The 55806-nt window shown below is 64.4% G+C and carries 58 protein-coding genes and 1 pseudogene (1 of these 59 only partly in view); 44 read left to right on the forward strand and 15 right to left on the reverse strand.

Going from position 1 to position 55806, the window contains the following annotated elements:
• From FEV53_RS10530 to cobS, 3 genes are all read right to left on the reverse strand, one after another.
• Positions 1-387 (reverse strand): IS3 family transposase (locus FEV53_RS10530; protein WP_142834776.1); only part of this gene is annotated, 387 nt, incomplete at its 3' end.
• 97 nt (positions 388-484) lie between these two features.
• Positions 485-802, reverse strand: coding sequence for a transposase (locus FEV53_RS10535; protein WP_221931608.1), 318 nt, complete (start codon positions 800-802; stop codon positions 485-487).
• 197 nt (positions 803-999) lie between these two features.
• Positions 1000-1986, reverse strand: coding sequence for a cobaltochelatase subunit CobS (gene cobS, locus FEV53_RS10540; RefSeq protein WP_142834777.1), 987 nt, complete (start codon positions 1984-1986; stop codon positions 1000-1002).
• A 148-nt stretch (positions 1987-2134) separates the two neighbouring features.
• Between cobS and FEV53_RS10545 the strand changes: the two genes are divergently transcribed.
• Positions 2135-2590, forward strand: coding sequence for a sigma factor (locus tag FEV53_RS10545; protein ID WP_142834778.1), 456 nt, complete (start codon positions 2135-2137; stop codon positions 2588-2590).
• Positions 2583-3755, forward strand: a complete 1173-nt coding sequence (locus tag FEV53_RS10550) for a hypothetical protein (protein WP_142834779.1) — start codon at positions 2583-2585, stop codon at positions 3753-3755. Before FEV53_RS10545 ends, FEV53_RS10550 begins: the two co-directional genes overlap by 8 nt.
• A 17-nt stretch (positions 3756-3772) precedes the next feature.
• On the opposite strand, the gene FEV53_RS10555 is transcribed toward FEV53_RS10550, so the two are convergent.
• Positions 3773-5437, reverse strand: coding sequence for a hypothetical protein (locus FEV53_RS10555; protein ID WP_142834780.1), 1665 nt, complete (start codon positions 5435-5437; stop codon positions 3773-3775).
• Positions 5438-5770: 333 nt separating this feature from the next.
• Between FEV53_RS10555 and FEV53_RS10560 the strand changes: the two genes are divergently transcribed.
• Positions 5771-7249 (forward strand): mannitol dehydrogenase family protein, encoded by a 1479-nt coding sequence (locus FEV53_RS10560; protein WP_142834781.1) that lies wholly within the window; start codon positions 5771-5773, stop codon positions 7247-7249.
• A gap of 46 nt (positions 7250-7295) precedes the next feature.
• On the opposite strand, the gene FEV53_RS10565 is transcribed toward FEV53_RS10560, so the two are convergent.
• The gene (locus FEV53_RS10565; protein ID WP_142834782.1) at positions 7296-8324 is read right to left on the reverse strand and encodes a LacI family DNA-binding transcriptional regulator; all 1029 of its coding nucleotides are present in this window, start codon (positions 8322-8324) and stop codon (positions 7296-7298) included.
• 151 nt (positions 8325-8475) lie between these two features.
• Here FEV53_RS10565 and FEV53_RS10570 point away from each other — a divergent pair, with 151 nt between their 5' ends.
• The 17 genes from FEV53_RS10570 (at position 8476) to FEV53_RS10650 (ending at position 25428) form a co-directional block, all read left to right on the forward strand.
• Positions 8476-8664 (forward strand): hypothetical protein, encoded by a 189-nt coding sequence (locus tag FEV53_RS10570; RefSeq protein ID WP_142834783.1) that lies wholly within the window; start codon positions 8476-8478, stop codon positions 8662-8664.
• A 30-nt stretch (positions 8665-8694) separates the two neighbouring features.
• Entirely contained in the window at positions 8695-9843 is a 1149-nt protein-coding gene (locus FEV53_RS10575; RefSeq protein WP_142834784.1) for a TRAP transporter substrate-binding protein, read from the forward strand.
• Between the two features lie 112 nt (positions 9844-9955).
• Positions 9956-10471: a TRAP transporter small permease gene (locus tag FEV53_RS10580; protein ID WP_142834785.1), complete on the forward strand. Its 516-nt coding sequence runs from the start codon at positions 9956-9958 to the stop codon at positions 10469-10471.
• An 11-nt stretch (positions 10472-10482) separates the two neighbouring features.
• The gene (locus tag FEV53_RS10585) at positions 10483-11814 is read left to right on the forward strand and encodes a TRAP transporter large permease (RefSeq protein ID WP_142834786.1); all 1332 of its coding nucleotides are present in this window, start codon (positions 10483-10485) and stop codon (positions 11812-11814) included.
• A gap of 12 nt (positions 11815-11826) precedes the next feature.
• On the forward strand, positions 11827-13134 hold the full coding sequence (gene hisD / locus FEV53_RS10590; RefSeq protein ID WP_142834787.1) for a histidinol dehydrogenase: 1308 nt from the start codon (positions 11827-11829) through the stop codon (positions 13132-13134).
• A complete protein-coding gene (locus FEV53_RS10595; RefSeq protein ID WP_142834788.1) occupies positions 13127-13891 on the forward strand; it encodes an SDR family NAD(P)-dependent oxidoreductase in 765 nt (254 codons plus the stop codon). Before hisD ends, FEV53_RS10595 begins: the two co-directional genes overlap by 8 nt.
• Complete coding sequence (locus tag FEV53_RS10600; RefSeq protein ID WP_142834789.1) at positions 13888-14868, forward strand: zinc-dependent alcohol dehydrogenase; 981 nt, start codon at positions 13888-13890, stop codon at positions 14866-14868. Before FEV53_RS10595 ends, FEV53_RS10600 begins: the two co-directional genes overlap by 4 nt.
• 11 nt (positions 14869-14879) lie before the next feature.
• Positions 14880-15170, forward strand: a complete 291-nt coding sequence (locus FEV53_RS10605) for a UxaA family hydrolase (protein ID WP_142834790.1) — start codon at positions 14880-14882, stop codon at positions 15168-15170.
• 12 nt (positions 15171-15182) lie between these two features.
• Positions 15183-16361 carry a UxaA family hydrolase gene (locus FEV53_RS10610; RefSeq protein ID WP_142834791.1) on the forward strand — a complete coding sequence of 393 codons (1179 nt, stop codon included), beginning with the start codon at positions 15183-15185 and terminating at the stop codon, positions 16359-16361.
• Between the two features lie 114 nt (positions 16362-16475).
• Positions 16476-17498 (forward strand): YeiH family protein, encoded by a 1023-nt coding sequence (locus FEV53_RS10615; protein WP_142834792.1) that lies wholly within the window; start codon positions 16476-16478, stop codon positions 17496-17498.
• A 35-nt stretch (positions 17499-17533) separates the two neighbouring features.
• On the forward strand, positions 17534-17983 hold the full coding sequence (locus tag FEV53_RS10620) for an OsmC family protein (protein WP_142834793.1): 450 nt from the start codon (positions 17534-17536) through the stop codon (positions 17981-17983).
• Positions 17984-18007: 24 nt separating this feature from the next.
• Positions 18008-18808, forward strand: a complete 801-nt coding sequence (locus FEV53_RS10625) for an enoyl-CoA hydratase (RefSeq protein WP_142834794.1) — start codon at positions 18008-18010, stop codon at positions 18806-18808.
• A gap of 1 nt (position 18809) precedes the next feature.
• Positions 18810-20450, forward strand: coding sequence for an acyl-CoA synthetase (locus FEV53_RS10630; RefSeq protein ID WP_142834795.1), 1641 nt, complete (start codon positions 18810-18812; stop codon positions 20448-20450).
• A 2-nt stretch (positions 20451-20452) separates the two neighbouring features.
• Positions 20453-21391 carry a hydroxyacid dehydrogenase gene (locus tag FEV53_RS10635; RefSeq protein WP_221931606.1) on the forward strand — a complete coding sequence of 313 codons (939 nt, stop codon included), beginning with the start codon at positions 20453-20455 and terminating at the stop codon, positions 21389-21391.
• Positions 21384-22394 carry an Ldh family oxidoreductase gene (locus tag FEV53_RS10640; protein WP_142834796.1) on the forward strand — a complete coding sequence of 337 codons (1011 nt, stop codon included), beginning with the start codon at positions 21384-21386 and terminating at the stop codon, positions 22392-22394. Before FEV53_RS10635 ends, FEV53_RS10640 begins: the two co-directional genes overlap by 8 nt.
• Before the next feature lie 58 nt (positions 22395-22452).
• Entirely contained in the window at positions 22453-23400 is a 948-nt protein-coding gene (locus FEV53_RS10645; RefSeq protein ID WP_221931607.1) for a tripartite tricarboxylate transporter substrate binding protein, read from the forward strand.
• Between the two features lie 60 nt (positions 23401-23460).
• Complete coding sequence (locus FEV53_RS10650) at positions 23461-25428, forward strand: tripartite tricarboxylate transporter permease (RefSeq protein ID WP_142834797.1); 1968 nt, start codon at positions 23461-23463, stop codon at positions 25426-25428.
• A 3-nt stretch (positions 25429-25431) separates the two neighbouring features.
• On the opposite strand, the gene FEV53_RS10655 is transcribed toward FEV53_RS10650, so the two are convergent.
• Positions 25432-26322, reverse strand: a complete 891-nt coding sequence (locus FEV53_RS10655; RefSeq protein ID WP_142834798.1) for a cation diffusion facilitator family transporter — start codon at positions 26320-26322, stop codon at positions 25432-25434.
• 70 nt (positions 26323-26392) lie between these two features.
• Complete coding sequence (locus FEV53_RS10660; protein ID WP_142834799.1) at positions 26393-27562, reverse strand: cytochrome b/b6 domain-containing protein; 1170 nt, start codon at positions 27560-27562, stop codon at positions 26393-26395.
• Positions 27563-27719: 157 nt separating this feature from the next.
• Between FEV53_RS10660 and fabD the strand changes: the two genes are divergently transcribed.
• The 22 genes and pseudogenes from fabD (at position 27720) to cysE (ending at position 46666) form a co-directional block, all read left to right on the forward strand.
• Positions 27720-28658 (forward strand): ACP S-malonyltransferase, encoded by a 939-nt coding sequence (gene fabD, locus FEV53_RS10665; protein ID WP_142834800.1) that lies wholly within the window; start codon positions 27720-27722, stop codon positions 28656-28658.
• A gap of 2 nt (positions 28659-28660) precedes the next feature.
• Positions 28661-29398: a 3-oxoacyl-ACP reductase FabG gene (gene fabG / locus FEV53_RS10670; RefSeq protein ID WP_142834801.1), complete on the forward strand. Its 738-nt coding sequence runs from the start codon at positions 28661-28663 to the stop codon at positions 29396-29398.
• A gap of 168 nt (positions 29399-29566) precedes the next feature.
• Positions 29567-29806: an acyl carrier protein gene (locus FEV53_RS10675; RefSeq protein ID WP_142834802.1), complete on the forward strand. Its 240-nt coding sequence runs from the start codon at positions 29567-29569 to the stop codon at positions 29804-29806.
• Positions 29807-29983: 177 nt separating this feature from the next.
• Complete coding sequence (gene fabF, locus FEV53_RS10680; protein WP_142834803.1) at positions 29984-31246, forward strand: beta-ketoacyl-ACP synthase II; 1263 nt, start codon at positions 29984-29986, stop codon at positions 31244-31246.
• Positions 31246-32400 (forward strand): endolytic transglycosylase MltG, encoded by a 1155-nt coding sequence (mltG, locus tag FEV53_RS10685; protein WP_142834804.1) that lies wholly within the window; start codon positions 31246-31248, stop codon positions 32398-32400. Before fabF ends, mltG begins: the two co-directional genes overlap by 1 nt.
• Positions 32401-33208: 808 nt before the next feature.
• Entirely contained in the window at positions 33209-33562 is a 354-nt protein-coding gene (locus tag FEV53_RS21490; RefSeq protein ID WP_246100783.1) for a hypothetical protein, read from the forward strand.
• Positions 33474-34814: a DNA-packaging protein gene (locus FEV53_RS10690; RefSeq protein ID WP_246100784.1), complete on the forward strand. Its 1341-nt coding sequence runs from the start codon at positions 33474-33476 to the stop codon at positions 34812-34814. The genes FEV53_RS21490 and FEV53_RS10690 overlap by 89 nt, the downstream gene beginning before the upstream one ends.
• A gap of 13 nt (positions 34815-34827) precedes the next feature.
• Positions 34828-35985, forward strand: coding sequence for a phage portal protein (locus tag FEV53_RS10695; RefSeq protein ID WP_142834806.1), 1158 nt, complete (start codon positions 34828-34830; stop codon positions 35983-35985).
• Positions 35986-35988: 3 nt separating this feature from the next.
• On the forward strand, positions 35989-36531 hold the full coding sequence (locus FEV53_RS10700; protein ID WP_142834807.1) for an HK97 family phage prohead protease: 543 nt from the start codon (positions 35989-35991) through the stop codon (positions 36529-36531).
• A gap of 35 nt (positions 36532-36566) precedes the next feature.
• Positions 36567-37754, forward strand: a pseudogene (locus tag FEV53_RS10705) (phage major capsid protein).
• A gap of 84 nt (positions 37755-37838) precedes the next feature.
• Positions 37839-38462 (forward strand): head-tail connector protein, encoded by a 624-nt coding sequence (locus FEV53_RS10710; RefSeq protein ID WP_185962166.1) that lies wholly within the window; start codon positions 37839-37841, stop codon positions 38460-38462.
• A complete protein-coding gene (locus FEV53_RS10715) occupies positions 38407-38742 on the forward strand; it encodes a head-tail adaptor protein (protein ID WP_246100785.1) in 336 nt (111 codons plus the stop codon). Before FEV53_RS10710 ends, FEV53_RS10715 begins: the two co-directional genes overlap by 56 nt.
• Positions 38739-39152, forward strand: coding sequence for a DUF3168 domain-containing protein (locus FEV53_RS10720; RefSeq protein ID WP_142834809.1), 414 nt, complete (start codon positions 38739-38741; stop codon positions 39150-39152). Before FEV53_RS10715 ends, FEV53_RS10720 begins: the two co-directional genes overlap by 4 nt.
• Positions 39153-39168: 16 nt before the next feature.
• Positions 39169-39582 carry a phage major tail protein, TP901-1 family gene (locus tag FEV53_RS10725; protein ID WP_142834810.1) on the forward strand — a complete coding sequence of 138 codons (414 nt, stop codon included), beginning with the start codon at positions 39169-39171 and terminating at the stop codon, positions 39580-39582.
• Positions 39582-39893, forward strand: coding sequence for a gene transfer agent family protein (locus FEV53_RS10730; RefSeq protein WP_142834811.1), 312 nt, complete (start codon positions 39582-39584; stop codon positions 39891-39893). Before FEV53_RS10725 ends, FEV53_RS10730 begins: the two co-directional genes overlap by 1 nt.
• Positions 39890-40090, forward strand: a complete 201-nt coding sequence (locus tag FEV53_RS10735) for a rcc01693 family protein (RefSeq protein ID WP_142834812.1) — start codon at positions 39890-39892, stop codon at positions 40088-40090. Before FEV53_RS10730 ends, FEV53_RS10735 begins: the two co-directional genes overlap by 4 nt.
• A complete protein-coding gene (locus FEV53_RS10740) occupies positions 40090-40701 on the forward strand; it encodes a phage tail tape measure protein (protein ID WP_142834813.1) in 612 nt (203 codons plus the stop codon). Before FEV53_RS10735 ends, FEV53_RS10740 begins: the two co-directional genes overlap by 1 nt.
• A gap of 12 nt (positions 40702-40713) precedes the next feature.
• Positions 40714-41346 carry a DUF2460 domain-containing protein gene (locus tag FEV53_RS10745; RefSeq protein WP_142834814.1) on the forward strand — a complete coding sequence of 211 codons (633 nt, stop codon included), beginning with the start codon at positions 40714-40716 and terminating at the stop codon, positions 41344-41346.
• Positions 41343-42188, forward strand: a complete 846-nt coding sequence (locus FEV53_RS10750) for a DUF2163 domain-containing protein (RefSeq protein ID WP_142834815.1) — start codon at positions 41343-41345, stop codon at positions 42186-42188. The genes FEV53_RS10745 and FEV53_RS10750 overlap by 4 nt, the downstream gene beginning before the upstream one ends.
• On the forward strand, positions 42185-42634 hold the full coding sequence (locus tag FEV53_RS10755; RefSeq protein WP_142834816.1) for a C40 family peptidase: 450 nt from the start codon (positions 42185-42187) through the stop codon (positions 42632-42634). The genes FEV53_RS10750 and FEV53_RS10755 overlap by 4 nt, the downstream gene beginning before the upstream one ends.
• On the forward strand, positions 42634-45768 hold the full coding sequence (locus FEV53_RS10760) for a baseplate multidomain protein megatron (protein WP_142834817.1): 3135 nt from the start codon (positions 42634-42636) through the stop codon (positions 45766-45768). Before FEV53_RS10755 ends, FEV53_RS10760 begins: the two co-directional genes overlap by 1 nt.
• A 91-nt stretch (positions 45769-45859) precedes the next feature.
• Entirely contained in the window at positions 45860-46666 is an 807-nt protein-coding gene (gene cysE, locus FEV53_RS10765; RefSeq protein ID WP_142834818.1) for a serine O-acetyltransferase, read from the forward strand.
• 352 nt (positions 46667-47018) lie between these two features.
• Here the strand turns inward: cysE and FEV53_RS10775 are convergent, their stop codons facing one another.
• The 5 genes from FEV53_RS10775 to FEV53_RS10795 form a co-directional block, all read right to left on the reverse strand.
• Complete coding sequence (locus tag FEV53_RS10775) at positions 47019-47342, reverse strand: FtsB family cell division protein (RefSeq protein WP_142834819.1); 324 nt, start codon at positions 47340-47342, stop codon at positions 47019-47021.
• Between the two features lie 130 nt (positions 47343-47472).
• Entirely contained in the window at positions 47473-48402 is a 930-nt protein-coding gene (locus FEV53_RS10780) for a class I fructose-bisphosphate aldolase (protein WP_142834820.1), read from the reverse strand.
• Between the two features lie 107 nt (positions 48403-48509).
• On the reverse strand, positions 48510-49154 hold the full coding sequence (locus FEV53_RS10785; protein WP_142834821.1) for a hypothetical protein: 645 nt from the start codon (positions 49152-49154) through the stop codon (positions 48510-48512).
• A 1220-nt stretch (positions 49155-50374) separates the two neighbouring features.
• Entirely contained in the window at positions 50375-51145 is a 771-nt protein-coding gene (locus FEV53_RS10790) for an SDR family NAD(P)-dependent oxidoreductase (RefSeq protein ID WP_142834822.1), read from the reverse strand.
• 3 nt (positions 51146-51148) lie between these two features.
• A complete protein-coding gene (locus FEV53_RS10795) occupies positions 51149-52330 on the reverse strand; it encodes a phosphoglycerate kinase (RefSeq protein WP_142834823.1) in 1182 nt (393 codons plus the stop codon).
• 158 nt (positions 52331-52488) lie between these two features.
• Here FEV53_RS10795 and FEV53_RS10800 point away from each other — a divergent pair, with 158 nt between their 5' ends.
• Positions 52489-52995, forward strand: a complete 507-nt coding sequence (locus FEV53_RS10800) for a peptidylprolyl isomerase (RefSeq protein ID WP_142834824.1) — start codon at positions 52489-52491, stop codon at positions 52993-52995.
• Positions 52988-53536 (forward strand): peptidylprolyl isomerase, encoded by a 549-nt coding sequence (locus FEV53_RS10805; RefSeq protein ID WP_142834825.1) that lies wholly within the window; start codon positions 52988-52990, stop codon positions 53534-53536. Before FEV53_RS10800 ends, FEV53_RS10805 begins: the two co-directional genes overlap by 8 nt.
• A gap of 15 nt (positions 53537-53551) precedes the next feature.
• Here FEV53_RS10805 and FEV53_RS10810 read toward each other — a convergent pair whose 3' ends face one another.
• The 3 genes from FEV53_RS10810 to FEV53_RS10820 all read right to left on the reverse strand — a co-directional run.
• Positions 53552-54970: a protein adenylyltransferase SelO gene (locus tag FEV53_RS10810; protein WP_142834826.1), complete on the reverse strand. Its 1419-nt coding sequence runs from the start codon at positions 54968-54970 to the stop codon at positions 53552-53554.
• Positions 54971-55030: 60 nt separating this feature from the next.
• Positions 55031-55471: a GNAT family N-acetyltransferase gene (locus FEV53_RS10815; protein ID WP_142834827.1), complete on the reverse strand. Its 441-nt coding sequence runs from the start codon at positions 55469-55471 to the stop codon at positions 55031-55033.
• A 73-nt stretch (positions 55472-55544) separates the two neighbouring features.
• Positions 55545-55806: the end of a nucleoside hydrolase gene (locus FEV53_RS10820; protein ID WP_142834828.1), read on the reverse strand. 668 nt of this gene lie beyond the right edge of the window; only the last 262 of its 930 coding nucleotides appear in the window; its start codon lies off the right edge, out of view; its stop codon occupies positions 55545-55547.

Genomic DNA, 55806 nt, shown 5'->3' on the forward strand with positions numbered 1-55806 from the left:
GTTCGGGGTGGTGCAGTGAAATGCCTCCAGCAGCAGGTTGGGCGACGGCGTCAGCTTATGATTGCTGTTCGTGGTCACCGGCTTGCGTGGCTTGCGCTGGCCGGCTGAGATCCTGCTTTCGCGCATTATTCTGGCCACGCGCCGCTCCGGGACGTGCTCCCCCTCAGCGCACAGATCCCGGTGGATACGCTTGGACCCGTAGCGGTGTTTGCTGGCTTTGAAGACCCGCATAATTTTTGCCAGAAGCACGTCGTCCCGTGCAGAGCGCCGCTCGCGGCGGTCATCGCGGGCCGCCTGGCCGGCCTGATATCCATAGAGCCAGCTGCGCGACAAGCGTACGAGCCGGCAGAGTGTCGAAACCGCGTTCTCCCGCTTACGCGGCCCCACTGGGGACACGGTCAGTCGAACTGAGCTTTGTGGGCAGTGATGAAAGCGCGCTTATTCATCGTTCGGACAATCGCTCGGACCAGTGGCGCTCATGCCCTCACTTCACCGCCGTTGCTGCGAAAAAAGCGTTCGCGGGCGCACTCGGACCGGTGGCGTTCGCCTGCTCACCCATTTGCAAGATCTCGTTCTCCTCTGCCAGCCGCTTGTTCTCTTTGCGCAGCCGCTCCAGCTCAGCGGCGTCCGCCTTCTGGCGGCGTTTCGCTTCAATCGAGCCGAACCCCTCGATCTCCAGCCGCCAGATTTTCAACTGCGTGCCGGTGATCCCCAGCTCTTTCGCAACGCTGCCCTGCGTCGCGCCCGGCTCATAAAGCCGCTCAACCGCGTTCGATGCGGTGCTTGAACCAGTGGCGCACAGCGCATCTCACCCTTGAACTCATCCATGTATTTCCGTCGATGCTGTCCCATGGCGTGCTCCTCTCATGGACAGGGGTAAAGTACCCCGCTGTCCGGTGACAGGGACGAAGTTCACGACTGATGCCCGCTACAGGCTGCCCTGACGGCTAAGTGCAGATCACTGTAGCCGCGAGGTCACCAGAGAGTGCGCCACCTGGGTCAGCCGAGGCTCAGGCTCGCCGCACTCTCCGGAAGTTCCTCGTCAAAGCACCGCTGATAAATCTCGGCCACGGTCTCCCGCTCCAGCTCATCACATTTGTTGAGGAAGCTCAGGCGGAACGCGTAGCCGACATCGTGGAAGATTTCGGCATTCTGAGCCCAGGCCAGCACGGTACGCGGGCTCATCACGGTGGACAGCTCGCCATTCATGAAAGCCGTGCGGGTCAGATCCGCTACGGTGACCATACGACTCACGGTCCGGCGACCCGCTTCGCTGTCATAGTTCGGCAACTTCGAGACCACGATCTGCGCTTCGGCATCGTGCTCCAGATAGTTCAGTGTTGCCACCAGCGACCAGCGGTCCATCTGGCCCTGGTTGATCTGCTGGGTGCCGTGGTACAGCCCGGTGGTGTCCCCGAGACCCACGGTGTTGGCCGTGGCAAAAATCCGGAAGAACGGATGCGGGTGAATCACCTGATTCTGGTCCAGCAGCGTCAGCTTGCCATCTACTTCCAGAACCCGCTGGATGACGAACATCACATCGGCCCGGCCCGCATCGTATTCGTCGAAGACGATAGCCGTTGGGTTGCGCAGCGCCCAGGGCAGGATGCCTTCCTGGAATTCGGTGACCTGCACGCCGTCGCGCAGTTTGATCGCGTCCTTGCCGATCAGGTCAATCCGACTGATATGGCTGTCGAGGTTAACCCGCACGCAAGGCCAGTTCAGCCGCGCGGCGACCTGCTCGATATGCGTCGATTTGCCCGTGCCGTGATAGCCTTGCACCATCACGCGCCGGTTAAACTCAAAGCCTGCAAGGATCGCCAGCGTCGTATCGGGGTCAAACCGGTAGGTGCTGTCGAGATCCGGAACACGGTCCGACGCGTCGGCGAAGCCATGCACCATCATATCGCTGTCGATGCCAAATACGTCGCGTACACTGACCCGCTCGGTCGGTTTGGCCGTGATGTCGAGGGCGCCGTCTGCCATGCTAGGGTCCTTCCATATGCCGGGTCGGTCATGTCCGTCGGTTTGCGTGGTGCAACATATGGCGCCGACCCGCAAGGCCAAGGACGATCCGGTCTGGCAATCTCACACCCCCTTGGTCTAACAAAGCCGGGACAGATCAGGAGGTCCCGTGACACCGAGCCGCAAGGAACTGGAAACGCTGATGGCGCGCATGGCCCGGAACGACGGTGCGGCCGTGATGGCGCTCTATGACCTCACGGCGCCGCGCCTGTTCGCCATGTGCCTTCGAATTCTGAAGGACCACAGCGGGGCCGAAGCTGCCCTGCAAGAGGCGTTCCACCGGATCGCGCGCGAAGCGCAGTCGGGGGCTGAGGGTCCACTGGAGCCCTGGGTCTGGATCACGTCAGTGGTGCGCAACGCGGCGATCGACCGGCTGAGGACAGAGAACAGCGGAGATGCACCAGAGGCCGATCCGGCGGATGGGGTCGCGTTACTAAAAGTCGTCTATGCTGAAGGGCTGGACTACCGTGCCATCGCCCAACGCAACGGGAGTGATGTCGCAGGGGCTCGCAAGCGAGTACAGGCCGTTCTGACCGAATTCGAAGACTCTGTCACCCATGGCTGAGACCCCGATTACCGAGCGCCCAGAGCCCCCCTCGCAGGTGTCCCGCGTGTCGCCACCAGCCGATGTGTGGGGCCGCGATATGATGCTGGCCGCGGAATATACGTTGCGACTCCTGCCGCAAGAGGCTGACCGTGCCGCGCAGGTGCGCCTTGAGCGTGACGCCAGCTTTCGCGACAAAGTGGCCTGGTGGACGGGCGCCCTCGCTCCCCTCGGCGATGTTATTGGCGACGTTCAGCCACCCGATGCGGTGCGGGACGCTCTGGCTGCGACCTACGGGCCGGTTTCCGACGCGGATCTCGGGCGGACAGGTGGCCCGTCCCTGCCGAGAGTGTTTCTGGGTGCGAGTTTGACCACTGCTGCATTGCTTGCCGCGCTCGTGTTTGCAGTGCCTGAGATCGAAACGGGCGCTGCAATCAAAGAGAGGCCTGCAAGCCCAGAGGTCTCTGCAACTACGGACGCGCCGGCAAACGCGGAGATGCCAGCAGCTACGGAAACGGCGGACACGGATGTACCTGTCTCGTCCGAGGCCGAACCGGCCGGTGAGCCGCTGGCGGGAAGCGCTCCGGTCGAGGAGCAGACGCTTCTCACTGCTGAACCTGCGGAGGATGACGCGGGCACCGGTGAGAGGCCCGCAGACACGGTGGATTCACTTGCGCCCGACGCTGAGGCGATTGATGTGGCGGACCCGACGATTTCTGACGATACCCTCTCGGATTCTGCGCAAGGCGAGGCGCCGCAGCCCGTGATCGGAGCAGACAGCACGTCGCCGCCCGAATCGCCTGAGGCTCCCTTGGTTCCTTCATCCGCAGAACCTGCGGGGAGTGATGGGATGTCCGCTCCGGCCGCGGCCGACGCGCCGGGAGCGGCCGGCGGGATGCCGGATTTGTCCGCGCCGCCCGCAGAGACCGCAACCGGACCCGCTTTGCAGCAGGTCCCGTCGCCTGAACCCCAATCCGCCCCTGCATCGGACGCGGCTGCCGCTGAGAGCATCGAGCCTGCATCGGAGCCTGAGCCCGCGCCAGACGCCGACAGCCCAAGCGGCACGCCAACAGCGCCGACATCGATCCAGATCGATCCGCCCCAGCCGCCCGAAGCGCCCGAGTCCGATCAGAGCTCCTGGCCTCCACAAATGGGTATTTCGTCGCCGGGGCAGGGCAACAATTAGGATATGACCGGGAGAGATCAGGCCAGCTGGTTTTCCGGGGCAAAAGTCTTTAGCTCCTTGTAGGGGACGTGGCCCAGCGCGGCGCGTTCGTCGGGGCTCATGTCCTTGAGCTTGTTGACATAAGGGACCCGGCCCAGATCCTCGCGGCCAAGCATCCTGTAGATGGTCTCGTGAAACACCATGGACTGGCGCAGGTCCGGGGGCAGTGCGGCCATCATGCCAATGATCCGCCGGTCATTGCCAGGACTGAGATAAAAGTTGCGGGCCATCTGATACATGCCAACGCCCGTCCTGTAGGTCTGCGCCTGTTCCAGAAAGCTGAACTCATAGAGTCGGGGCTGCGCGTTTTCAGGCAGACTGCTTTGCCAGATCGCGAACCGGTCCTGCATCTCCGGATTGCGCCAATAGCGGCCCGTGTGGCTCTGGATATTGGTGCTTGCCGGACCCGCGAGACGCATCATCTTCAGAACGTGTTCGGGCTTTGGCAACTCGGTCCGGCAATGTTGCGCCCGAGCTGACCAGAAAGAGGCTTTCAGAATGTCAGTGCCGTAGCCTCTTAGCACAATTCCCCCGCGTGGAATGCTCTCGGTCACTGCGAGTCGGGCGATCATGTCTTGTGTGGCACCACCTTCAAAGCGGGCGCCGATGCGGAGTTTTGCGATCGTGAACTCTCGCAGGACATCATGGGTCGACTCAAAGCTTCGGACAGCCTCAATCCCATTAATCACCCGCAACTTCCGTGCCACCAGAGCGGCCAGCAGGGTCGCACTGGTCTGGTCCAGAGAGTTGGCGAAATTGGTGACATGGGTAAAGAGCATGTCAATGTGCGGCATCGCGTCGAGACCACAGGCCAGCAAGAGGCGCGATTCCCGACCTCCGGTGAGGGGCAGGAAGGTGGGGTTGAACTGCTCAGCCAGCGTCGCGATGACCTGTTGGTGGCGGGCGATGATCTCTCCAAGCACCTCTTCCTGCGCCTGTTTGTCCGTGTGGCAGATCTCGAAGACCTCGTCGCCGGTTGGCCAGAAGCGCTCTGATTTGCCTGTGGTCAGGTCCAGAAAGTGATTGGCCAGCACGCGCCGCACAACCCGGTCCTGCGTTTCTCCAAAAGCGAAGTAGGCGCCAGTGACACCGATGCGGGCGGGGGAGAGCGGGTAAGAGGTGTTGGGCTCCTCGGCGCGGTTGAGCACAAGATCAAGTGTCGAACCGACCCGACCGCTCTCGGGATCGTGCACAAAGCCCAGCGTGTTGCCCGGATCGCCGTAGACGCGGGCGACAGACTGACCGACGACAACAAAGGCGTAGCGCCCGGCACAATGGATGAGATGGTCGATCACATCCGAAACACTTCGGCAATGGCCCAGTTGGGAGGTCAGTGTTTCATTAGTGAGCACAATGCCTTCCGAATCGACCGCTACCCCCAGAATCGCGACCCGGACGGTGTTAAAGCAGGTGCGTGCCGTCGCGACGGGCAAGCCTTCACCGTGATACAGGGTCCACATGTCGAATGGCACTTCGCGCAGGGGCAAGAGCGACGGCTCAATCTTCGGCGACAGTACAAAGTGGCCCCGGTAAACATGCGCGATGTCGAACCCGTGGCGATTGCACAGCCGGACTGCCCGGATCGGAGAGGTGCTGACAATCCGTGTGACGTGTTCCCTCAGTTCGCCAAACTGTTCGCTCATGTCACGTGACCCGACTTGCGTCATAAAAAATGCGCCCGAAAGCCGCTCAGGGAACAATCAAACTGATTAAATCAGGCGGCGCCGAAGACTGCTTTAAATTGTAATAAGGATATCGAAATACGCGTAGATTGCAATGGAGGCGCGATGCAGGGGCGCTCGCAAACGGCAAGAAGGCCTGGAGCGCGGGTGAAAGAAGGGGTCTTGCGGTTCCCCTGCGTCGTATGGGAGACCCACACGGCATCGCAAATCGCTGCGTGCTTTTTTGCCTCCGTTGAGGTGCCCTCCATCACCACCCAGCCACGCAGTGTGGGTTGGGGCCAACTGGATAAGTTGATGACAGATCTCGTTCCTCTTTCTGATGCGACGCTCGATAGGCTGCCCGATGGGGTGGTCCGGCCGTCCTATGACCGCTCGGCCCTGACGCCGGGCATCGTGCATATTGGGCTTGGCAATTTTCACCGGGCCCACCAGGCGTGGTATCTGCATCGGCTGATGCAACAGGGCCTCGCCCTGGACTGGGCCATCCTTGGTGCGGGTGTCCGGTCCTATGACGCCGCACAGCGGGACCGGCTGGCAGCTCAGGATTACTTGACCACTCTGATCGAACTGGACCCCGAGGGGTCCTCTGCCGAGGTGGTTGGGTCCATGATCGGCTATGTGCCGATCGAAGACGGGAATGGCCCGCTCATCGCACAGATGGCTGATCCCGCGATCCGTATCGTGGCCATGACAGTGACCGAGGGGGGCTATTACCTCGATCCGGTGACGAAGGACGTGGATCTGAGCCAGCCCGATCTCCAGCATGACATCGCCAACCCCGACGCGCCGCGCACCGTGTTTGGCGCGATTGTCGCGGCGCTGAAGTTGCGGCGTGCGCAGGGGCAGGGGCCGTTCACCTGTCAAAGCTGTGACAACCTGCAAGGCAATGGCGACATTCTGCGTCAGGCCGTCGTCTCGCTGGCCCGTGCCACAGACCCGGAGCTGGCCGACTGGATCGACGCCGAGGGTGCGTTCCCGAACTCCATGGTCGACTGCATCGTGCCTGCGACGGGCGATGCCGAGCGGGAGTTGGTGCGCGAGCTGGGGATTGCGGACGAGGTGCCGGTGTCCCACGAAACCTATCGCCAGTGGGTGATTGAGGATCAGTTTTGTGCGGGTCGCCCCGAGTGGGAACGGATTGGCGCGACGCTGACCGATGACGTGCATGTCTTTGAGGCCATGAAGATTCGCATCCTGAATGGCGGGCATCAGATCGTCTCGAATCCGGGCGAGCTTCTGTCGGTGAATACGATCGCCGATTGTATGACCCACCCCCTGATCAAGGGCCTGTTCCGGAAGATCGCGGGCGAAGAGATCTCCCGCCACGTGGAGCCCGTTCCCGGCATGACCCCAGCGAATTACGTGGATCTCATTGATCGCCGGTTCTCCAACCCCCGGATCAAGGACACGGTCCGCCGGGTCGCCTTTGACGGGTCGTCCCGGCATTCGGGCTTCCTGATTCCGGTCATCCGCGAATCGCGCGCGGCGGGTCAGGACGTTCCCGGTCTCGCACTTGCAGAAGCGCTCTGGGCGCGTATGTGCGCGGGCACGCGTGAGGATGGCACGGTGATCGAAGCCAATGACCCGGATTGGGATGCATTGCATCAGGCAGCGGTCGAGGCCCGGGAAACCCCGAAGGCTTGGCTGGAGCAGCGTCAGTTCTATGGGGATCTGGCGGATGATGCGGGCTTTGCCGCTGATTTCAGCCGCTGGCTCACCCTGATCTGGCGCGAGGGCACCGAAGCGGCCCTGCGCAGCTATCTTAACGCATGATCTGACGGATCGGCCCGGCTGACCTCCACTGGTTCGGCCGGGCCGCTCAGGATGGCGGCCCGAGCGACCCGCGCCGGGCAATGTAAGTGTCGAGCCGCACACTGTCCGGACGATCTTCCCCATTGCGCAGTTGCAGCAGCATCTGTGCGGCCCGGGCGCCCATCTCCCAATGGGGCACATGCACGGTCGTGAGGCCCGGGGTGACGATATCGGCCACAGAAATATCGTCGAACCCGGTGATCGAGACATCCTGCGGAACCCGGAGCCCGAGGTTCAGCGCCTGTTTCACGGCACCCACCGCAAGCACGTCATTGCCGCAGAGCACCGCCGTCGGCGGGTTCGGCTGTGCCATGATCTCAGCGAATGCGTCCGCGCCCTCCTGAAATGAGTATTCCGTCCCTCGGACGATCAACGTATCAGGGTCGAGCCCGTGCTCAGCCATGGCGGCCTTCACGCCTTCAAGCCGGGCGCGTGCGCGATCGTTTCCGACAATCTCGGCGGTGATATAGCCCAGCCGGCGGTGGCCGAGTCCGATGACTTCGGAGGCCAGCGCCGTCATCGCCTCTCGGTTGTCAAAGCCAATGGCCAGCCTGTCGCAGCCGCTATCATACACCCACGCCGCGATATGGGGGATCTGACGGCGTTCGAGGAAGTCGTAGCAGCGCTCATGCCGGTCATGACCGATCAGGAGTAACCCGTCCGCCCCACGGGCCACGAGCGCGCGAATCTGTTCCTCCTCTCGGGCGGGGTCGTACGAGGAACTGGCCACCAGAAGGGTGACACCCGCCCGGTGCAGCTCTTCACCAAAGGCCTGCAAACCGCGGGCGAAGATGGCGTTCTCGATCGTGGGAATCACGGCGCCAAAAGTATTGGTCCGCTTCGCGGCCAGCGCCTGAGCGCCAAAGTTCGGCGCATAGCCCAGATCCTGCACCGCTTTCATCACCCGTTTCCGGGTCTTTTCCGAGACCCGATCTGGCGCATTCAGGCAGCGAGAGACCGTTGCGGTCGACACACCCGAGGCCCGTGCGACATCCTCAAGGGTCGGAATCGACGGCATTTCGTCTTTTTTCAGCATGTCCCATGATCTCCAAATCGGGATTTCCCGATGAAACATCCTTGTCTGAAGACCGATTATAGTGAAAGAATTGTTCATGTCAGGGCTTGCATTGAGTTATGTAAGCGCTTACACAAAGTCACGTCAGTGGTTTCTCAGGGAGGAGAGCGACGTGGCACTAATCCTATCCGGCATTCTCTTTGCTGTGTTTGTGGGTGACGTTGTGATCGGGGCGACCTCCGGGTCCTCCTACCTCAGCGACGTCCAGCAGATGCTGGTGCTCTTCGCGGCATCCATTGCATTCACGGTCGCGATCCTTCGCGCCGAGGGGAAAGCCAAAGCTGCAAAGCAGCCTGACTAAAAAGTTATAGTGAATAAACGGGAGGAACATATGGACCGGAACAAGAGCGAACTGGCATCTGCCGAGCGCCGTAATTTTCTGAAGCTGGCCGCGAGCGGCAGCTTCACCGCCGCGCTGGTGGCGGGTGCTGGTGGCATGCTGTGGTCGTCCGAGGCCGCCGCGCAGACCGCGCAGGAAGAGAAAGAGCGCGAGAAGGCTGCCGAGCACACGATGACGCTCGCCACCGCCTATGTGCTGGGCGCGACCCGCAGCTACCCGATCATGCAGCTGGACCTCAAAGAGAACATCCAGAACGCGACCAACGGCAAGGTCTATGTCAAGCTCGCTCCGGGCGGTCAGCTCGGCGCTGGTGGCGCTCTGGCGCAGGCCGTGCAGGGTGGCACGATCCAGTGTGCGCAGCACTCTCTGGCGAACTTCGCGCCCTTCGCGAGCGCCGTTGATCTGATCAACATGCCCTATCTCTGCGGCTCCAACCAACGCTTTACCAACCTCGTGACCTCCGATGCGTGGAAGTCCGAAGTGCACCCGAAGATCGAGGCCTCCGGCTTCAAGGCGCTGTTCTACGTGAATATCGACCCGCGCGTGGTTGCGGTCCGCAAAGGCGGTGCCGGGGCTGTGCTGACGCCGGGCGATCTGGACGGCGTGAAGTTCCGCGTGCCCGGTTCGGCCATGTTGCAGCAGTACTATAAGATGGTCGGTGCGAACCCGACGCCTGTGGCCTGGGGCGAAACCCCGTCCGCCATCAAGCAGGGCGTGGCCGATGCGCTCGACCCGTCCGTGGGCGCGCTGTTTGTCTTTGGTTTCAAGGATATCCTGAGCCACGTGACCTTTACCCAGGCCGTGCCGGACAGTCAGGTCTACTCGATGAACCTCGAGTGGTTCAACAGCCTGCCGTCGGACGTGCAGGAGGGGATCGAATGGGCCGGTGAGATGACCGCTCACCAGAACCTCGCCAAGGTCCCGTCCGCCCGTTCCTACGCCATGGCAGAGCTGGCCAAGGCCGGTGTCGAATTCCACAGCCTCAGCGAAGATCAGCTGGCCGAGTGGAAGGACGCCGGGGGCTACCAGCGTTCCGAGTGGGACTCGTTCAAGACCGAGCTCGCAGGCAGCATGGATGTCTTCAACAAGCTCGAAGAGGCCGCCGGCACTCAGGGCAAGTACTACGTGCACGACGCCTGATCGGCGTCACCCACCGGCGCCCCCAGCGGGCGCCGGTTCTTCGACACGCCTGACAGTACGAAAACGACTGAACCGGCCCGGCTGACCCCGGGTGTCGGCAAGGGAGGTTTGTATGCAAAGCATACTGAAGTCCTTAGATAAAAATGCCGAAAAATGGGCTCTGCTGGTCTTTTACGTGATGCTGGTCTCGACGATGTTCATCGAGGTCCTGCGCCGGGAGCTGTTTTCCTATTCTTCGATCTGGGGCGAGGAAATCGTCCGCTATTCCTTCATCTACCTGGCCTGGATCGGGGTCGCGGCAGCGGTGCATGAACGCGCCCACATCCGCATCGACGTTCTCATGCATTACGTGCCCCGCCGGGTCAAAGCGCTGCTCTATATCTTCGGCGATCTGGTGATGCTCGCCGTCGCTCTGGTGGCCCTCTACTGGTCCTATGAGACGGTCCATGTCTCGGCCAAATTCGGTTCCGTCACCCATGGTCTGCGGATCAGTCAGGTGTGGTTCCTCGCGGCGGTGCCCATCGGCTTTGCGCTGGTGACGTTCCGCCTCATTCAGTCGCTGATCCGTGACTTCAACGATCTTCGCCACGGCAATCCCGTGTTCGAAGGCGAACAGCTCTTCGACTGAGGGAGACACACATGCTCTGGAATCAACTCGGCGCCCAGACGGTCGAACTCGGCTGGGATTTCTACGGACCGGTGATCCTGTTCGTCGTCCTCGTGGCGCTGGCCGTTCCGGTCTGGGCCGCTATCGGTGCGGCGGCGATCCTGATGCTGCTCATCTCCGGCGCGCTGCCGCTGAGCCTCGTGGGCGAAAGCCTGTTTCACGGGATCGACCATTTTGCCCTGACCGCTGTGCCGCTCTTCATCCTGACGGGTGACGTGCTGGTGCGCACCGGGCTCAGTCGCAAATTCCTCGACGTGGCCGAAGCGCTGACCCAATTCGCCAAGGGCGGCTTTGGCTCGGCCACGGTGCTGGTCTGCGGCATGTTCGCCGCGATCTCCGGCTCGGACGCCGCTGGTGCCGCCGCCGTGGGCCGGATGACCATCGCCCGCCTCGTGGAGAGCGGCTATCCGCGTCCCTATGCCTGTGCGCTGGTCGCTGCGGGCGCCTGTACCGGCATCCTGATCCCGCCGTCCATCGCCTATATCATCATCGGCCTCGTGCTGGGGATTTCCGCCTCCACGCTGTTCCTCGCCGCTGTGATCCCGGGCATCGCGATCCTTCTGTCGATCCTTGCCACCAACATCATCATGAACCGGCTCTATGGCTGGGAGGGTGGCGGCAACCTGTCAGCGGGCGAGTATTTCTCCCGTCTGGGCAAGGCGCTGAAATCCGGCTGGTACGCATTCATCGTGCCGGGGATCATCTTCTACGGGATCTTCTCGGGCAAGCTGACGCCGACCGAGGCCGGTGCCACCGCCGTGGTCGTGACCATCATCATGGGGTTCATCCTCGGGACGCTGAAGCTGTCGGACTTCCCGTCGATGCTGGTCAGCTCGGCCAAGGTGAACGGGGTCATCCTGCCGATCATCGCCTTCTCCCTGCCGCTGGCGCAGGCTCTGGCGATCCTCGGGGTACCGCAGGGCTTCGTCGCCGCCGCCACATCGGTCAGCGAAGAGCCGTGGGTACTGATCATGATGATGATCCTGATCCTGATCGCCGCGGGCTGCGTCATGGAAACCACGCCGAATATCGTGATCCTTGCGCCGATCCTGAAGCCTCTGGCCGACAATATCGGCATGAACGAAATCCAGTTCTGTATCATGATGATCACCGCGCTGGGTGTGGGCTTCATCACGCCGCCGCTGGGGCTGAACCTCTTCGTCGTGTCGGGTCTGACCGGAGAATCGATCCTCAAGATCGCCTACCGCGCCATTCCCTTCGTCTTCTTCATGTTGGTCGTGACCCTCTGCATTGCCTATGTGCCGTCGATTTCGACCGTCTTCCTTCCTGAAATCTACAAGTAACGGAATCCTCTGATGCCTGTTGAGTATCTCAAGAAAGCCCCGCTCCACTCGTCGAGTGATGCCGGTGAAACGCAGAAAATCGTTCGCGACATCCTCGATGACATCGAGGCGGGCGGCGACGCGAAAGCGCTGGAATACGCCGCCAAATTCGACCGCTACGAGGGCGACATTCTCCTCACCGAGGACGCCATCGCCGCCGCCGCCGCGCTGGTGCCCGAAAAGCTGAAGCGTGACATCGAGTTCGCCCATGCCAATGTGAAGAAATTCGCCGAGGCCCAGTTGAAGACGGTGGCGAATTTCGAGGTCGAGGTGATCCCCGGTCTCATCGCCGGCCAGAAGGCCATCCCGGTGAACGCCGCGGGCTGCTACATCCCCGGTGGCCGTTACAGCCACATCGCCTCGGCCATCATGACCGTGACCACCGCCAAGGTCGCAGGCTGCCAGAACATCGTGGCGTGTTCGCCGCCGCGCCCTGGCGTCGGCATCGCGCCTGCCATCGTCTATGCGGCCCATATCTGCGGTGCGGATCAGATCCTTGCCATGGGCGGTGTGCAGGGTGTCGCCGCCATGACCTTCGGCCTTTTCGGTCTGCCCAAGGCCAACATCCTCGTGGGCCCCGGCAATCAGTTCGTCGCCGAGGCCAAGCGGATGCTCTTTGGCCGCGTCGGTATCGACATGATCGCCGGTCCGACCGACAGCCTGATCCTCGCGGATAAGACCGCCGATCCCGAGATCGTTGCCGCCGACCTCGTCGGTCAGGCCGAGCATGGCTACAACTCGCCCGTCTGGCTCGTCACCGACGACCGCGCGCTGGCAGAGAAGGTCATGGAACTGGTGCCCGAGCATATCAACGGCCTGCCGGAGCTGAACCGCGACAACGCCACCGCCGCGTGGCGCGACTACGGCGAGGTTATCCTCTGCGCCGACCGCGAGGAGATGGCCGCCACCTCCGACGACTACGCGCCCGAGCACCTGACAGTTCAGGCCGAGGATCTCGACTGGTGGCTCGAGCGGCTCTCCTGCTACGGCTCGCTCTTCCTTGGCGAAGAGACCACCGTGGCGTTTGGGGATAAGGCGTCGGGCACCAACCACGTGCTGCCCACCTCCGGTGCGGCCAGCTATACGGGCGGTCTGTCGGTCCATAAATACATGAAGATCGTTACCTGGCAGCGCGCCACCCGCGACGGCGCCAAGCCGGTCGCCGAGGCCACCGCCCGCATCTCCCGTCTCGAAGGCATGGAGGGCCACGCCCGCACCGCCGATATCCGGCTGAAGAAGTACTTCCCGGATGAAACCTTCGAGCTCGACGCCCATGAGTGAGGGAGATCTCTCCCGGCTCTTCAGCGTCGCAGGCCGGGTGGCCTGCGTCACGGGGGCCAGCTCCGGTCTGGGGCGGCACGCGGCGGACGTTCTGTCGCGCGCCGGGGCGAAGGTCATCGGTGTGGCGCGCCGCGCGGATAAGCTCGCGGATTGGGCCGGGCAGGGCGGGACCCGCGTCGCCGTCGAAGGCGACGTGGCCGATCAGGCAGGGCTCGATGCTCTGACGGATCGGATTTCTGCCCCCTTTGGCGCGCCGGATATCCTCGTGCATGCGGCGGGCCTCAACACCCGCCAGCCCGCCAACGAGGTCACGGCAGACGGCTGGGCCGCGACGCTGGGCGTCAACCTGACCGCGCCGTTTTTTCTGTCGCAGGCCTTCGCGCCCGCGATGAAGGAAAAGGGCTGGGGCCGGATCGTCAACTTCGCCTCGCTGCAATCTTTCCGCGCGTTCCCGGGCGGTATCGCCTATGGGGCCAGCAAGGGCGGCGTGGCGCAGATGACCCGCGCCATGGCCGAAGCCTGGTCGCCCCACGGCATCACCGCCAACGCCATCGGTCCGGGCTTCTTTGAGACCGAACTGACCGCAGCGGTCTTCGCCGATCAGGACCGCGCCCAGCGCAACGCTGCGCAGACCTGCATCGGGCGCAATGGCGAACCGGGGGATCTGGACGGGCTTTTGCTGTTCCTGTGTTCTGACGCGTCGGCCTATGTCACCGGGCAGGTCATCATGCTGGATGGGGGGTTCACCGCGAAATGAAGGCTCTTGTCTATACCGGGCCCGAGGCCCTCGACTATCGCGATTTTGCCGATCCAGTGGCGGGTGAGGGCGAGCAGCTGATCCGCATTGACAGCGTCGGGATCTGCGGCTCGGACATGCATGCCTATCTCGGCCATGACGACCGCCGCCCCGCGCCCCTGATTCTCGGTCACGAGGCGGCGGGCGTGATCACTGGCGGGCCGCGCGATGGCGAGCGGGTCACCATCAATCCGCTGGTGTCCTGCGGGACGTGCCACGCCTGCACCTCGGGTCGCGAGAATCTCTGCCCGACCCGGCAAATCATCTCTATGCCTCCTCGCGAGGGCGCTTTTGCGGGCTATGTCGCCATGCGGGACACGAACCTCGTCACCGTGCCCGACCATGTGTCGCTGGAGCTGGCCGCTTTGGCCGAGCCCATGGCCGTGAGCTGGCATTCCGCGAAACTGGGCCTCGCTGCGCTGCATGAGGCCGACCCGCGCCGCGCGCTCGTGATCGGAGGCGGGGCGATCGGTCTGGCCGCCGCGTTGGCGCTGGTGGCGCAGGGCTGCGAGACCGTGCGGGTGGTCGAACCCAACCCCACCCGGCGGGCCTATCTCAACGCGCACTGCGGTGTCGAGGCGGTGGCCGAGGCCACGGAGGCCTGGCCGCTGGTGGTCGATGCGGTGGGCTTTGCCGCCACGCGCAAGGCGGCCTCGGCCCTCGTGACCCCCGGTGGTGTGATCGTCCATATTGGTCTGGGCGATGATGCCGCCGGGCTCGACATCCGGAGGGCGACCTTGCAGGAGATCACTTTCATCGGCAGCTACACCTACAGCGCGCAGGATTTCCGCGACTGCGCGCAGGCGATGTTCGAGGGACGCCTCGGCCCCCTTGACTGGACAGAGACCCGCGCGCTCAGTGACGGCGCGCAGGCCTTTGCCGATATCCGTTCCGGGCAGGTTCCTGCCCCGAAAATCATACTGAAACCCGAAGCCTGAGGAGAGTATTCATGGCTGAAATTCCCCAACTTCTTGTCCACGAACACGATGACAACGTGGGTGTTGTCGTCGTCGAGGGCCTGACCGCCAGCACCGATATGCTGGTCTGCGTCACCCACGACAATTCCACCTTCCGCCTCACTTCCGGCGCCGATGTGCCGATCGGGCACAAGATCGCCCTGAAGGACCTCAAGGAAGGCGACACCTGCATCAAATACGGCGAGGATATCGGCAAGGTCATCGCCGACATCCCGAAGGGCGGCCACGTCCACACCCACAACGTCAAGACGAAGCGCTGGTAAGGAGCTCTCCCCATGTCGAAATATTCCAACATGACTTTCATGGGCTACCGGCGCGAGAATGGCCGCGTCGGCGTCCGCAATCACGTTGTCATCCTGCCGCTGGATGACATCTCCAACGCCGCCTGTGAGGCCGTTGCCAACAACATCAAAGGCACCATGGCGATCCCCCACGCCTATGGCCGTCTGCAGTTCGGCGAAGACCTCGAGGTCCATTTCCGCACCATCATCGGCACCGGCGCCAACCCCAACGTTGCCGCCGTGGTCGTGATCGGCATCGAGCCGGGCTGGACCCAGCGCGTCGTCGATGGCATCGCGAAGACCGGCAAGCCGGTCTGGGGCATTTCCATCGAGCAGAAGGGTGATCTTGAGACCATCCGTCAGGCGAGCTGGAAGGCCAAGGAATACGTCCACTGGGCGTCCGAGTTGCAGCGCGAAGAGTGCAACATTAACGAGCTTTGGGTCTCAACCAAGTGCGGCGAGTCCGACACCACCACCGGTCTCGGCTCCTGCCCGACCGTCGGCAACATGTATGACAAGCTGCTGCCCGAGGGCATCTACGGCTTCTTCGGCGAGACCTCCGAGATCACCGGCGCCGAGCATATCTGCCAGAAGCGCGCGATCAATGAAGAGGTTGGCGAGCGCTGGTACAAGATGTGGAAGGCCTACCAGGACGACGTCATCTTTGCGCACCAGACCGATGACCTGTCGGACAGCCAGCCCACCAAGGGCAACATCGAAGGCGGCCTGACCACCATCGAGGAAAAGGCCCTCGGCAACCTCGAAAAGATCGGCCGGACCTCGCAGTTCATCGACATCCTCGATCCGGCTGAGGCGCCCGAGTCCGGTAACGGTCTCTACTTCATGGACAGCTCCTCGGCGGCGGCGGAATGCGTGACGCTGATGGCGGCGGGTGGTGCGGTGATCCACACCTTCCCCACGGGTCAGGGTAACGTGATCGGCAACCCGATCGTGCCGGTGATCAAGATCACCGCCAACCCGCGCACCGTGCGCACCATGGCCGAGCATGTGGACGTGGACGTGTCGGGCATCCTGCGCCGCGAGATGACCATCGACGAGGCAGGCGACGAGCTGATCGACATGATCCGCCGCACCGCCAATGGCCGCAACACCGCGGCCGAGGCTCTGGGTCACCGCGAGTTCTCGATGACCAAGCTCTACCGCTCCGCCTGATGCGGCCTTGGGCGGACGGGATCTCTCGTCCGCCCTGTTTCCGGTCCTCGCATGGGACATCAGATCGGGTCGAGCGCCGCCGCTCCCCGCAAAATCAAAAAAAGGACGTCATGAATGGCACAGGCGAGACTGACCGGGCTCATGGATCGTGCCCAGCAGCTGTTTCCGGGGCTGCTTGTGGCGGCTGTCATTGCGCTCGCCAGTGAATTCATCGCCGAGCATTACGGAGCCCCCGCGATCCTGTTGGCGCTCCTGTTCGGCATGGCGATGAATTTTCTCAGTGCTGAGGAGAAGACGAAGCCCGGCATCGCCTTTGGCTCGAAAACCGTTCTGCGGCTGGGCGTGGCCCTGCTGGGTGTGCGTATCACCACCGAGGTGCTGAGCGTGCTGGGCGTGCAGACGATCCTTCTGGTGGTCTCGGGCACCATCCTGACCATTGGCTTTGGCCTCGTCGCTTCGCGGTTCTTCGGTTTCAAGTACCGCTTTGCCTTTCTGTCCTCGGGCGCGGTGGCGATCTGTGGTGCCTCTGCGGCCATGGCCATTGCCGCGATCCTGCCCAAGGATGAGCGCTCCGAGGAACGGCTGATCTTTACCGTCGTAGGCGTCACGCTGCTCTCGACCGTTGCGATGATCACCTATCCGATCCTCACCGATCTCTTTCAACTCGACCACCGCACGACCGGCATCTTTATCGGCGCGACGATCCATGATGTGGCGCAGGTGGTGGGGGCGGGGTTCTCCGTATCCGAGGAAACGGGCAATGTCGCCACGCTGGTGAAACTGTTGCGGGTGCTGATGCTGGCCCCCATCGTGCTGGTGGCCTCGCTGGTGATCCGCTCCATGGCCCGGAGCGCGGAGGTGGGCGAGGGGCGCCCGCCGTTGGTGCCGCTTTTCGTCATGGGATTCATCGTGCTGGCGGTGCTCTCGTCGCTGGGCTGGCTGCCGGCCTCCGTCACCGCCTTTGCCTCTGCCGCCTCGCGCTGGCTCCTGCTGACGGCCATTGCCGCCGTGGGCATGAAGACGATGCCCAAAGACATCGCCAATGTTGGTGCGTCCGCAGCCCTGTTTCTGGTGGCGGAGACCGTGTTTCTGGCCGTCTACATCCTCATCGGCTTGACGCTGCTGCCCGGCCTGTGACTGATAGTCCAAACGAAGTTTCAGGGAGAAAGCCCATGTCCGATCTGTCCGTCAGCCTGAACTGGGAGCGCAGCGAGCCCGAATTTGCCGCTGGTGCCTACAGCACTGCCCACCGTGTCGACTATAACGACGCGCTGGCCGTGACCATGGACGCCGCGCCCGAGTATCACGGCGACCCGGCCAACGGGAACCCGGAGCAGGCGCTGGCCGCCGCGCTGGCGAGCTGCCACATGATGACCTTCCTCGCGCTCGCCGCCAAGGCCAAGTGGCCGGTGGCCAGCTACCGCGACCACGCCGTCGCGCATCTGGGAAAAGGTCCCAAGGGGCGCGTGGCCGTCACCCGGATCGATCTGAATCCTGAGGTGGGGTTTGATGACGGGTTCGAGGTCTCCGACGAGGACATGGCCAAGATGCAGGACCGCGCGCACCGCTATTGCTTCGTCGCCAACAGTCTCGCGGAGCATGTCGAGGTGAAGGTGGGCTGAACGGCCCGGAGGGGAGGCAAGACCATGAGCGACACCGATATCCTGCTGTCCGAACGCCACGACACCGGCGTGCTGCGGCTGACGCTGAATGACGGGCGCCGGCGTAATGCGCTCTCCGAGGAGATGCTCTCCCGGCTGGGAACGGCGATCGCGGAGGCGGGGCAGGACCCCGCCGTGCGGGTCATCGTGCTGGCCGCCCATGGTCCGGCCTTTTGCGCTGGGCACGATCTGAAGGAGCTGACCGCCGCGCGGCAGGCGGCGGATCGGGGGCGCGAGGACTTCACCCGCATGATGCAAAGCTGCGCTGGTGTCATGCAGGGCATCGTCGCCTGTCCGAAACCCGTCATCGCCGAGGTCGCGGGGATCGCCACCGCAGCCGGGTGCCAACTTGTGGCCACCTGCGATCTGGCGGTGGCGTCGGAAGAGGCACGGTTCAGCACGCCGGGGGTCAATATCGGCCTGTTTTGCTCGACCCCCATGGTAGCCCTGTCCCGAAACGTCACGAACAAGCACGCCATGGAGATGCTCCTGACCGGCGACATGATCCCTGCCGCCCGCGCGGCCGAGATGGGCCTGGTGAACCGGGTCGCCGCGCCCGAGGCGCTGACAGAGACCACCATGGCGCTCGCAGAACAGATCGCATCGAAATCGATCCTGACCGTCTCCACCGGCAAGCGTGCCTATTACGCCCAGCGCGAAATGCCTCTCGCCGAAGCCTATGACTACGCCGCGCAGGTGATGGTGGAAAACATGCTGGCCCGCGACGCCGAAGAAGGCATCGGCGCGTTCATCGAGAAACGCGCCCCGCAATGGGAGGACCACTGAGATGGCTGAGGCGAACCCCTATGAGGTTGGGCTCGACCGCAACCCGGCCAATTACCAGCCGCTGACGCCGCTGACATTTCTGGAGCGGGCCGCGAGTGTCTTTCCGGATCATCCGGCCATCGTCCACGGGTCGCTCCGCCGGAGCTATGCGGAGTTTTACGCCCGCGCCCGCCAGCTCGCCTCCGGTCTCGCCAGCCGCTACGGGATCGGGCGCAATGATACGGTCTCGGCGCTGTTGCCCAACGTGCCCGCGATGCTCGAATGCCATTACGGCGTGCCCATGTGCGGGGGTGTGCTGCACGCGATCAACACGCGACTCGATGCGGCGATCATAGCTTTTCAGCTCGATCATGCCCAGTCAAAGCTGGTGATCGTGGACCGCGAGTTCATGCCGCTCCTGCAAGAGGCGCTGGCCCTCTGCAAGACGCCGCCGCCCGTTATCCAGTACGACGATCCGGAATATTCCGGCCCCGGTGGCAATGCGAATGTACCCGATTACGAAGACATGGTCTCCGCGGGCGACCCGGAGTTCCAGTGGCTGATGCCGCAGGATGAATGGGACGCTATCGCGATCAACTACACCTCCGGCACCACCGGCGATCCCAAGGGCGTGGTCTATCACCATCGCGGCGCCTATCTGCTGGCGCAGGGCAATGCGCTGACCACCTCGATGCAGAAACACGCGGTCTATCTCTGGACCCTGCCAATGTTCCACTGCAACGGCTGGTGCTTCCCGTGGACGCTGTCGGCGATCAACGGCACCCATGTGTGTTTGCGGCAGGTCCGGGCCGAGCCGATCTGGGATGCGCTGATCAACGAACAGGTCACCCATCTCTGCGGTGCGCCCATCGTCATGTCCTTGCTCATAACGGCGGCCGGGGTGGAAACCCGTCCGCTGCCGCACCGGGTGCAGTTCTTCACCGCCGCCGCCCCGCCGCCGGAGCGGGTGCTTGCCGATATGGGGCAGGCCGGGTTCGAGGTGACGCATCTCTACGGCCTCACCGAGACCTATGGCCCCGCCGTGGTCAATGACTGGCACGACGACTGGTCTGGGCTGGACCCGAGCGAGCAGGCGCGGCTGAAATCCCGTCAGGGCGTGCGGTATTTGCCGCTCGAAGGGCTCGATGTGCTGGATCCCGAAACCATGCAACCCGTCCCCCGAGACGGCGAGACCATGGGCGAGGTGATGTTCCGCGGCAATGTGGTGATGAAGGGCTATTTCCGGAACCCGAAATCCACCGAGGAGGCCTTTGCCGGGGGCTGGTTCCATTCCGGTGATCTCGGGGTGGTCTATCCTGACGGCTATATCCAGCTCAAGGACCGCTCCAAGGATGTGATCATCTCGGGCGGAGAGAATATCTCATCCATCGAGGTTGAGGAGATGCTCTATAAACATCAGGGTGTTGAGCTGGTCGCCGTCGTAGCGATGCCCCATGAGAAATGGGGCGAAACGCCCTGCGCGTTCATCGAATGCGTCGCGGGACAGACGCTGGATCCGGACGAGCTCCGCAGTTGGTGCCGCGAGCGGATGGCGCCTTATAAGGTGCCGGGTCGGTTCGTGTTCGAGGAACTGCCCAAGACCTCGACGGGCAAGATCCAGAAATTCCAGCTCCGCACCCGCGCCAAAGAGCTGGCCTCCTGACCATGGCGCGCTGGCGGGTGGTGATCTCTGAGTTCATGGACGAAGAGGCGCTCACCCGGTTCGGCGCTGAGGTGTCGGTTTTCTATGACCCGACGCTGGTCGAGGACCGCCCTTCGCTGTTGGCTGCGGTGGCGGAAGTCGATGCGCTGATCGTCCGTAACCGCACCCGCGTGGATGCGGAGGTGCTGGAGGCTGCACCCCGCCTGCGGGTGATCGGGCGGCTGGGCGTGGGGCTCGACAATATCGACCTTAATGCTTGTGCCGTGCGTGGGGTCACGGTCCGGCCTGCGACTGGTGCGAATACCTTGTCCGTCGCGGAATATGTGATCGCTGCGATGTTGATGCTGGTGCGGGGATGCTTCGACGCGCGGGCGCAGATGGAGGCCGGGGACTGGCCCCGGACCTCTTTGATCGGCGGTGAGATCGCCGGGCGACGGCTGGGGCTGTTGGGCTACGGTGAGATTGCGCGGGCGGTGGCGGAGCGCGCGCGGGCGCTGGGTATGGAGATCGCGGCGCATGATCCCTATCTGCCCGCCGATCATCCCGCGTGGAACGGTGTAGCGCGCTGCGATTTCGGCAATTTACTGGTTAGCGCCGATGTGCTGTCGCTGCATGTGCCAATGACACCGGAGACGCGGGGGCTGATCGGGCAGACAGAGCTGGCGCGGATGAAGCCTGGTGCCGTGCTCATCAACACCGCCCGGGGCGGGGTGATCGACGAGGAGGCTCTCGCGGCAGCGCTGCGGCGCGGCGATCTGGCCGGGGCGGCGCTGGACGTGTTCGCGCAGGAGCCGCTGACGGCGGAGGCGGCGCAGAAATTCGCCGGATTGAAGAATATCTTTTTGACCCCACACGTTGCGGGTGTGACAACAGAAGGGAACGGCCGCGTCAGTCGGCTGACGGTTGAAAACGTCATCGGGGAGTTGAAACGTCTTGAGTGAGAACATCACATTGACGCGGTCGGAGGGCGAAGCGCTCATCGTCCGCGCCCTGCAAAACAGCAACGTTGGTGCGGATCAGGCCGCGAGCGTCGCGCGCGCGCTGGTCGCCGCCGAGATCGACGGGCAGGGCGGGCACGGCTTTTCGCGGGTGAGCAGCTATGCGGCTCAGGCTCGCGTGGGAAAGGTCGATGGCCACGCTACACCCGTGTTGACCCGGCGCGGCACGGGATTTTTGCAGATCGACGCGCGGCATGGCTTTGCCTACCCGGCCTTCGACATGGCGATTGAGGAACTCTCGCGCCTGACGCCTGAGGCCGGGATTGCCGGGGCTGCGATCCATAATTCGCACCATGCGGGCCAGATCGGCGCTCATGCGGAGCGGCTGGCGGAGCAGGGCTTTGCCGCGCTGATGGTGGCCAATGCGCCCAAGGCCATGGCCCCCTGGGGGGGGAATGCGGCGCTGCTTGGGACGAACCCGATTGCCTTTGCGGCGCCCCGCGCGGACGGGCCTCCGCTGGTCATCGACCTGTCGCTGTCGGAAGTCGCGCGCGGCAAGGTGATGGCTGCGCAAAAGGCCGGCAAGCCGATCCCGGAGGGATGGGCGCTGGACGCGGACGGCAATCCGACCACCGACCCCGATGCGGCGATGAAGGGCACCATGCTGCCCGCTGGCGGCGCCAAGGGGGCGGCGCTGGCGCTGATGGTCGAGGTGCTGACGGCAACGCTGACCGGCGGCCAGCACTCCAAGGACGCGAGTTCGCTCTTTGACACGGAGGGTGAACCGCCGTCTCTGGGGCAGCTCATCATCGCCTTTGACGTGACGGGCGCGCCAGGTGGCCGCTTTGCCAGCCGGATTGAGGAGATTCTATCCGCGATGACGGCGCAGGGCGCGCGGTTGCCGGGGACGCGGCGGCTCGACGGACGGGCCCGGACGGAAGCCGAAGGCCTGACCGTGCCCGAACATCTGCTGGCCGAAATCCGGGCGCTGGCCGGGGATAGCTAAGCTCCGCTGCTTGGGAAGTTCAGGTTCATTCGTAAGGTTAATAAGGGAGGAAAAGTTCATGAAACTGAAAACAATTATGGCGGCAGCCTTTGGTTTGTTGGCTGGGGTGGCGCAGGCGCAGGAGTTTCCGTCGGGCAATGTTGACTACGTCATCCCCTTCGGCCCCGGCGGCGAATCCGACATCACGGCGCGGCTGCAACAGCCCTTTTTCAGCGACAAGTTCGGGCAGGAGCTCGTGGTCTCCTATCAGCCCGGCGGCGGTGGGGCTGTAGGCTGGTCTCAGCTCAATTCCATGGCAGGCGACGGCTCGAAGATCATGGGCATCAACCTGCCCCATATCATTATCAAACCGCAGCAAGGTGATGTGGGTTTCCAGACCGAAGACATCACCTCCGTCTACATGTTCCACTATACCCCCGACGCCATCGTCGTGAATGCGGACAGCCCGTATCAGACGCTGGACGATCTCGTAGCGGATGCCAAAGAGAACCCGGGCGCGGTGATCTTCTCCGGCTCGGGCAAGGGCACGGCGAACCATCTGGCGCAGATCCGATTTGACGGAATGGCCGACATCAAGACCACCTATGTCTCGTTTCAGGGCACCGGTGCGTCGGTGACCGCGCTGCTCGGCAATCAGGTCAAGGCCGCCTGGGGCTATACCACCGTCGGCGCGGCTCAGGGCGAGGCCGTGCGGATGCTGGCCGTCGCGATGCCGGAGCGCCACCCGGCCTTCCCCGATGTGCCGACGTTTAAGGAGCTGGGCTATGATCTCGTCTCCGGTGCCTATCGCGGCATCGCGGTGCCGCAATCGGCCTCCGAGGAGACCCGTCAGGCTGTCTCTGACGCCATCGCCGAAATCAATGCGGATCCGGACTTCCAGCAGAAAATGATCGATGGCGGCTTTGCCCTGGTCGATGTGGGCTACGGGGAGGCGATGGACGCCTTCATGGCGGAGCAGTCCGGGATCTATCTCGAAGCGGCCCGTGCGGGCGGCATCATCGAGTGATACCTCCGGGACCGGGCCTGAGGTCTGGTCCTGTTGCGCGACCGTACGGGGCCTCCTGAGATGTTCGACTATGTGCTGGCGGCCCTGTCGCCGATCAATCTGCTCTTTGCGCTGTTCGGCGTTGCGGCGGGGACCATCATCGGTTCGATCCCGGGTCTGACGGCCACCATGGCGGTCGCGGTGCTGGTGCCGATCACCTTTGGCCTGCCGCCCGAGAGCGCGCTGATCCTGCTGGGCGCGATCTACACGGGCGCGATCTATGGCGGGGCCTACGCGGCGATCCTGCTCAACACCCCCGGCACGCCCTCAGCCATCGCGACGACCTTTGACGGCTATCCCATGGCGCAGCGGGGGGACGGGGATCTGGCGGTCTCGGTCGCGTGCCTGTCCTCGGTTGTGGGTGGGCTCGTGGGGGCGCTGGCGTTGTTGCTGCTCGCGCCGCCTCTGGCCCGCGCGGCGCTGGCCTTTGGCCCGGTCGAGTATTTCTGGCTGGCGATCTTTGGCCTCTCCCTGATCGCTGCGCTTTCGACAGGCGATTTCCTCAAGGGGATGATCGGGGCAGGGTTCGGCATCCTGCTGGCGATGATCGGCGTGTCGGAGACCAGCGCCGAAGTGCGGTTTACCTTTGGCTCGCAGACGCTCCTCGGAGGGATCGAGGTCGTATCGGCGCTGATCGGCCTTTATTGTGTGCCGGTTCTGATCGATCTCGTGGCGCGGCCCGACCGTCATTTGCAAGAGGCCGGGTCCACCCGTGGGTTCCGCCTTCCCGAAGCCTTTGCGACGCTGGTCCGCGAAAAATTCAACGTGCTGCGCAGCTCGGTCATTGGCACGCTGGTGGGCGCCTTGCCCGGCGCGGGCGGCTCCATCGCGGGGCTTGTCGCCTATTCCGAGGCGAGGCGGGTGGGCAAGGGCTCGCCCAGCTACGGGCACGGCAACCCCGGGGGCATCGTGGCGACCGAGTCGGCCAATAACGCGACGGTGGGCGGCGGATTTATCCCGACGCTGGTCCTCGGCATCCCCGGTACGCCACCTGACGCCGTGATCCTCGGCGCGCTGTTGGTGCAAGGCGTGCGCACGGGTCCGGCGCTGTTTTCGGGTGGATCGGACATCGTCTATACCTTCATCTTTGGCCTGTTCCTCGCGACGATCCTGATGTTGCCGGTGGGCCTCCTGATCGGGCGGTTCGCCTATGGCGCCATCGTCAAAGCGCCGAAATCCGCGCTGGTGCCGGTGGTGGCCTTCATGACGGTGATCGGGACCTTTGCCATTCGCAACTCCATGTCCGACGTGGCAATCATGGTGGTGCTGGGGGTGGTGGGCTGGCTGGCGAAGCGCTTTGGCTTTGCGGTCTCGCCCATCGTGCTGGGGCTGATCCTTGGCCGGATCGCCGAACAAGGGTTTGTGCAGAGCTGGACCATCGGCGCGGCCATCGGGGACCTGCCGGGGCAGTTCTTTGGCCGGCCCCTGTCGATGGTGATCATCGCGCTGACTTGTCTGAGCTTCGTCTACCCGTTCCTGCCGCGCCTGCGGGCTTTGAAGGGACCCGGCGGTGTGCCGGTTGCGAAGCCGGAACGTGTGCCCGCGCCCCTGATCGCCGGGGATCTCATCGCGGTGGGTCTCATGGCGGCCATCGCGTTGACGGCGGTGGTGCTGAGCACGTCGCTGAACCCCGACGCTGCCGTGTTCCCGCGCACGATCGCATTGGGGATGCTGGTGCTCTGCGCGCTGGCGGTGGCGCAGACACTGATCACGGGGCAGGTGCGGCTGGAGCTGACCGATGGCTCATGGGGTCGCCGGATCGGGGTGCCGCTGGCCATGGCGCTGTTTGTGATGCTCGCCCCGCGTCTGGGCTTTGGGCTCGCGGGGTGCGTGATGGGGCTCTTGCTGATCGGTGTGTCGGAATACGAGAGCCGGACGGCGAAAGGCTGGCTGATCCTGAGCGCCAGCGTTGTCGCGGCGATCCTCGTCTTTACGCTGAGTTTCCGGGAGTTTCTCGCCGTGCCGCTGCCAACCGGGATCGCGTTCTGACGGTCAGTCGAGAACGACAATCCCCGAGTGTTTTTGCTTATGCTCTGGTTCCACATGGATCGTAATTCGGGCCCCGGGGACTTCGCGGATCAGGGCTGCTTCGATCCGGTCGCAGATCTCATGCGCGTCGAAGACGGTCATCTCGCCCGGCACGACCAGATGGAAATCCAGAAACACCACTTGCCCCGCATGGCGGGTGCGCAGGTCATGGGCCTCCACCGCGCCGGAGCCGGTCTCGGCGATGACGCTGCGCAGGCGGTTCAGCATGTCGTCGGAGACCGCGCCATCGAGGAGCCCGTCGAGGGATTCGCGCACAAGGCGGCTGCCGGACCACAGGATGTTCACAGCCACCAGCGCGGCCATCAGCGGGTCGAGCCACCACCAGCCGGTGAGTATCGCCAGAAGCACCCCCAGCGCCACCCCGGCCGAGGAGACCACATCGGTCATCAGGTGCCGCCCGTCGGCCACCAGCGCGGGCGAGCGATGGCGGCGACCTTGCCTCAGCAGCAGCGTTGCCCAAGCGGCGTTGATCACCGTCGCCGCGCCGTTGATCAGCAGACCCTCCAGCGGCAGTTCGAGTGGCTCGGGCGCGCGCCAGACGTGCCACGCTTCGTTCATAATCAGGAGGGCCGCAACGATGATCAGCACGCCTTCGAGCACCGCGCTGACGAACTCGGCCTTATGGTGTCCATAGGGGTGGGTGGCGTCGGCGGGGCGGGCGGCGTAGCGGATCGCGACCAGCGCGGCGATGGCGGCGGCCACGTTGACGGTGCTTTCCAGCGCGTCGGAATAGAGCGCCACGGACCCGGTGAGCCATGCGGCGAAGGCTTTGATGGCCAGCACCAGAACGCCGATGAGGACGCTGCCGATGGCGAGTTTCACGGTCTGGGTCATGGCGGCTCTCGGGCTGGTCAAGAGAGCCGCCGGGATAGCTTGCGCGCTACGGGGTCGCAACCCCCGGGGGTCAGCCGGCGCGGGTGGCGGTCAGGTTGATGCGCACAGGCACCTCAAAGCCGACCGTGCCCTCATCCGAGCCGCCGATCCCGAAGGTCTGCCGCATCAGCGTGACTTCGCCCGACATGGTGGCGGTGTCGTCCTCGATGGTGAGGGCGAAGGGCAGGGCCACCCCGGCTGCTTCACCGGCCAGCGACAAGGTTCCGGTGGCCGTAAAGCCGTCCCCCTCGGGGGCGATGTCAGCCTCGAACAGCGCGGTCGGATGGGCTTCGGCGTCGAAATAGGCCGGGGCGAGGGCGTCTTTGGTCACCGAGCCGAGCGACAGGGAGGTGATGTCGATCTCGACCCGGACCTCGCCGGTTCCAGTGGCCTCATCAAAGCTGATATCGGCCTGCCAGTTGGCAAAACTCCCGTCGACCGGCTTGCCGAACTGGTTGGCGGTAAAGCCAATCTCGCCGCTTTCCACGGCCCAGTTCCCGGCCCCGGCGGCTTGGGCCGTGGGGGTCGTGGTTTCTGCCTGTGGTTCAGTCAGGGCAAAGGCGGCGATGGCGCCGACCACATAGACGGCCAGCGCGATCAGCGCCGGGCTGCGATGCGCCGTATCGGATGTGGTGCCTGCCTCGATCTGACCGAACCACATGCGCCTGAGGGTGGCATCCCGGTCAACAAAAACGTGTTTCAGCGCGCCCGCCACATGCAGGAGCAATGACACCACCAGCACCTTGGCAAAGAGGTGGTGGGCGGTTTTGAACAGGGCGGCGATGCCTGCATTCTCGATCAGCCCCGGCAGGTTCTGAGAGAACGGCCAGAGAATCGGTGCAAACCCCTCGGTGGCGGCGTGGTAGATCCAGCCGGTCAGGGGCACCAGCACCAGTGCGCCGTAAAGATGCCAGTGGACCAGCTCGGCCAGATAGGTTTCGGCGCGGCGGTCCGGGTGCAGGGGGCCGGGTTTTGGCTGGGTGAGGGCCCAGAGGATCCGGGCGAGCGCGACGAAGAACACGGCAACGCCCACGGTTTTGTGCAGGGAATAGACCTGCGCCTTCAGCGCCAGCTGGGTCTCGGGGGACAGGGCTTCGCCGATCTGAGCGAGGATCAGGTTGGTCAGGATCAGGAGCGCGGTCAGCCAGTGAAACACCTTCGTCACGGTGCCGTAGCGGTTGGCGGTATTGGTCAGAGCCATCGGGGCCTCCGGTCTGGGTTTCCGGTAAATGTCGGGCGCGCGTGGGGTCTTGTCCAGCACAGACCGCGCGCAAGGGCTGTGCACCACCGCGCGGAGTGTTTGCCTTGGCTTGCCGGGAAAGCTATGCCGGGACAGCAGATTTCACGAGGAGGTGACGATGTCACTTGCAATGGTGTTCCCGGGTCAGGGGGCGCAGACGATCGGCATGGGGCGCGATCTGGCCGAGGCCTATCCCGAAGCCCGCGCGGTTTTCGACGAGGTGGACGCGGCGCTGGGCGAAACGCTCTCGGGCCTGATCTGGGAGGGTGACGCGGCTGAGCTGACCCTGACCGCCAATGCGCAGCCCGCGCTGATGGCGACCTCGCTGGCGACCATGGCGGCGCTGAAATGCGAGGGCGTGTCGGTGGAACAGGCTGCGTTTGTGGCGGGGCATTCGCTGGGCGAGTATTCGGCGCTTGCGGCGGCGGGAGCGCTCAGCATCTCCGACGCGGCGCGGCTGCTGCGCCTGCGGGGACAGGCCATGCAGGACGCCACGCCTGTTGGCGTCGGTGCCATGGCGGCGCTTCTGGGCCTCGATTTTGCCAAAGTGACCGAGATCGCGGCCGAGGCGGCGGGCGATCAGGTCTGTCAGGCGGCCAATAACAACGACCCGGCGCAGGTTGTGGTGTCGGGCCATAAAGAGGCTGTCGAACGGGCGGTCGAGCTGGCCAAGGCAGCGGGGGCCAAGCGCGCCGTGATGTTGCCGGTCTCCGCGCCGTTCCATTGTGCGCTGATGCAGCCCGCGGCCGACCGCATGGCCGAGGCGCTGGCAGAGACGACGATCACCGCGCCCGCTGTGCCGCTGATTGCCAATGTCACCGCCGGTCCCGTGAGCGATCCGGCGGAGATTCGCGAGCTGCTGATCAGTCAGGTCACCGGCTCCGTGCGCTGGCGCGAGAGCGTGACGCGGATGGCAGCGGATGGCGTCACGGAGATCTGGGAAATTGGCGCGGGTAAGGCGCTTTCGGGCATGGTCCGGCGCATCGACCGGTCGATTGCCACGAAGAACGCCGGCGCACCGGCTGAGGTCAAGGCCCTGGCGGGCAAAGGAGAATGAGCATGTTCGATCTGAGCGGAAAGGCGGCGCTGGTCACCGGCGCGTCGGGCGGAATTGGCGGGGCGATTGCCCGGGCGCTGCATGGCGCCGGTGCGCAGGTGGGGCTGTCCGGCACCCGCGAGGCGCCGCTGGAGGCGCTGGCCGCCGAGCTGGGCGAGGGCGCGCATGTGCTGCCCTGCAACCTGTCCGATGCAGACGCGGTCAAGGAGCTGCCGAAGCGCGCCATCGAGGCCATGGGATCGCTCGATATTCTGGTCAACAACGCCGGTGTGACCCGCGACCAGCTCCTGATGCGGATGTCGGATGAGGACTGGCAGACGGTGCTCGATGTGAACCTGACGGCGGTTATGAAACTCAGCCAGGCCGTGATGCGCCCGATGATGAAGGCGCGTTGGGGGCGGATCGTCAACATCTCCTCCATCGTCGGCGCTACTGGCAATCCGGGCCAGACCAACTATGCCGCCGCCAAGGCGGGGATGATCGGCTTTACCAAATCGCTGGCCTATGAGGTGTCGACCCGGGGCATCACCGTGAACGCGGTTGCGCCGGGGTTCATCGAGACCGCCATGACCGACAAGCTGAATGACGAGCAGAAGGCCGGGATCCTGACACAGGTGCCCATGGGCCGGATGGGCTCGCCCGAAGAAATCGCGGCTGCCGTGCTTTATCTGGCCAGCCCCGAGGCGGGCTATGTGACCGGGACAACGGTCCATGTGAACGGTGGTATGGCGATGCTCTGATGCTGCGCAGCGGCGAGGCTTAGGCATTGCCACCGCGTCCGACTGTGATAAGAGCAGGGAATGCAGAGCGGTGAGGTCCGGCTCGGCCGGGCTGCCTGCACCGAAAATTTGTCCTGACCTTAGGGCAATTAACGATCCGGGCTCGTCCCGAACAAGAAGGATTGAAAGATGAGCGAAGGCGATATCGAACAGCGCGTCCGCAAGAAAGTTGTCGAGCATCTCGGCGTTGAAGAAGACAAGGTGACCGAGAACGCGTCGTTCATCGATGATCTGGGCGCCGACAGCCTCGACACCGTCGAGCTGGTCATGGCCTTCGAAGAAGAGTTTGGCATCGAGATCCCCGACGACGCCGCCGAGACGATCCAGACCTTCGGCGACGCGGTGAGCTACATCAAGGGCGCCGTCTGATTTTATCGGACTGACCCGGATACAGGCGCGGATCTTCGGGTCCGCGCCTTTTCTTTTGGGCGGTGTGCTGGCTTGGCGGGGGTCCGGGAACCCTGCGTCAGGACCGCAACGCCCCTTTAAACAGACCGTCTGAGCGTGTAGGAGCGGGGCGGTATCGATCAGAGATGAGAGGTTTTCATGCGGCGCGTTGTCATTACCGGATTGGGCATGGTCACTCCGCTGGCCTGCGGTGTTGAGGAAACGTGGTCACGGATCCTCGCGGGAGAGTCCGGGGCGGACACGATCAAGGGCTTTGACGCGTCGCATCTGGCGACCACCTATGCCTGCGAAATCCCGCGCGGCGACGGGACCAACGGTACGTTCAATCCGAATGACTGGATGGACCCGAAAGAGCAGCGCAAGGTCGATCAGTTCATCCTCTACGGTATGGCTGCGGCGCAGCAGGCGATCGCGGATGCGGGGCTTGGTGACGAGAGCGACGAGGAAAAAGAGCGCATCGGCTGCATCATCGGCTCAGGGATTGGCGGGCTTGAGTCCATCGCCAACACTGCTCTGTTGATCAGGGAAAAAGGCCCGCGCCGGGTCTCGCCGTTCTTCATTCCCGGCTCGCTGATCAACCTGATTTCTGGTCAGGTGTCGATCCGGTACGGCTTCAAGGGGCCGAACCACTCGGTTGTGACCGCGTGTTCCACGGGCGCCCATGCCATCGGCGACGCCTCCCGTCTGATCCAGCACGGCGATGCAGATGTGATGATCGCTGGCGGCGCCGAGAGCGCTGTTTGCGAGATCGGGATCGCCGGATTCAATGCGTGCAAGGCGCTGTCGACCAAATACGGCGACAACCCCAAGGCTGCCAGCCGTCCGTGGGATGCGGATCGTGATGGATTTGTCATGGGCGAAGGGTCGGGGATCCTTGTGCTCGAAGAATATGAGCGCGCCAAGGCCCGTGGGGCCAAGATCTACGCCGAAGTGATTGGCTATGGTCTGTCCGGCGATGCCCACCACATCACCGCCCCGCCCCCCGACCACGAAGGGGCCGAACGGGCCATGCGGGCCGCAATTCGCCACGCCGGTATCGACGTGAGCGACATCGATTATGTCAACGCCCACGGCACCTCGACCATGGCGGACACCATCGAGATGGGTGCGGTGCAGCGGCTGTTGGGGGACCATGCGGCCAAGGTCACCATGTCGTCGACCAAGTCCATGACCGGGCACCTGCTCGGTGCGGCGGGAGCCATTGAGGCGATTTTCAGCACGCTGGCGATCCGCGATCAGGTTGCGCCGCCGACGATCAACCTCGACACCCCGCCCGAAGATGCTGTCATCGATCTGGCGGCCAACGGTAAGGTAGAGCGCGAGATCGACGTCGCCTTGTCCAACTCCTTTGGCTTTGGTGGCACCAACGCGGTGTTGCTCCTGCGGAGGGTTCACGACTGATGTGGAAACACGTCGTCGCCAATGGCATGCTGTTCCTGATCGCGGCCCTCGTGCTCGTGGGCGGGCTCATTGGCTGGGGAACCAACGCCTGGCGTGATCCGGGGCCGCTGTCCCAAGCCGTGTGTGTCCGTGTGGACCGGGGTGCGTCGATGACCGGGCTGACGAATCGTCTGGAGACCGATGGGGTGATCACCTCGGCCCGTTTGATGCGCATCGGTGCGGATTACACGGACCGGTCGACCGCTTTGAAAGCGGGCAGCTATCTGGTTCCCGAGGGTGCGTCGATGGCGGAGGTGACGGATATCGTCACCCGCGGCGGTCAATCCACCTGCGGAACCGAGATCGTCTATCGGGTCGGTGTGGCCAGTCAGGAGATTGAGATCCGCGAGCTGAACCCGAAGACGGGCCGGTTCGAGGAGCAGGAGGCCTTTGATCCGGTCGCCGGTGTCGTGCCCGCCAGCTATGACGGGCTGCGCGAAAAAGGCGACACCCGGTTTCGCGTCGCCATCGCCGAGGGCGTGACCAGCTGGCAGATTGTCGAGGCGCTGAAGCGCGCGGATTTCCTCGATGGCGAGGTGGGTGAGGTGCCCGCCGAGGGCTATTTGGCGCCGGACAGCTACGAGGTGAGCGCGGGCGATGACCGCGATAACCTGTTGGCACGGATGGAAGCCCGTCAGGCCGAGCGCCTCGCATCAGCCTGGGAGGCGCGTGCGCCAGGTCTGCCCTACGACACGCCCGAAGAAGCGCTGGTCATGGCCTCTATCGTGGAGAAGGAAACAGGCGTGGCCGAAGAGCGTCCGCAGGTGGCCAGCGTCTTTGTGAACCGCTTGCGGCGTGGCATGCGCCTGCAAACGGACCCAACGGTGATCTACGGCATCACCAAAGGTGAGGGTGTGCTGGGTCGCGGCCTGCGGCGCTCTGAGCTCGACCGTGCAACGCCTTACAACACCTACGTGATTGAAGGTCTTCCGCCGACGCCCATCGCCAATCCGGGCTTGCTGTCCATTGAGGCCGCGTTGTCGCCGGATCAGACGGAATTCCTGTTCTTCGTCGCTGATGGAACGGGCGGTCATGCCTTTGCGGAGACGCTCGAAGAGCATAACCGCAACGTCGCACGTTGGCGCGAGATCGAAGCGCAGCGGAACAATAATTGAGATCAGGGCGGCCGGTGCCGCCCTTTTTCTTGGTTAATTTACCATTATGAATGGTGACGGGATTGAGGCGGATTTTTGATCCGTTTCCAGCCCTTTAGCAGACCGGGGTAATCTCAATGAACGTGAAACGCATGGGGCGCAGCATGGCCCTATGCTGCATTCCGTACACTTCCGCCCTTGTCTCGCGGCCTGCCTGATATGGCTCGCCGTGGCCTCCATCGCCTCCGCCGGACAAGTTGTGATCCGCGATGATCCGGGGGCGTTCTGGCGCACAGGATCAATCAGTTCCACGCGCTGCGGCAGAGAGGTGATAGGGTGGTACTGACGGGACGATATTGTAATTCGAGCTGCACGATGTTGCTGGGGCTCAAACGGGCCTGCGTGGATCCGAAGACACTGTTCGGATTTCATGGCCCCTCTGCGATCCGGGTCGGTTCAGGGCGCAGATTTTTGATCAGATGTCCCGCCGGGTGGCCGCGTTCTATCCCCCGCGACTGGCAGATTGGTATATGCGTGTGGGCCGGACGCGAGTCGGGGCGGCGCTGTATAAGCTACCCGGCGCGGAGCTTGTGCGTCTTGGCTTGGCAAAGCCCTGTGCCGAGCTCATCTGATCGGCGCGCGCGCTCGGGTGACAGGACCCAGAGATTCTACGCAGAAAACCTCGTAACTCTCGGATTATTCGCGCTAACCCCTGTCCTTTCTCCATCGGACGGCGGGCTTTGCGGCGTTTAACACGCCTCCTCCAGACTGGTGCTCGGTTCGGAACCCGTGGGGGCGGGTCCGGACGATCACAAGAGAGGGGATGGGGATGACCATCAACACCACCGAGACCGTATCGCAGTCCGAAGCACAGCATCTCTATGAGATCGCGGTGAGTTCCTGCACCGATATTCTGTCGGAGCTGGACCTGCTCCGCGACCGCTACCGGGCGCAGGAAGATGTGAGCGAAACGGAGGTGAAACGGGCGCTTCATGAATGCCTCCGCATCATGAACCACGTCTATGATCACAGGAAAAAGTTCGATGAGCTACGTAAAAGAGAGGCCGGAGCGGCGACAGGTTACGCAATCGACTTTGATCGCGCACGGGACGAGATCGGGCGCCTCCTGGATCGCCTCCGCGCCGCAGCAGGTACAGGAGAGCTTCCTGACCAGCCTGACTGACGAGGAATTGCTGGCGCTGCCCTATCTGTTCGAGTTCTGGGCCATTGAACACCAGTTGCCCCCCGAGGGCGACTGGACCTCCTGGGTGATCCTCGGCGGGCGCGGCGCGGGCAAGACGCGGGCGGGGGCCGAATGGGTGCGCAGTATCGTGGAGGGGTCACGGCCCCTTGATGCTGGCACCGCCTCGCGCCTCGCGCTGGTGGGCGAGACGCTGGATCAGGTGCGGGAGGTGATGATCTTTGGCGATAGCGGTATCATGGCGTGTTCGCCGCCGGACCGTCGCCCGGTTTGGGAAGCGACGCGGCGCAGGCTGGTCTGGCCCAATGGCGCGACGGCTCAGGCCTTTTCCGCCCATGACCCGGAGAGCCTGCGTGGTCCGCAATTCGACGCCGCCTGGGTCGATGAGCTGGCCAAGTGGCGCAAGGGCGAGGAGGCGTGGGACATGCTGCAATTTTGCCTTCGTCTGGGGGAGCGGCCGCGCCAATGCGTTACCACGACGCCGCGCAATGTGCCGGTGCTGAAGCGGCTGCTTGCGGCCCCGACTACCGTGAGCACCCATGCGGGGACGCTGGCCAACCGCGCCAACCTCGCGGCTTCCTTTGTCGAGGAGGTGCGCAATCGCTACGGCAATTCCCGGCTTGGATTGCAGGAACTCGAAGGACGCCTGCTGGAAGACGTGGAGGGCGCGCTGTGGACCGCCGGGCAACTGGCGGATCTGCGGGTGGAGCGGACGGGGAGCCTGTCCCGCGTCGTTGTGGCCGTCGATCCGCCAGCTTCATCCGGGGCCAAGGCAAATACCTGCGGCATCATCGTGGCTGGGCTGCGCGAGGACGGTAAGAGTGCCGTGGTTCTGGAGGATGCCAGCGTGCAGGGAGCGACGCCTCTGGGGTGGGCCAGGGCGGTGCTCGCGGCCTATCATCGCCACGCGGCCGACCGGGTGATCGCGGAGGTCAATCAGGGCGGCGACATGGTCGAGACGGTGCTGCGTCAGGTGGACCGTACGGTGCCTTACAAACCCGTTTACGCTTCTCGCGGCAAGGTCGGTCGTGCAGAGCCTGTGGCCGCTCTCTACGAGCAGGGGCGCATCAGGCATCTGGGAGAATGGCCGGAACTGGAGGCGCAAATGGCGGCGATGAGTGTGAGCGGATTTCAGGGCAGTGGCTCACCGGACCGGGTGGATGCGCTGGTCTGGGCGTTGAGTGAATTGCTGTTGACCGGCGCCGATGTGGCCCCGGCCATCCGCAGTCTGTGAAGGAGGTCCGGAGATGTTCGATTTCCTGAAGCGCGCTGCGGATAGCCCCGAAGAGACGAAGGTCTCGGCGGCGGGCAAGCTCTCGATGCCGCAGATTGCCACCGGCGCCATGGGCCGGATCGGCTGGACGGCCCGGGACGGCGCGTCACTAATGCGGGCGGGGTTCCAAGGCAATCCGGTGGTGTTCCGTGCCGTGCGGATGATTGCCGAGGCCGCCGCCGCGCTGCCTCTGGTGTTGGAGGCCGAGGGGCGGCGGATGGATACCCATCCGCTTCTGTCGCTGATGAAGCGCCCGAACGGCGCGCAGGGACAGGCGGAGCTGCTGGAGGCCATCTACGGCCATATCCTGTTGACCGGGAACGGCTATGTCGAGGCGGTCGGGGACGGGAGCTTGCCGCTGGAGCTACATGTTTTGCGCGCCGACCGGATGTCCGTTGTGCCGGGCGCGGATGGCTGGACGGTGGGGTATGATTACTCTGTCGCCGGGCGCAGCCATCGCTTTGGCGCGGCGCAGATCTGTCATATTCGCAGTTTTCACCCGCAGGACGATCATTACGGGCTGAGCCCGCTGCAATCGGCGGCGCAGTCGATGGATGTGCATATCAGTGCCGCACGCTGGTCCAAAGCACTGCTCGACAATGCCGCACGGCCCTCGGGAGCGATTGTCTATCAGGGCGGGGACGGGATGCTCGATCCGCAGCATTTCGACCGGCTGGTCGCGGAGCTGGAAGCGCATCATCAGGGGGCTCGAAATGCGGGGCGGCCCATGCTGCTCGAAGGCGGGCTCGACTGGAAGCCCATGGGCTTTTCGCCCTCCGATATGGAGTTTCAGAAAACCAAGGACGCCGCCGCGCGCGAGATCGCTCTGGCCTTCGGCGTACCGCCGATGCTGCTCGGCATTCCCGGTGACGCCACCTACGCCAATTACGCGGAGTCGAACCGGGCGTTCTATCGGCTCACGGTTCTGCCGCTGGCAGGGCGGGTCGCGGGGGCGCTGGCCCATTGGATGGAGAGCTTCACCGGCGAAAGCCTGGAGCTGCGGGTCGATCTCGACCGGGTTCCGGCGCTGGCGGCGGAACGGGACGCCCAATGGGAGCGCATCGCCGGGGCGGATTTTCTGAGCGACGACGAGAAACGCGTGCTGCTGGGCTTTGGCCCCAAGGAGGACTGACGGATGTATCTGGAACACAAGTTTTGCCCGGCGGCGGACCCGGTGATCAGCGTCACCGACGGCTCTGTGATCGAGGGCTATGCCTCGCTCTTTGGGGCGGAGGATCAGGGCGGCGATATCGTCGCGCCGGGTGCTTATACCGCATCGCTCAAGACGCTGGCGGAGCGCAAGGGCAGCGTGAAGATGCTCTGGCAGCACGACCCGACCCAGCCCATCGGGGTCTGGGACGAGGTGCGCGAGGATGGTCGCGGGCTCTATGTGAAGGGCCGGATCCTGACCGATGTGGAAAAGGGCCGAGAGGCCATGGCGCTGGTTGCGGCGGGGGCCATTGACGGGCTGTCCATCGGCTACAAGACCCGCAAAGCGGTGCGCGAACCCTCGGGGCGGCGGCTCTTGAGCCAGCTTGATCTCTGGGAGGTCTCGCTCGTCACCTTTCCCATGCTGCCCGAGGCGCGCGTCGGCGCCAAAGGCGATCCCGACTGCGAGGTCTGGCGCCATCTGGCCGACGTTCTGAAGACCGCGAGCCGGGAGCTCAGGGGCGGCTAGGCCGTCTGCAACCCCAACCCAACTGAGGATGAGACATGGAAGATCCTGAAACCACCGCCCAGGCGGACCGATCCCTTGCGGCCGATGCGCCGCAGGAGGTCAAAAGCGCGCTTTCTGAGTTTGTAAGTGATCTCAGGGAGTTCCGTTCCGAAATTGAGAAACGTGTCAAGCAACAGGAAGAGCGAGTTACCATGCTGAACGCAAAATCCATGGGCGGAGGCCGCCCGCATCTGGCCCACACCGCCGAGATCGGTGCCCCCCATCAAAAGGCGTTCGAAGCCTATTTGCGCTCGGGCGATGATGATGGTCTCCGGGGAATCGAACTGGAGGGCAAGGGGCTCTCGACCGCCATTGCCGGGGATGGCGGCTATCTGGTCGATCCGCAGACCTCGGAGACGGTCCGCTCGGTCATGCATTCCACCGCCTCCCTGCGGCGGGTGGCGAATGTAGTCCATGTGGAGGCGACCTCCTACGATGTGTTGATCGACACCGCTGAGTTGGGCGCGGGCTGGGCCAGCGAGACGGGCTCCATGTCGGAGACCACCACGGGTCAGATCGACCGGATCACCATCCCTCTGAATGAGCTGTCGGCGCTGCCGAAGGCGAGCCAGCGGCTGCTGGATGATGCGGCCTTTGACATCGAGGGGTGGCTTGCCAGCCGGATCGCGGACACCTTCTCCCGCGCCGAAGCTGCGGCCTTTATCTCCGGTGATGGTGTGGACAAGCCGCGCGGTTTTCTCAGCCACCCGGTGGTGGCCGAGCAGGACTGGGCCTGGGGCTCGCTCGGCTATGTGGCGAGCGGCGCTGACGGGGCCCTGCCGGACGGCGATCCGATTGTGGATCTGGTCTAAGCGCTGGGCGCTCAGTACCGGGTCAATGCGAGCTTTGTGATGAATTCGAAGACAGCGGGAAATGTGTGGCGGCTGAAGGACGCGGATGGGCGGTTCCTCTGGGTGGACAGCCTGACGGCGGGCGAACCCGCGCGGCTGATGGGCTATCCGGTGCTGATCGCCGAGGACATGCCAGACATCGCCTCGGGCAACTGCGCCATCGCCTTCGGGGATTTCTCCAACGGCTACACCGTGGCCGAGCGCCCGGATCTGCGGGTCCTGCGCGACCCGTTCAGCGCCAAGCCCCACGTTCTGTTCTACGCCACCAAGCGTGTCGGCGGAGATGTGAGCGATTTCGCCGCGATCAAGGTGCTGAGGTTCTCGGTCGCCTGAGACTGAGACCCACGCCCGGGCGCCGGACCTCAGCGGTCTTGTGCCCGGGCCATGACGCCGGACCCAAAGGACATGAGGGACGCAATGGATCTGACAGAAGAGATACCCCTGGCGAGCGCGCTGTTGCCATTGGCGGAGCTGCGGAGTCATTTGCGGTTGGGGACCGGCTTTGCCGATGATGCGGTGCAGAATCCGGTGCTGGAGCAGATCCTCCGCGCTGCGCTTGCCCGCGTTGAACAGAAGACGGGTAAGTCGGTGTTGACCCGGCGTTTCGTCGCCATGTTCGGCGAGACCGATGGGTGCGGGGCGATGGTCTTGCCGCGGGCACCGGTGGGCGCTGTGGTGGCCGTCACCCGGATCGGGGCGGATGGGGCGCGCAGTGAGCTGGCGCCCTCGACCGTCCGTTTGGAGGACGACCCGCATCGGCCCCGGCTCCATGGGGTATCGATCCCTTCCGGCGGCGTGGTCGAGGTCATCTTTGACGCGGGCTACGGTGCAAGCTGGGCTGACGTGCCTGCCGATCTGGCGCAGGCCGTTCTGTCGCTGGCTGGCGCAGCCTACGAAGACCGTTCGGCGACGGAGGATATATCCGAAGGAGTGCGCGCGATGCTGGCGCCCTATCGGATGCCGCGCCTCTTCGGGGGGCATAATCATGGCACCGCAACTGACACGCGCCCTGATCCTCGAAGACCGTGTCGCGGTCGCTGACGGCGCGGGCGGGACGGTCACCGAGTGGCAGCCGCTTGGGCAGCTCTGGGCCGAGATGGTGCCCGCATCGGCGGGGACAAGCTCCGGTCCGGCCCGTCACACGACCCGCGTCACCTGGCGGATCACCCTGCGCGCCACACCCTACGCCGCTCCGTCGCGTCCCCAGGCGGGACAGCGCTTTCGCGAGGGGGAGCGCCTCTACGCCATTCAGGCCGTGCACGAGGACGGACCTTCCGGGCGCTGGCTGACCTGCATCGCCGAAGAGGAGCGCGCGCCATGAGCTATGCCCTGTCCCATGCCTTGCAACAGGCGATCTATGCCCGCCTCACCAGTGACGCGGCTCTGACCGCGCTGGTGGGCCATGAGATCCATGACGGCGTGCCCGCAGGTGTGGTGCCGCCGCTTTATGTGTCGCTCGGGGATGAGACGGTATTTGACCGCTCCGACGTCACCGATGGCGGGGCGCGGCATGACTTCGTTCTTTCGGTGGTCAGCACAGAGGCGGGCTTTGCCACAGCGAAATCCGTCGCCGCCGCGATCAGCGATGCGCTGGCAGGGACACCGCCAACTCTCACACGCGGGCGGATCGTCGGGCTGTGGTTCCTTCGGGCCGTTGCCCGCCGGGCAAGCAACAATGCGGCGCGGAGGATCGATCTGACCTTCCGGGCGCAGGTTCTGGACGAAATCTGAAAGCAGGAGAAAACCCATGGTAGCCCAGGCAGGCAAGGATGTCCTGATCAAGATCGACCTCAACGGGGGCGGTCAGTTCGAGACGCTGGCGGGATTGCGCGCGACGCGGATCTCGCTGAACGCGGAGAGCGTCGATGCGACCAGCCTCGACAGCCCCGAAGGCTGGCGCGAGATCCTCGGCGGGGCCGGGGTCAAGAGCGCCTCTGTCACCGGCTCCGGAATCTTCAAGGACGCCGCCACGGATGCGCGCGCGCGGCAGGTGTTCTTCAATGCCGATATCCCAGATTTCCAGCTTATCCTGCCGGATTTCGGGATCGTCGAGGGGCCTTTCCAGATCACCGCGATCGAGTTCGCGGGCACCCATGATGGGGAGGCGACCTACGAGATGAGCCTCGCCTCGGCGGGCCTGCTCCAGTTCACGGCGCTCTGATGGAGAACCCCTGGGCAGGCGAAGTCGCGGTGACCGTGGACGGTGTGGCGTATCGGGCCCGCCTGACGCTCGGGGCGCTGGCGGAGCTGGAGGCAACGATGGAAGCCGACAGCCTGATCGCGCTGGTCACCCGTTTCGACGAGGGGCGGTTTGCCACGCGGGACGTTGTCGTGCTGTTGGCTGCTGGTCTCCGGGGCGCGGGCTGGAAAGGAACCCCCGAGGATCTCCTGTCCGCAGACATCGCAGGCGGTCCCGCCGAAGCGGTCCGGGTCGCCGGCGCGCTGTTGGCCCGGGCCTTTGTCGCTCCATGACCCGGATCGACTGGCCGGGGCTGATGCGGGTGGGGCTGAGGGACCTTGGGCTTCGACCGTCGGAGTTCTGGGCGCTTACCCCGCGGGAGCTGGATGTGATGCTGGGGCGCGACGATGCCGCCGCCCCCCTCGACCGTAACCGACTGGGCGCGCTTCAGAAGGCGTTTCCCGATGAGACTCCAAAAGGAGAGATGTGATGGCCGGAGCCGACTGGATCGAATTGGAAGAGAGCGGCGATATGGTGTCGCGCTTTGCTGCAGAACTGCGGCGATCCCGCACAGCGATACAGGAGGCGAACCGGGAGGGCGGGGCGCTGACGGAAACCCTGGAGAAAGGGCTGCGGCAGAGCTTTCGCGCCATGACCCTCGAAGGCAAATCGCTCTCCGACGCAGTGCGGGGCGCCGCGCAATCCCTGAGCCGGTCCACCCACAGCGCCGCCCTGCGCGGAGGCATCGTTGATCCGCTCGCCCAAAAAGCCGCCGGGGCGCTCAGTCAGGGCGCCGAGGGCCTGATCACGTCATTATTGCGGGGCGGCGCGCGCGGATTTGCACGCGGCGGCGTTGTGTCGGGCGCCGTGCCCTTTGCCATGCAGGGCGGTCTTGGCGTCATGGGCGAAGCGGGACCCGAGGCAATCCTGCCGCTCTCGCGGGGGGCCGATGGCCGTCTCGGAGTCCGTTCTGCGGGCGGGGCTCCGGCGCAGGTGGTGATCAATATCTCCACGCCCGACGTGGAGGGATTCCGTCGCTCCCAAAGCCAGATCGCCGCCGAGATGAGCCGGGCGCTGACGCGCGGCGGACGGAACAGGTGAGGGAGGCCGGAGATGGCATTTCACGAGATACGTTTTCCCACCCAGCTCAGCTTCGGCGCGGTGGGCGGGCCGGAGCGGCGCACGGAGATCGTGACGCTGGCCTCGGGCAATGAGGAGCGCTCGACCCCCTGGGCTCATGCGCGGCGCCGATATGATGCGGGCACAGGGTTGCGGTCCATGGCCGACATGGAGACGCTGATTGCGTTTTTCGAAGCGCGGATGGGGCAACTCCATGGATTTCGCTGGAAGGACTGGAGCGACTTTTCCTCGGCATCGGCGGGGCAGGAGCGAACGCCCACAGATCAGGTGATCGGTGTTGCGGACGGGGCCACGACGCGGTTCTCGTTGACCAAGCGCTACGGCGACGGCGAGGCCGCCTATCAGCGCCCCATCACCAAGCCGGTCGCAGGCACGGTGACGCTGGCCGTGCAGGGGCTGCCGCTGACCGAGGGGCCAGGGTTCACGCTCGACACCACGACGGGAGAGATCGTTCTGACGGATCTTCCCGTCTCGGGCGCGATCATCACCGCAGGCTATGACTTCGACGTGCCGGTGCGTTTCGACACGGATCGGATTGAAATGTCGCTGGAGACCTTCAACGCCGGGCAGGTGCCCCGAATTCCGGTGATCGAGGTGCGGCCATGAATGACCAACTGCTCTCAGGCTCTGTTGCAACCCTCTGTCGCTGCTGGCTTTTGACCCGGCGAGACGGCATCGCGATGGGCTTTGCCGATCACGACGGGAGCCTGTTCTTCGAGGGTCAGAGCTTTCGTCCGACCGAGGCGGTCGACGCGCAGGCGCTGGCTCGGTCGACGGGTTTGTCGGTGGATAATTCGGAGATCCTTGGCGGGTTGAGCGATGCGGGTCTGGCCGAAGAGGACATCCTCTCGGGCCGGTTTGACGGTGCTGAGATCCGCGTCTGGGAGGTCGACTGGAGCGATCCCGGGCGCCGGTCTCTCCTCTTTGCCGGGCATCTGGGCGAGATCGAACGGATGGACGGGGCGTTTCGGGCCGAATTGCGGGGGCTGGCAGAGGCGCTCAACCGGCCCATGGGGCGGATATACCAGCGTCAATGCGGGGCCGTTCTGGGAGATGGCGCCTGCGGTGTCGATCTCACTCAGTCGGGCTGGCGGGTCGAGACAGTGGTGCGTCACGTCTCCGGGGATGTGTTAGAGACTGACCCCGTTCAAGAAGCCGAGACGGACTGGTTTCGACACGGCCAGATGGAGGTTCTGAGCGGTCGGGCTCAGGGCTTGTCCGAGTCGATAAAGGCTGATCGTAGCGATAGCGATCAGCGGAGTGTCACCCTCTGGGCGGCGGTGCCGGGTCTCCGCTCCGGTGATCGTATCGCGCTGGTCGCGGGGTGCGACAGGAGCGCCCGGACCTGCCGTGAAAAATTCGGAAACCTGCTGAATTTCCGGGGCTGTCCGCATTTGCCCGATGAGGATTGGCTGCTGAGCCATCCGGGTCAGGAGGGCGGACGATGACCCCGGTGGTCGCTGCCGCGCGTCACTGGATCGGGACGCCGTACCTCCATCAGGCGTCTTGCAAATACGGTGGGTGCGATTGTCTCGGGCTGATCCGGGGGGTCTGGAACGAGCTGCTGGGCGAGTTGCCCGCGGAGATCCCGGCCTATACCGCCGATTGGGGCGAGGCCGGGCGGGACGAGATCTTGCTGCGGGCGGCGCGACATTGGCTCTGTGCGTGCCCGGACCACCACGTGATTCCCGGACGGGTGATTCTGTTCCGGATGCGCGATAACGGGGTCGCCAAACATCTGGGCATCGTGGGGCAAGGCGATCCGTCCCCAAGCTTTGTCCATGCCTACTCCCGGCGGGGCGTGGTCGAATCCCCTCTGACTGAGCCGTGGCGTCGCAGGATCGTGGCGCTGTTCGACTTCCCCAAACCGGTTGGTTCCGAAGGAGATATGTGATGGCCACAGTTTTGTTTTCCGCCGTGGGTGCGGGAGTTGGCTCGGCATTCGGGGGCAACCTCCTCGGTCTGGGTACAGCGGCGGTCGGACGCGCGGTCGGGGCGATCGCTGGTCAGCGGATCGATCAGGCGGTGCTGGGTGCGGGCTCTGATGCGGTCGAGCAGGGGCGGCTTGACCGGCTGAGGCTGACCGGCACGGGCGAGGGGGCTGCGGTGGCGCGGGTCTTTGGGCGCATCCGGGTGCCGGGATACGTCATCTGGGCCGCGCCTTACGAGGAGCATATGACCGAAGAAGACGTCGGCGGCGGCAAGGGCGGCGGCGGCAGTCAGACGGTCCGCAACTATCGCTACACGACCTCAGTGGCTCTGGGTCTCTGTGAAGGCCCGATTGCGCGGGTCGGCCGGGTCTGGGCGGACGGGCGGGAGATCGCGCGTTACGATCTGGATCTGCGGGTCTATCCCGGCGATGAGGCGCAAACTCCCGATCCTCTGATCGAAGCCCATGAGGGGGCAGGGCAGGTGCCGGCCTATCGTGGCCTCGCCTATGTGGTGATCGAAGATCTGGAGCTGGGGCGGTTCGGCAACCGTGTGCCGCAATTCACGTTCGAGGTGATCCGCAACGCTGTGCCGGGGCAGGACACAGATCTGGCCGATCATGTGCGCGGCGTGGCGCTGATTCCTGGGACGGGGGAATACGCTCTGGCGACACGGCGGGTGCGCCATGAGCAGGAGCCCGGCGCCGGGGTCTGGAGCAACGCCCATGCCCTGACGGCGCGGACGGATTTTTCGGCGTCAGTCTCGGCGCTGGTCGAGGAGCTGCCGAACTGTGAGGCGGTCTCGCTGGTGGTGTCTTGGTTCGGCGATGATCTGCGCTGCGGGAGTTGCCGCATCCGCCCCAAGGTCGACGACGCCGCACGCGACGGGCGCGAGATCCCCTGGCATGCGGGCGGGGTGGATCGCGCCATGGCCGACGAGGTGCCCCGTCTGGAGGATGGCCGCTCGGTCTATGGGGGCACGCCGTCGGATGCCTCGGTCGTGCAGGCGATCCGGGCCTTGCGCGCAAGGGGACAGACGGTGATGTTCTACCCCTTTATCCTCATGGATCAGCTGGCCGGGAACGGCTTGCCGGACCCCTATGGCCGGGCGGAGCAACCCGCTTTGCCGTGGCGGGGGCGGATTACCGCGTCGCTCCATGGCGGTCAGGAGGGCTCGCCTGACGGGACCACGGAGGTGGCCGCACAGGTGCAGAGCTTTTTCGGCAGTGCCGAACCGGGACATTTCTTTGACAGTGGCAACCCCCATGCGCCGGTGTCCTTTGGCGGGCCAGCGCTGTGGGGCTACCGGAGGTTCATTCTCCACTACGCCCACCTTTGCGCGGCTGCGGGGGGCGTTGAGGCGTTTTGCATCGGTTCGAAAATGCGGGAGCTGACGCGGCTGCGGGACGAGACGTGCTTTCCGGCGGTGGAGGAGTTGCGCCGACTGGCGGGCGAGGTGCGTGACATCCTCGGACCCGACACGAAGATCGGCTATGGCGCGGACTGGTCCGAATATGCGGGTTACACGCCCCCCGGTGCACCGGGCGATCTGCGCTATCCGCTGGATCCGCTCTGGGCCGATCAGGCAATCGATTTCGTCGGAATCGACAATTACATGCCGCTCAGCGACTGGCGCGATCAGCCCGGTGAGGCGGATGAGGCGGCGGGTGGGGTGCGGTTTCGCCATCGGGGCGCGGGAACGCCGCTGGTCCTCGACCCGCAAAGCATCGTGGCCCGAAGAGGCGGCGATCTCGCACGACAGCGCTTGCCCGAGGCGGAGCGCGCGGATCGTGTGTCGCTCGGATATATCGCGGATGACGGCAGCTTTGCCCCGGCGACCGCCGAGGCGACACGTCCCGGCAGCCCTCACCGTGCCCTGGCGCGCAGTGAAATGCCGCTGGTCCTGAGCCGGTCTGCGGCGGCGGCGACTGTGGAACGCTGGCTGACCGAAGCGCGGCTGGCGCGGGACCGGGTGCAATTTGGTCTGCCGCCTTCCTGTCGGGATCTCAGTCCGGGGGATCAGGTCGCGGTCGGGGAAGCGCTTTACCGGATCGACCGGATTTCGCGTGGACCGCATCTGGAGGTCGAAGCCGTGCGCGTCGATCCCGGGGCTTACCGCCCGCCTGAGCTGGATCACAGCCCGGTGGAGATCGCGGCGCCGGTGCTCCCGGTTCCGCCCGTGGCTCTGGCTCTGGATCTGCCGCTCCTGACCGGTGACGAGGTGCCCCATGCTCCCCAATGGGCGGCGGAGTCGCGACCGTGGACCGGGCCTGTCGCAGTGTTCGGCGCGCCGCAGGACGCAGGCTACCGGCTGGACGTGCTGCTGGAGCGCCGCGCCGTCATCGGCATCACCGAAGCCCCCCTGACCGCAGCAGGCCCCGGACGCTATGACCGGGGGGCAGCTCTTCCGGTGTGGCTGATCGACGGAGCGCTGTCCTCGGCGGACGAGGCGGCGCCTTTCTCGGGCCGAAACGCCTTTGCCATCGGCAGCGGAGCGGACGATCACTGGGAGATCTTTCAGGCGGCGCGGGCGGAGATGACGGGGCCCCGGATCTACGCGCTGTCCCAGCGCCTGCGCGGACAGCTCGGGACCGATGCGGTGATGCCTGAGGTTTGGCCTGCGGGCTCCTACGTCGTTCTGCTGAACCGCGCGCTGGAGCAAATGCCGTTGGCGAGTCGTGACCGTGGTATCGCGCGCCATTATCGCGTGGGTCCGGCGCTCGACCCAGTGGATACGGAGACTTACACCCATGATATCCGGGCCTTTTCCGGCATCGGATTGCGTCCCTATGCCCCGGTGCATCTGCGCCGGAGCGAAGTGACGGGAGGGGTCCGGTTCAACTGGATCCGGAGAACACGAATCGATGGAGACCACTGGGATGGCGCAGAGGTCCCCCTCGGCGAAGACCGGGAAGCCTACCTCGTCGAGATCCGGGACGGTGGTTCGGTTCTGCGGCAGGTCGAAGTGACCACGGCTGCGTGGGTTTACACGGATGCGGATCGTGCGGCGGATGGGCCGGGCGACGCAGCGGAGGTCTGTGTGGCACAGCTCTCGGCGCGGTATGGGCCGGGGCCGGTCCGCTCGATACCGCTCGTTTGACGGTCCCTAGGTCGGCGATTTCATGGAAACTCTGTTTTCCTCGCGGGTTTACGCCTATATTGGTGCAGGCCCGGTCTGAGGAGGACGCCCAATGAGCCTGAAGCACCACGCCGTGACGCCCGTTGATCCGGTCTGGGATCGCATACGCCATGAGGCCGAGGAAGCCACTGCGGCCGAGCCGGTCATGGGCGGGCTGTTCCACTCGGCTATCCTGCATCACGATTCGCTGGAGAAGGCGCTGGGCTATCGTCTGGCGCAAAAGCTTGCCTCGGATGACATGCCCGCGCAGATGCTGCGGGAGCTGACCGATGAGGCCTATGCCCGGAACCCATGGCTGGGCGAGGCGGCGCGTGCCGATATCGCGGCAACCTTTGAGCGGGATCCGGTCTGTCACAGGATGCTCCAGCCTGTGCTGTACTTTAAGGGCTTTCAGGCGGTTCAGGCGCATCGTGTGGCCCATTGGCTCTGGACGGAGAAGCGGGCCGATCTGGCCTACTTTTTCCAGATGCGGTCGTCCGAAGAATTTGGCGTGGACATCCACCCCGGTGCGCGCATGGGCAAAGGGATCATGATCGACCATGCCCACTCCATCGTGATTGGCGAGACTGCGACCGTCGGCGACAACGTGTCGATGCTTCATTCCGTGACGCTGGGCGGTACCGGCAAGGAAGATGACGACCGTCATCCGAAGATTGGCAGCGGTGTCCTCATCGGGGCGGGCGCGAAAGTGCTGGGTGCGATCCGTGTGGGGGATTGCAGCCGAATCGCGGCGGGCTCCGTCGTGCTCGAAGAGGTTCCGCCGCTGAAAACCGTCGCCGGCGTCCCGGCGCGGATCGTTGGCGAGGCCGGATGCTCCTGCCCGTCGGCCACGATGGACCAGCTCCTGCACGAGCACTAGGGACGGCGCGGGTCGCGGTTCGGACTATTCGCAGCCAATGCCGTCCTTATCCCGGTCGAGATCGTAGATATCCTGACCAACAATGGTCACGGGCCCGCGCACATACGCGGGTCCGTTTCCGCTACCGCCCTCACAGTCCACATCGCTGGCAAATGGGGACACACGCCCCGGTATAATTCGGGTCACAGGATTGCGCAGACGCGCTGAACGGCCAGACGGTCAAAGCGGCGGGTATGAGAGACACACGGATTGCGTTTCTACCCATGGATGAAAACCGAATTGGATTGCATTTATAACAAATGCTAACCGATCGGGACGAATACAACCGATTGGTGTCTTGGTGGTGGTGCGATCACCTCAGGAGGGCAACTTCGTCCTCGCGGATATAGCCCAGCAGATCGCGCGCCCGTTCATCGAGCAGATCGAGATCGAGGTAATTGTCGGAGAGCCGGACGGTCTTGTTGCGCAGGGCTTCGATCTCCGCCCGCAATTCGGCGAGATCGGTTTCGAGCTGGGCGGCTTCGGCGTCGATTTGCGCGCGGCGCAGCATCCCGAAATCACCCTGAAGGCTGGCGAATGTGAAATAGCAAGCCAGCACGAATGTCACGGCAAGATAGAGAACCATCCCGAGGGCGGGGCTCTTGTCGTCCTGATCTGTGCGATACTCGAAGCTCATGCCCCTGAAAATGACAAAGGCGGACTCGGTTGTGAAACCGATTCCGCCTCCTGCGCGTTATCTCTCGCGGTTCTGTGACTTATTCGCTGCCATTGCGGCGAAGTTGCCCGGAACCTGCCGCGAACTCGCCTTATTCGGCGCCCTTATAGATCGCGACCAGCTTGTCGAACATGGCCATCGCCTCGGACCGCTCGCGCTGGAACGAGTTGCGGCCGATGATCGAGCCGTTGCCACCCCCGTCACGGATCGCGCGTGCGTCGTCATAGACCGCATCGGCACCTTTCTTCGCACCACCCGAGAAGACGACGATCCGGCGGCCGTTAAACGCAGAGCGCATGCACTCGGCGACGCGGGCGGCCTGGGTCGAGATGTCGATTTGCTGCTCCTCAAAGACCTTTTTCGCCTCGGGGACTTCGAGGTGGTCGGTGGAGAGCTTGATCTTGATGATATGGGCGCCGATCTGGGCCGCGATCTGCGCGGCATAGGCGGCCACGTCCACAGCGGTTTCGCCATCCTTCGAGATCGCCTCGCCGCGCGGGTAGGACCAGATCACGGTGGGGATACCCACAGCAGCGGCCTCGCGACGCAGCTCGACGATCTCCTCGATCATCTCGAACTGTGCATCGGAACCCGGGTAGATGGTAAAGCCGATGGCCGTGCAGCCCAGACGCAGCGCGTCATCGACGCTGGCGGTGATCGCCTGATCCTTACCTGCGGTGCTCGACATCAGCGAGTTGGCGGAGTTCATCTTCAGGATTGTGGGGACCTGACCGGCATAGGTGTCAGCGCCCGCCTCAAGGAACCCGAGCGGCGCGGCATAGGCGTTCAGGCCTGCGTCGATGGCCAGCTGATAGTGGTAATGCGGATCATAGGCCGGGGCGTTCGGCGCATAGGTGCGGGCGGGACCGTGCTCCAGACCCTGATCGACGGGCAGGATAATCATCTTGCCGGTGCCCTTGAGGCGGCCGGTCATGAGCATCTGGCACAGCTTGCCCTTCACCCCCGGATTTTCGCCTTCGTAGTTGGACAGGATCTGCTGAACCTTGCGCGACGCCTTCATGATGTAGTCCTCGTGTGAAACCTCTGCATCCGGCGTAGCGAGCAGCAGGGCTTCACGCAATCATTCGACGCTAACAGTGGGCGCTCACATCTCGTATGGGGAGGCGATCAGCCGCCGAGGAGCGTCAACGCCCCCACCAGAACTGTGGCGAGGATGAACCCCGCGATTTTCTGGAAGTGGTAGAAATTCGCCACCCAGCGGTTGGGGCTATGATCGTAGCTCTCGAATCCCTGCGACAACGCGATCAGCGGCATAGCGTTTTCCAGCGAGTAGAAGAACCGCGCCCAGATCCCCCGGGCGCGCAGATCCGGCGACCAGCGCGCCAGTCCCCATCCCGCGAGCACCAGCGCCGCGAACCAGTAGAGCGCCCGCTCAGGGTAAACTCCAAAGCCCACAAAGACCTTCGAGGCCAGATCCACCAGCCAGTCGCTGGGGCGCTCCCGCGTTTTCATCCGGTGGCTCAGCCGGGCGTAATCCACCGCATCGGCGGCGCTCTCCGCCCCGATATCGCGCAAGGTCGTGGCGAGCTGCATATAGGGTTGCGGCACATAACCCTCGCCGGGACTATGGCCCGCGGGGACGGATTGCTCGACCCAGGCGATGAGAGGGGCCGCGTCGATGCGGGTGATGTCGCTGCCCAGATCGGTGCCATAGCCCCCCAGCCGGTCATAGGTGAAATTCGCCAGATCCACGGGCAGGGGGCGGGTCTCGTCCCCCTCCCGGATTTCCCAGGCCGCTCCCTTGCCCGGCATCGCGGCCTGCAAGGCCCCACATGGGCGTTGCGGAGGGAAAGAGAGGCGTAGTCTCTCCAAATGGTCGATTTCCAAGACGTATCTTTGAATGTGGTATCGCGGCCATCGGTAAGGAAAAGTGTCCTTTTGATTACCGCGTCGCTAATGTTGACCCTATCGGAAACCAGAGAACCGAATAGTTGCACACTGCCTCCAACCCTAGAGGATGACAATTCTATCCCACGTTTGAATAAGGCCGCTTCTTTAAGGAAGACATTGCCAGCAATAGAAGACTGCTCAAGGTTTAAAATACCGATGAAATTGGCGCTCTTCGCAGATAAATTGCCTCCGATTTGCGCGCCAATCATGCGAACATCATTTCTGAAATCTGCGCCGTCGTCGATGAAAAAGTCACCGTCCACAGCTATTCCATCGGCAAAGAATTTTCCAAAAACGTAAGTACCGCTAAAGCTCACCTGTCCTCTGATTCTTGATGCAATTAGGCGCACGTTCTTCGAGATGTGTGCACCTCGAACAAAAAGACCTCTACCGATGTACATGCCATCGGCGTTTAGTTTGCCTGATATGAAGACGGCGCTTGCGCCTAGGTCGCCGGAGATCTGCGCTCCGATTAGGTCGATATTTGTTAGGCGAGCGCCTTTAACAAACATGTCGCCTTTAACTATGATGCCTTCGGCATCGAGAGTACCGTTGCCGATGTCACTACCTTCAAAACTGATGTCGCCTTCGCTGGTCGCGTCGTATAATGCAACACCAGACTCCAGTCGGCTGTCTTCCAACCAAAGCGTTTGAGGAATATCTTGATCAGAAAGATCAAGCTTTCCCGCGACCCTCGCACATGTCACGCGAATGGCGGGGCGGGCGGGGGCGGTGGTGTAGGGGGTGCGGGTGGCGATGGTCTGGAGGAACGTCGCACTGAGCGTGCGCCCGGCGGGCCATTCGACGGGTTCGCCCTCCGGCACCCACGCCTCGCAGCCCGCGTCATCGCCGGAGAACCGCTGCATGTTGGCGATCCGGCCCGCACAGATTTCGGACCACGCCCATTTTTCCCCGTCGCTCCAGCTCTCACGCGGCGGGGCGGTACAGGGCTCTCCGGGGATGGTGCGCGGGGTCTCGGCCCAGACGGCGGGCGCGGTCAGGCAAAGGAACAGGAACAGGATCAAAGGCATGGGCATATCCGTGGGGCAATGCCCCTACGCTAGCCCCCTGTGCCGTCGTTCTCAATCGTCGCGTGCAAACGGGGCGTGGTTCAGCGTGCGGGCGGTGATCGGCAGCAGCAGGCTGCGGGGCAGGCGGGAGGCGAGCGCCAGCGCCTTGAACCGCCAGCCGGGGATCACCGTCCGCCGCCCCGCCATCATCCCGTCCCATCCGGCGCGGGCGCAGGTATCGGCGCTCATCATTTGCCGCCCGCCGCGCAGGTTTCCGGCGCGGAAGAAATTCGTGTCCACCGGGCCGGGGCAGAGGGCCGTGACGGTGATGCCACGCCCCTTTGTCTCCTGCCAGAGCGCCTCGGAGAGAGAGCGAAGATAGGCCTTCGTCGCGAAATAGATCGCCATATTGGGACCGGGAAGAAAGCCCGCGAGGCTCGCCACGTTCAGGATCCGGCCCGAGCCGCGCGCGATCATCTGGGCGGTGGCGCGTTTCGCCAAGTCGGTGGCGGCGACGAGATTGACCTCGATCATCTCCTGCTCCCGCGTCCAGGTGTCGGGCCGGGCGAAATCGCCCGAGCCGCCAAGGCCCGCGTTGTTCACGAGGATATCGACCTGACCCGCGTCCTCCCAGAGCTGCGCCCTTGCGCCTGCATCCGCCAGATCGGCGGGCAGGACGGTGGTCGGGCCGGGCAGGGCGCTGGCCAGCGCGTCGAGATCCCCGGCGTTGCGGGCGGTCAGGATCACGTGATGCCCCTCGCGCGAGGCTATGCGGCCAATCTCGGCGCCAATGCCCCGGGAGGCCCCGGTGACAAGCACCCGCTGCGGCGAGAGGCGATCCATGGTTCAGCCCTCCAGCGCGGCGACGCCGGGGAGGGTTTTGCCCTCCATCCATTCGAGGAATGCGCCGCCCGCCGATGAGATATAGGTAAAGTCCCCGGATACGTCCGCCTTGTTCAGCGCGGCCACGGTATCGCCGCCGCCTGCGACGGAGACCAGCGTGCCCGATTTGGTCAGGCGCGCGGCGGCCTCGGCGGCGGCATTGGTGGCGCGGTCAAACGGCTCGATCTCAAACGCACCCAGCGGACCGTTCCAGATCAGGGTCTTGCAGCCCTGCATGGTGGAGGTGATCCGGGCGACGGCATCCGGGCCTGCGTCGAGGATCATGGCATCGGCGGGGCAGGCATCGGCGGCAACGATCTCGTTGGCGGCCCCGGCCTTGAACTCGCGGGCGACGACCACATCGGCGGGCAGCAGGATCTCGCAACCGGCCTCATCCGCAGCGGCGAGGATCGACCGGGCGGTGTCCGCGAGATCGTGTTCGCAGAGGCTCTTGCCCACGTCTATGCCTTGCGCGGCGAGGAAGGTGTTGGCCATGCCGCCGCCGATCACCAGATGATCGACCTTGCGGATCAGGTTCGACAAGAGGTCGAGCTTCGTCGAGACCTTGGCCCCGCCGACCACCGCCATGACCGGGCGCTCGGGCTGGCCGAGGGCTTTCTCCAGCGCGGCGAGTTCTTCGGCCATCAGGCGACCGGCGCAGGAGGGCAGGAGGCGCGCGAGCCCTTCGGTGGAACCATGGGCGCGGTGCGCGGCGGAGAACGCGTCATTGCAGTAGACGTTGCCATTCGCTGCCAGCGCTTTGGTAAATTCCGGGTCGTTTTCGGTCTCGGCGGCATGGAACCGGGTGTTCTCCAGCAGGACGACACCGCCCTTGGCCACGGCTTCGGCAGCCGCTTCGCCGATGCAATCCGCGCCGAAGGTTACAGACTGACCCAGCGCCGACTCCAGCGCGGGCAGGATCTGGCGCAGGGACATTTCGGCAACCACCTGACCTTTGGGACGGCCGAAATGGGCCAGCAGGACCGGGGTGCCTCCGCCCGCGAGGATCGCCTGAACGGTGGGCACGATCCGGTCGATCCGGGTGGTGTCGGTCACCTGACCGTTCTCCACCGGAACGTTCAGATCCACGCGGGTCAGCACCCGCTTGCCGGTCAGATCCATGTCGTCGAGCGATTTCCAGGCCATGTGGCTCTCCTTGGTTCTTTGAGCGCGCTTGTCCTGTATCGGGGGCGGGACTGTCAATCTGGCTTGACCGGTTTTCGGAGGGGTCGGGACCCGCCCGGGGGCTTTCCCTCGGGCGACGGAGCCCCTAGGTAGAGGGCAAGCCTAACGTGGAGATATTCATGGCCGAGATCAAAGATCCCGAAAACACGATCCTCATCGAGCTGAAAGAGGGCCAGGTTGTCATCGAACTGATGCCCGATATCGCGCCCCAGCATTCCGAGCGGATGAAGGAACTGGCCCGCGCCGGAGCCTATGACAACGTGGTGTTTCACCGCGTGATCGATGGTTTCATGGCCCAGACCGGGGACGTGGCCAACGGCAATGCCGAGAAGGATTTCAACCTGCGCCGTGCGGGCACGGGTGGCTCCGATCTGCCCGATCTGCCTGCGGAATTCTCCCGCATTCCCCATGACCGGGGCACACTGGGGGCGGCGCGCAGCATGGATCCGAACTCGGCCAACTCGCAGTTTTTCATCAACTTCAATGACAACCATTTCCTCAACGGCCAGTACACCGTCTACGGTCGTGTCATCGAGGGCATGGAGCATGTGGACATGATCACCCGGGGCGAGCCGCCTGCGGACCCTGACCGGATGCTGAGCATGAAGGTGGCCGCAGATGCGTAACGTCATCCTGGCCCTGTGCCTCACGGCGAGCCCTGCGCTCGCCACCGGGCTCGACATCGAGGTCTCGGGCGAAGCCAACGGCACCATCCATATCGACCTGTTCGAAGATGTCGCGCCCGGCCATGTGGAGCGTCTGACCACCCTTGCTGCCGATGGCTCCTATGACGGGGTGGTGTTCCACCGCGTGATCGACGGTTTCATGGCGCAGACCGGCGACGTGGCCAATGGCAAGACCGGGGGCGACCTCTCCCGTGCGGGCTATGGCGGGTCGGATCTGCCGGATCTGGAACAGGAATTCTCCGACAAGCCGTTTATCCGCGGCACCGTAGGGATGGCCCGGTCGGGCAATTCCGTGGACAGCGCCAATTCGCAGTTCTTCATCATGTTCAACTCCGCCCCGCATCTCGACGGCCAGTATACCGTCGTGGGTGAGGTGACGTCGGGGATGGATGTGGTGGACGCGATCAAGCGCGGCAGTCCCCGCTCCGGCGCCATCAAGGGCGATCCGGATGTGATGTCGAAGGTCACCGTGACCGAGTGATCAGCTCTGCGGCACTCAGGTGCCGCAGAACGTGGCCTGAACGATTTCATCAGAACGCGGGGCTCGGGCGAGCTCCGCGTTTTCTGTGAACGGGGTGGCGAGCGCGGCGGTCAGACGGTCAAAAGGCTGCCGGTCGCCGGCCACCGCCGCCTCGATCATCTCTTCGATCCGGTGGTTCCGGGGGATAACAGCGGGGTTGGTGCGGTCCATCAGGGCGACCTGTTCCGCGGCGCTGGTCTCGTCGCGCGATCGCCGGGCCTGCCAGCGTGAGGACCATGCGTCAAAGGCGGGGCGGTCGGTGATGTGCTCTGCCGCCGTGCCATCGCCGAGCCCCCGGAATACGAGGGTAAAGTCGTCCTCACCCCGAGACATGATCTTCAGCAGATCCGAGGCCAGCGTGGCGTCCTCCTCCTCATCGCGTGTGAGCCCCAGCTTGGCGCGGAACAGCGCCGTCCAGCGATCGCGGAAGAGGGGCGCAAAGCCGTTGAGCACTTCTGTCAGGCGCGGGATCGCGGCCTCGGGATCGGGGAAGAGCGGTAGCAACGTGCTCGCGAGTTGCGACAGGTTCCACACGGCGATATCCGGTTGCTGATCAAAGGCATAGCGCCCGAACCTGTCAATCGACGAGAACTTCCGTGCCGGGTGGTATCCGTCCATGAATGCGCAGGGGCCATAATCAATCGTCTCTCCCGAGAGCGCCATGTTGTCGGTGTTCATCACCCCGTGGATGAAGCCCACCGACATCCAGCGCGCGATCAGATCCGCTTGCGCCGCGACGACGGCTGAGAGCAGCCCTTCGGGACCGTCCGCATCGGGATAGTGGCGGGCGATCACGTGGTCGGTGAGGGTTCGCAGCGCCTCCACATCCTGCCTCGCGGAGAAATACTGGAACGTGCCCACGCGGATATGGCTGGCGGCCACGCGGGTCAGGATCGCGCCGGGCAAAGGCGCCTCGCGCCAGACGGTTTCGCCGGTGGTGACAGCGGCCAGCGCGCGTGTCGTCGGGATGCCGAGAGCGTGCATCGCCTCGCTGACCACATATTCCCGGAGCACCGGCCCGAGCCAAGCGCGCCCGTCGCCCCCCCGTGACCACGGCGTGCGGCCCGCGCCTTTGAGCTGCACATCGCGCCGTCCCAGAGGCGTCACGATTTCACCCAGCAGGACTGCCCGGCCATCGCCCAGTTGCGGCACCCAGTTGCCGAACTGGTGTCCGGCATATGCGGCGGCCAGCGGGTCCGCGCCCTCAGGAATCTGGTTGCCGGAAAAGAGTTGCGCGGCGTCCGTGTCGCCCCAGTTGTCCAGGGTGAGGCCCAGATCAAAGGCCAGAGCGCGGTTAAGCGCGAAAAGCTCAGGTTCCGCCACAGGCGTTGGGGACTGGCGGGCAAAGAACCTGTCGGGCAGGAGGGCATAGCTGTTGTCAAAGGGGATTTTCATGGGACACGGGCTCGCGGCTGGGGACTGTCCAAAGGTAAGCACCCCGACGGCCCGCGCAAGTCACCGCAGACGGAGCGTCAGGCGCGGCGCGCGGTCTGGATCGGCACTCAGTCGGTGCAAAAGGCTGGTGCCCGTACGCAGGCCCGAGGTGGTGATCCGGCTGACGCCGTTCTTGCCCAGCATCTTTGCCAGCGCGGTCAGGGCTTCGGTTCCCATGCCACGCCCCCGAATGCCGGGGCGGATGTAGAGGTCTTCGAGATGCGCTTCGGTACCGCCCGCCTGAAGCGAGTGGCCAAAGCTGAGGCTGGCATAGCCCAGCGGGCTGGACGCCGGACCGATCAGGTAAAGAGCCCCGGGGACCTCGCCGGAAAGTAGCGCCTGCAGTGCCGCATCGCGGGCCTCCGGATCTGGCAAGAGCCCGGCCTCTTCGTGGCAGGCCGCAACGAGCCGTCGCACGCGCTCGGTGTCTTCGGGGCGGGCGAGGCGGAGGGAGGCGCTCATGACTGATCCTGCTGGGTGTGACGGATCAGCCGTAGAGGAGAACGCGCGGTTGCGCCAGCGACAAAGGTGGCGCTCAGAGCCGCGCCAGCCGGTCGGTCAGGAGCGCAAAGAACCCGTCAGCGTCGATGTCCCGGATAAAGAGTGTGTTCGGCGCCCGGTCGGTGACGCCCCACCAATCCGCGACGGTCATGCCCCGGGTCAGGGGAGAGACGCACTCGATCTCGACATTGATGTGCCGCCCGGAAAACAGCGCCGGGTCGAGCATCCAGGCGATGGTGCAGGGGTCGTGCAGTGGCGCACCTGCGGATCCGTATTTGTCCTTGTCATAGCGCTCG

The organism is Palleronia caenipelagi (genome assembly GCF_007004065.1).
In the GTDB taxonomy this organism is placed as follows: Bacteria; Pseudomonadota; Alphaproteobacteria; order Rhodobacterales; family Rhodobacteraceae; genus Palleronia; species Palleronia caenipelagi.

Coding starts and splice junctions, on each gene's coding strand:
- cobS (WP_142834777.1), bottom strand. CDS start 1,986: ATGGCAGACGGCGCCCTCGACATCACGGCCAAACCGACCGAGCGGGTC.
- FEV53_RS10550 (WP_142834779.1), top strand. CDS start 2,583: ATGGCTGAGACCCCGATTACCGAGCGCCCAGAGCCCCCCTCGCAGGTG.
- FEV53_RS10555 (WP_142834780.1), bottom strand. CDS start 5,437: ATGAGCGAACAGTTTGGCGAACTGAGGGAACACGTCACACGGATTGTC.
- FEV53_RS10560 (WP_142834781.1), top strand. CDS start 5,771: ATGACAGATCTCGTTCCTCTTTCTGATGCGACGCTCGATAGGCTGCCC.
- FEV53_RS10565 (WP_142834782.1), bottom strand. CDS start 8,324: ATGCTGAAAAAAGACGAAATGCCGTCGATTCCGACCCTTGAGGATGTC.
- FEV53_RS10575 (WP_142834784.1), top strand. CDS start 8,695: ATGGACCGGAACAAGAGCGAACTGGCATCTGCCGAGCGCCGTAATTTT.
- FEV53_RS10580 (WP_142834785.1), top strand. CDS start 9,956: ATGCAAAGCATACTGAAGTCCTTAGATAAAAATGCCGAAAAATGGGCT.
- FEV53_RS10585 (WP_142834786.1), top strand. CDS start 10,483: ATGCTCTGGAATCAACTCGGCGCCCAGACGGTCGAACTCGGCTGGGAT.
- hisD (WP_142834787.1), top strand. CDS start 11,827: ATGCCTGTTGAGTATCTCAAGAAAGCCCCGCTCCACTCGTCGAGTGAT.
- FEV53_RS10595 (WP_142834788.1), top strand. CDS start 13,127: ATGAGTGAGGGAGATCTCTCCCGGCTCTTCAGCGTCGCAGGCCGGGTG.
- FEV53_RS10600 (WP_142834789.1), top strand. CDS start 13,888: ATGAAGGCTCTTGTCTATACCGGGCCCGAGGCCCTCGACTATCGCGAT.
- FEV53_RS10605 (WP_142834790.1), top strand. CDS start 14,880: ATGGCTGAAATTCCCCAACTTCTTGTCCACGAACACGATGACAACGTG.
- FEV53_RS10610 (WP_142834791.1), top strand. CDS start 15,183: ATGTCGAAATATTCCAACATGACTTTCATGGGCTACCGGCGCGAGAAT.
- FEV53_RS10615 (WP_142834792.1), top strand. CDS start 16,476: ATGGCACAGGCGAGACTGACCGGGCTCATGGATCGTGCCCAGCAGCTG.
- FEV53_RS10620 (WP_142834793.1), top strand. CDS start 17,534: ATGTCCGATCTGTCCGTCAGCCTGAACTGGGAGCGCAGCGAGCCCGAA.
- FEV53_RS10625 (WP_142834794.1), top strand. CDS start 18,008: ATGAGCGACACCGATATCCTGCTGTCCGAACGCCACGACACCGGCGTG.
- FEV53_RS10630 (WP_142834795.1), top strand. CDS start 18,810: ATGGCTGAGGCGAACCCCTATGAGGTTGGGCTCGACCGCAACCCGGCC.
- FEV53_RS10635 (WP_221931606.1), top strand. CDS start 20,453: ATGGCGCGCTGGCGGGTGGTGATCTCTGAGTTCATGGACGAAGAGGCG.
- FEV53_RS10645 (WP_221931607.1), top strand. CDS start 22,453: ATGAAACTGAAAACAATTATGGCGGCAGCCTTTGGTTTGTTGGCTGGG.
- FEV53_RS10650 (WP_142834797.1), top strand. CDS start 23,461: ATGTTCGACTATGTGCTGGCGGCCCTGTCGCCGATCAATCTGCTCTTT.
- FEV53_RS10655 (WP_142834798.1), bottom strand. CDS start 26,322: ATGACCCAGACCGTGAAACTCGCCATCGGCAGCGTCCTCATCGGCGTT.
- FEV53_RS10660 (WP_142834799.1), bottom strand. CDS start 27,562: ATGGCTCTGACCAATACCGCCAACCGCTACGGCACCGTGACGAAGGTG.
- fabD (WP_142834800.1), top strand. CDS start 27,720: ATGTCACTTGCAATGGTGTTCCCGGGTCAGGGGGCGCAGACGATCGGC.
- fabG (WP_142834801.1), top strand. CDS start 28,661: ATGTTCGATCTGAGCGGAAAGGCGGCGCTGGTCACCGGCGCGTCGGGC.
- FEV53_RS10675 (WP_142834802.1), top strand. CDS start 29,567: ATGAGCGAAGGCGATATCGAACAGCGCGTCCGCAAGAAAGTTGTCGAG.
- fabF (WP_142834803.1), top strand. CDS start 29,984: ATGCGGCGCGTTGTCATTACCGGATTGGGCATGGTCACTCCGCTGGCC.
- mltG (WP_142834804.1), top strand. CDS start 31,246: ATGTGGAAACACGTCGTCGCCAATGGCATGCTGTTCCTGATCGCGGCC.
- FEV53_RS21490 (WP_246100783.1), top strand. CDS start 33,209: ATGACCATCAACACCACCGAGACCGTATCGCAGTCCGAAGCACAGCAT.
- FEV53_RS10695 (WP_142834806.1), top strand. CDS start 34,828: ATGTTCGATTTCCTGAAGCGCGCTGCGGATAGCCCCGAAGAGACGAAG.
- FEV53_RS10700 (WP_142834807.1), top strand. CDS start 35,989: ATGTATCTGGAACACAAGTTTTGCCCGGCGGCGGACCCGGTGATCAGC.
- FEV53_RS10710 (WP_185962166.1), top strand. CDS start 37,839: ATGGATCTGACAGAAGAGATACCCCTGGCGAGCGCGCTGTTGCCATTG.
- FEV53_RS10715 (WP_246100785.1), top strand. CDS start 38,407: ATGGCACCGCAACTGACACGCGCCCTGATCCTCGAAGACCGTGTCGCG.
- FEV53_RS10720 (WP_142834809.1), top strand. CDS start 38,739: ATGAGCTATGCCCTGTCCCATGCCTTGCAACAGGCGATCTATGCCCGC.
- FEV53_RS10725 (WP_142834810.1), top strand. CDS start 39,169: ATGGTAGCCCAGGCAGGCAAGGATGTCCTGATCAAGATCGACCTCAAC.
- FEV53_RS10730 (WP_142834811.1), top strand. CDS start 39,582: ATGGAGAACCCCTGGGCAGGCGAAGTCGCGGTGACCGTGGACGGTGTG.
- FEV53_RS10735 (WP_142834812.1), top strand. CDS start 39,890: ATGACCCGGATCGACTGGCCGGGGCTGATGCGGGTGGGGCTGAGGGAC.
- FEV53_RS10740 (WP_142834813.1), top strand. CDS start 40,090: ATGGCCGGAGCCGACTGGATCGAATTGGAAGAGAGCGGCGATATGGTG.
- FEV53_RS10745 (WP_142834814.1), top strand. CDS start 40,714: ATGGCATTTCACGAGATACGTTTTCCCACCCAGCTCAGCTTCGGCGCG.
- FEV53_RS10750 (WP_142834815.1), top strand. CDS start 41,343: ATGAATGACCAACTGCTCTCAGGCTCTGTTGCAACCCTCTGTCGCTGC.
- FEV53_RS10755 (WP_142834816.1), top strand. CDS start 42,185: ATGACCCCGGTGGTCGCTGCCGCGCGTCACTGGATCGGGACGCCGTAC.
- FEV53_RS10760 (WP_142834817.1), top strand. CDS start 42,634: ATGGCCACAGTTTTGTTTTCCGCCGTGGGTGCGGGAGTTGGCTCGGCA.
- cysE (WP_142834818.1), top strand. CDS start 45,860: ATGAGCCTGAAGCACCACGCCGTGACGCCCGTTGATCCGGTCTGGGAT.
- FEV53_RS10775 (WP_142834819.1), bottom strand. CDS start 47,342: ATGAGCTTCGAGTATCGCACAGATCAGGACGACAAGAGCCCCGCCCTC.
- FEV53_RS10780 (WP_142834820.1), bottom strand. CDS start 48,402: ATGAAGGCGTCGCGCAAGGTTCAGCAGATCCTGTCCAACTACGAAGGC.
- FEV53_RS10785 (WP_142834821.1), bottom strand. CDS start 49,154: ATGCCGGGCAAGGGAGCGGCCTGGGAAATCCGGGAGGGGGACGAGACC.
- FEV53_RS10790 (WP_142834822.1), bottom strand. CDS start 51,145: ATGGATCGCCTCTCGCCGCAGCGGGTGCTTGTCACCGGGGCCTCCCGG.
- FEV53_RS10795 (WP_142834823.1), bottom strand. CDS start 52,330: ATGGCCTGGAAATCGCTCGACGACATGGATCTGACCGGCAAGCGGGTG.
- FEV53_RS10800 (WP_142834824.1), top strand. CDS start 52,489: ATGGCCGAGATCAAAGATCCCGAAAACACGATCCTCATCGAGCTGAAA.
- FEV53_RS10805 (WP_142834825.1), top strand. CDS start 52,988: ATGCGTAACGTCATCCTGGCCCTGTGCCTCACGGCGAGCCCTGCGCTC.
- FEV53_RS10810 (WP_142834826.1), bottom strand. CDS start 54,970: ATGAAAATCCCCTTTGACAACAGCTATGCCCTCCTGCCCGACAGGTTC.
- FEV53_RS10815 (WP_142834827.1), bottom strand. CDS start 55,471: ATGAGCGCCTCCCTCCGCCTCGCCCGCCCCGAAGACACCGAGCGCGTG.